58 protein-coding genes and 5 tRNA genes (2 of these 63 running past the window's edge) are annotated in these 56563 nt (G+C 48.8%); 17 read left to right on the top strand and 46 right to left on the bottom strand.

Going from position 1 to position 56563, the window contains the following annotated elements; translation table 11 throughout:
• A protein-coding gene (locus ACE3SE_RS01455) for a nickel-dependent hydrogenase large subunit (protein ID WP_374553483.1) crosses the window boundary here: on the top strand, positions 1-336 show its end. It extends 1104 nt beyond the left edge of the window; 336 of the gene's 1440 nt are visible here — the last part of the coding sequence; its start codon lies beyond the left edge, outside the window; it ends in the stop codon at positions 334-336.
• A 55-nt stretch (positions 337-391) separates the two neighbouring features.
• Here ACE3SE_RS01455 and ACE3SE_RS01450 read toward each other — a convergent pair whose 3' ends face one another.
• Positions 392-883: a DinB family protein gene (locus ACE3SE_RS01450; RefSeq protein ID WP_374553481.1), complete on the bottom strand. Its 492-nt coding sequence runs from the start codon at positions 881-883 to the stop codon at positions 392-394.
• A gap of 367 nt (positions 884-1250) precedes the next feature.
• On the opposite strand from ACE3SE_RS01450, the gene ACE3SE_RS01445 reads away from it, so the two are divergent.
• Complete coding sequence (locus ACE3SE_RS01445; protein WP_374553479.1) at positions 1251-2612, top strand: PAS domain-containing sensor histidine kinase; 1362 nt, start codon at positions 1251-1253, stop codon at positions 2610-2612.
• A gap of 68 nt (positions 2613-2680) precedes the next feature.
• Here ACE3SE_RS01445 and rimO read toward each other — a convergent pair whose 3' ends face one another.
• From rimO to ACE3SE_RS01430, 3 genes are all read right to left on the bottom strand, one after another.
• A complete protein-coding gene (gene rimO, locus ACE3SE_RS01440; RefSeq protein WP_062788522.1) occupies positions 2681-3997 on the bottom strand; it encodes a 30S ribosomal protein S12 methylthiotransferase RimO in 1317 nt (438 codons plus the stop codon).
• A 119-nt stretch (positions 3998-4116) separates the two neighbouring features.
• On the bottom strand, positions 4117-4554 hold the full coding sequence (locus ACE3SE_RS01435; protein WP_131359344.1) for a hypothetical protein: 438 nt from the start codon (positions 4552-4554) through the stop codon (positions 4117-4119).
• Between the two features lie 259 nt (positions 4555-4813).
• Positions 4814-5239: an organic hydroperoxide resistance protein gene (locus tag ACE3SE_RS01430; protein WP_131359342.1), complete on the bottom strand. Its 426-nt coding sequence runs from the start codon at positions 5237-5239 to the stop codon at positions 4814-4816.
• Positions 5240-5357: 118 nt separating this feature from the next.
• Here ACE3SE_RS01430 and ACE3SE_RS01425 point away from each other — a divergent pair, with 118 nt between their 5' ends.
• From ACE3SE_RS01425 to ACE3SE_RS01415, 3 genes are all read left to right on the top strand, one after another.
• Positions 5358-6230: an AraC family transcriptional regulator gene (locus tag ACE3SE_RS01425; RefSeq protein WP_207389789.1), complete on the top strand. Its 873-nt coding sequence runs from the start codon at positions 5358-5360 to the stop codon at positions 6228-6230.
• Between the two features lie 118 nt (positions 6231-6348).
• A complete protein-coding gene (locus ACE3SE_RS01420; RefSeq protein ID WP_374553477.1) occupies positions 6349-7689 on the top strand; it encodes an aspartate aminotransferase family protein in 1341 nt (446 codons plus the stop codon).
• Positions 7690-7735: 46 nt separating this feature from the next.
• Positions 7736-9229, top strand: coding sequence for a CoA-acylating methylmalonate-semialdehyde dehydrogenase (locus ACE3SE_RS01415; RefSeq protein WP_131359338.1), 1494 nt, complete (start codon positions 7736-7738; stop codon positions 9227-9229).
• 86 nt (positions 9230-9315) lie between these two features.
• Here ACE3SE_RS01415 and ACE3SE_RS01410 read toward each other — a convergent pair whose 3' ends face one another.
• Positions 9316-10110, bottom strand: a complete 795-nt coding sequence (locus tag ACE3SE_RS01410; protein WP_374553475.1) for a hypothetical protein — start codon at positions 10108-10110, stop codon at positions 9316-9318.
• A 41-nt stretch (positions 10111-10151) separates the two neighbouring features.
• The gene (gene phaR, locus ACE3SE_RS01405; RefSeq protein ID WP_045845152.1) at positions 10152-10718 is read right to left on the bottom strand and encodes a polyhydroxyalkanoate synthesis repressor PhaR; all 567 of its coding nucleotides are present in this window, start codon (positions 10716-10718) and stop codon (positions 10152-10154) included.
• 200 nt (positions 10719-10918) lie between these two features.
• Between phaR and ACE3SE_RS01400 the strand changes: the two genes are divergently transcribed.
• The gene (locus tag ACE3SE_RS01400; protein ID WP_045845153.1) at positions 10919-11464 is read left to right on the top strand and encodes a phasin family protein; all 546 of its coding nucleotides are present in this window, start codon (positions 10919-10921) and stop codon (positions 11462-11464) included.
• Between the two features lie 122 nt (positions 11465-11586).
• Positions 11587-12714 (top strand): M14 family metallopeptidase, encoded by a 1128-nt coding sequence (locus ACE3SE_RS01395; protein ID WP_374553472.1) that lies wholly within the window; start codon positions 11587-11589, stop codon positions 12712-12714.
• Between the two features lie 69 nt (positions 12715-12783).
• Here ACE3SE_RS01395 and ACE3SE_RS01390 read toward each other — a convergent pair whose 3' ends face one another.
• From ACE3SE_RS01390 to ygfZ, 3 genes are all read right to left on the bottom strand, one after another.
• Positions 12784-14502 carry a hypothetical protein gene (locus tag ACE3SE_RS01390; RefSeq protein WP_374553471.1) on the bottom strand — a complete coding sequence of 573 codons (1719 nt, stop codon included), beginning with the start codon at positions 14500-14502 and terminating at the stop codon, positions 12784-12786.
• A 175-nt stretch (positions 14503-14677) separates the two neighbouring features.
• Positions 14678-14986 carry an H-NS histone family protein gene (locus tag ACE3SE_RS01385; RefSeq protein ID WP_045845156.1) on the bottom strand — a complete coding sequence of 103 codons (309 nt, stop codon included), beginning with the start codon at positions 14984-14986 and terminating at the stop codon, positions 14678-14680.
• Between the two features lie 105 nt (positions 14987-15091).
• Positions 15092-16117: a CAF17-like 4Fe-4S cluster assembly/insertion protein YgfZ gene (gene ygfZ, locus ACE3SE_RS01380; RefSeq protein WP_374553468.1), complete on the bottom strand. Its 1026-nt coding sequence runs from the start codon at positions 16115-16117 to the stop codon at positions 15092-15094.
• Between the two features lie 226 nt (positions 16118-16343).
• Between ygfZ and ACE3SE_RS01375 the strand changes: the two genes are divergently transcribed.
• The 4 genes from ACE3SE_RS01375 to mscL all read left to right on the top strand — a co-directional run bounded on the left by ACE3SE_RS01375 (position 16344) and on the right by mscL (position 17277).
• Positions 16344-16419, top strand: a tRNA-Asn gene (locus tag ACE3SE_RS01375).
• A gap of 32 nt (positions 16420-16451) precedes the next feature.
• Positions 16452-16527 (top strand) — tRNA-Asn (locus ACE3SE_RS01370).
• An 18-nt stretch (positions 16528-16545) separates the two neighbouring features.
• Positions 16546-16621 (top strand) — tRNA-Asn (locus tag ACE3SE_RS01365).
• A 194-nt stretch (positions 16622-16815) separates the two neighbouring features.
• Positions 16816-17277 (top strand): large conductance mechanosensitive channel protein MscL, encoded by a 462-nt coding sequence (gene mscL, locus ACE3SE_RS01360; protein WP_045845158.1) that lies wholly within the window; start codon positions 16816-16818, stop codon positions 17275-17277.
• Positions 17278-17346: 69 nt separating this feature from the next.
• Here mscL and ACE3SE_RS01355 read toward each other — a convergent pair whose 3' ends face one another.
• The 3 genes from ACE3SE_RS01355 to ACE3SE_RS01345 form a co-directional block, all read right to left on the bottom strand.
• Positions 17347-19170, bottom strand: coding sequence for a methyl-accepting chemotaxis protein (locus tag ACE3SE_RS01355; RefSeq protein WP_374553466.1), 1824 nt, complete (start codon positions 19168-19170; stop codon positions 17347-17349).
• Positions 19171-19361: 191 nt separating this feature from the next.
• Positions 19362-19952, bottom strand: a complete 591-nt coding sequence (locus ACE3SE_RS01350) for a methyltransferase domain-containing protein (protein ID WP_374553464.1) — start codon at positions 19950-19952, stop codon at positions 19362-19364.
• A gap of 21 nt (positions 19953-19973) precedes the next feature.
• Positions 19974-20366 carry a DUF1289 domain-containing protein gene (locus ACE3SE_RS01345; protein ID WP_374553462.1) on the bottom strand — a complete coding sequence of 131 codons (393 nt, stop codon included), beginning with the start codon at positions 20364-20366 and terminating at the stop codon, positions 19974-19976.
• 96 nt (positions 20367-20462) lie between these two features.
• On the opposite strand from ACE3SE_RS01345, the gene ACE3SE_RS01340 reads away from it, so the two are divergent.
• Positions 20463-20714, top strand: coding sequence for a hypothetical protein (locus ACE3SE_RS01340; protein WP_045845162.1), 252 nt, complete (start codon positions 20463-20465; stop codon positions 20712-20714).
• A gap of 148 nt (positions 20715-20862) precedes the next feature.
• On the opposite strand, the gene ACE3SE_RS01335 is transcribed toward ACE3SE_RS01340, so the two are convergent.
• The 4 genes from ACE3SE_RS01335 to nosP all read right to left on the bottom strand — a co-directional run bounded on the left by ACE3SE_RS01335 (position 20863) and on the right by nosP (position 26824).
• Positions 20863-21222, bottom strand: coding sequence for a DUF779 domain-containing protein (locus ACE3SE_RS01335; RefSeq protein WP_045845163.1), 360 nt, complete (start codon positions 21220-21222; stop codon positions 20863-20865).
• A 185-nt stretch (positions 21223-21407) separates the two neighbouring features.
• Positions 21408-22928, bottom strand: coding sequence for an aldehyde dehydrogenase (gene adh, locus ACE3SE_RS01330; protein ID WP_374553459.1), 1521 nt, complete (start codon positions 22926-22928; stop codon positions 21408-21410).
• Positions 22929-23060: 132 nt separating this feature from the next.
• Positions 23061-25658 (bottom strand): hybrid sensor histidine kinase/response regulator, encoded by a 2598-nt coding sequence (locus ACE3SE_RS01325; RefSeq protein ID WP_374553457.1) that lies wholly within the window; start codon positions 25656-25658, stop codon positions 23061-23063.
• 2 nt (positions 25659-25660) lie between these two features.
• Positions 25661-26824 (bottom strand): nitric oxide-sensing protein NosP, encoded by a 1164-nt coding sequence (gene nosP, locus ACE3SE_RS01320; protein ID WP_131359320.1) that lies wholly within the window; start codon positions 26822-26824, stop codon positions 25661-25663.
• A gap of 343 nt (positions 26825-27167) precedes the next feature.
• On the opposite strand from nosP, the gene ACE3SE_RS01315 reads away from it, so the two are divergent.
• A complete protein-coding gene (locus ACE3SE_RS01315) occupies positions 27168-27821 on the top strand; it encodes a response regulator (RefSeq protein ID WP_374553455.1) in 654 nt (217 codons plus the stop codon).
• Positions 27822-28121: 300 nt separating this feature from the next.
• Complete coding sequence (locus ACE3SE_RS01310) at positions 28122-28445, top strand: HdeA/HdeB family chaperone (RefSeq protein ID WP_374553453.1); 324 nt, start codon at positions 28122-28124, stop codon at positions 28443-28445.
• Positions 28446-28698: 253 nt separating this feature from the next.
• Here the strand turns inward: ACE3SE_RS01310 and ACE3SE_RS01305 are convergent.
• From ACE3SE_RS01305 to ACE3SE_RS01215, 19 genes are all read right to left on the bottom strand, one after another.
• A tRNA-Pro gene (locus ACE3SE_RS01305) sits at positions 28699-28775 on the bottom strand.
• Positions 28776-28805: 30 nt separating this feature from the next.
• Positions 28806-29159, bottom strand: coding sequence for a MerR family transcriptional regulator (locus tag ACE3SE_RS01300; RefSeq protein WP_045845168.1), 354 nt, complete (start codon positions 29157-29159; stop codon positions 28806-28808).
• Entirely contained in the window at positions 29140-29442 is a 303-nt protein-coding gene (locus ACE3SE_RS01295; RefSeq protein ID WP_045845169.1) for an integration host factor subunit alpha, read from the bottom strand. Before ACE3SE_RS01295 ends, ACE3SE_RS01300 begins: the two co-directional genes overlap by 20 nt.
• A gap of 71 nt (positions 29443-29513) precedes the next feature.
• Positions 29514-31886 carry a phenylalanine--tRNA ligase subunit beta gene (gene pheT, locus ACE3SE_RS01290; RefSeq protein WP_374553451.1) on the bottom strand — a complete coding sequence of 791 codons (2373 nt, stop codon included), beginning with the start codon at positions 31884-31886 and terminating at the stop codon, positions 29514-29516.
• A 19-nt stretch (positions 31887-31905) separates the two neighbouring features.
• The gene (gene pheS / locus ACE3SE_RS01285) at positions 31906-32889 is read right to left on the bottom strand and encodes a phenylalanine--tRNA ligase subunit alpha (protein ID WP_045845171.1); all 984 of its coding nucleotides are present in this window, start codon (positions 32887-32889) and stop codon (positions 31906-31908) included.
• A 210-nt stretch (positions 32890-33099) separates the two neighbouring features.
• Positions 33100-33456 (bottom strand): 50S ribosomal protein L20, encoded by a 357-nt coding sequence (gene rplT, locus ACE3SE_RS01280; RefSeq protein WP_045845172.1) that lies wholly within the window; start codon positions 33454-33456, stop codon positions 33100-33102.
• Between the two features lie 12 nt (positions 33457-33468).
• Positions 33469-33666 carry a 50S ribosomal protein L35 gene (gene rpmI, locus ACE3SE_RS01275; protein WP_045845173.1) on the bottom strand — a complete coding sequence of 66 codons (198 nt, stop codon included), beginning with the start codon at positions 33664-33666 and terminating at the stop codon, positions 33469-33471.
• Between the two features lie 156 nt (positions 33667-33822).
• Complete coding sequence (gene infC / locus ACE3SE_RS01270) at positions 33823-34347, bottom strand: translation initiation factor IF-3 (RefSeq protein WP_082086295.1); 525 nt, start codon at positions 34345-34347, stop codon at positions 33823-33825.
• A gap of 38 nt (positions 34348-34385) precedes the next feature.
• Positions 34386-36287 carry a threonine--tRNA ligase gene (gene thrS, locus ACE3SE_RS01265; protein ID WP_045845174.1) on the bottom strand — a complete coding sequence of 634 codons (1902 nt, stop codon included), beginning with the start codon at positions 36285-36287 and terminating at the stop codon, positions 34386-34388.
• A gap of 368 nt (positions 36288-36655) precedes the next feature.
• Positions 36656-36732: transfer RNA gene (locus ACE3SE_RS01260), tRNA-Val, on the bottom strand.
• 172 nt (positions 36733-36904) lie between these two features.
• Positions 36905-37372, bottom strand: coding sequence for a hypothetical protein (locus ACE3SE_RS01255; RefSeq protein ID WP_374553448.1), 468 nt, complete (start codon positions 37370-37372; stop codon positions 36905-36907).
• A 181-nt stretch (positions 37373-37553) separates the two neighbouring features.
• Positions 37554-38171 carry a GNAT family N-acetyltransferase gene (locus tag ACE3SE_RS01250; RefSeq protein ID WP_374553446.1) on the bottom strand — a complete coding sequence of 206 codons (618 nt, stop codon included), beginning with the start codon at positions 38169-38171 and terminating at the stop codon, positions 37554-37556.
• Between the two features lie 9 nt (positions 38172-38180).
• Positions 38181-38588, bottom strand: a complete 408-nt coding sequence (locus ACE3SE_RS01245; RefSeq protein WP_374553445.1) for a hypothetical protein — start codon at positions 38586-38588, stop codon at positions 38181-38183.
• A 99-nt stretch (positions 38589-38687) separates the two neighbouring features.
• Positions 38688-39923 (bottom strand): hypothetical protein, encoded by a 1236-nt coding sequence (locus tag ACE3SE_RS01240; RefSeq protein WP_374553443.1) that lies wholly within the window; start codon positions 39921-39923, stop codon positions 38688-38690.
• A gap of 97 nt (positions 39924-40020) precedes the next feature.
• On the bottom strand, positions 40021-40956 hold the full coding sequence (locus tag ACE3SE_RS01235) for an amino acid ABC transporter substrate-binding protein (protein ID WP_374553441.1): 936 nt from the start codon (positions 40954-40956) through the stop codon (positions 40021-40023).
• 96 nt (positions 40957-41052) lie between these two features.
• On the bottom strand, positions 41053-41388 hold the full coding sequence (locus tag ACE3SE_RS01230; protein ID WP_374553439.1) for a hypothetical protein: 336 nt from the start codon (positions 41386-41388) through the stop codon (positions 41053-41055).
• Positions 41381-42124: an amino acid ABC transporter ATP-binding protein gene (locus tag ACE3SE_RS01225; RefSeq protein WP_374553437.1), complete on the bottom strand. Its 744-nt coding sequence runs from the start codon at positions 42122-42124 to the stop codon at positions 41381-41383. Before ACE3SE_RS01225 ends, ACE3SE_RS01230 begins: the two co-directional genes overlap by 8 nt.
• Position 42125: 1 nt before the next feature.
• Positions 42126-42542, bottom strand: a complete 417-nt coding sequence (locus ACE3SE_RS01220) for a hypothetical protein (protein WP_374553436.1) — start codon at positions 42540-42542, stop codon at positions 42126-42128.
• A gap of 1 nt (position 42543) precedes the next feature.
• Entirely contained in the window at positions 42544-43194 is a 651-nt protein-coding gene (locus ACE3SE_RS01215) for an amino acid ABC transporter permease (protein ID WP_374553435.1), read from the bottom strand.
• 207 nt (positions 43195-43401) lie between these two features.
• Here ACE3SE_RS01215 and ACE3SE_RS01210 point away from each other — a divergent pair, with 207 nt between their 5' ends.
• Entirely contained in the window at positions 43402-43719 is a 318-nt protein-coding gene (locus tag ACE3SE_RS01210) for a hypothetical protein (RefSeq protein ID WP_374553434.1), read from the top strand.
• Positions 43720-43773: 54 nt separating this feature from the next.
• Here ACE3SE_RS01210 and ACE3SE_RS01205 read toward each other — a convergent pair whose 3' ends face one another.
• Positions 43774-44454 carry an amino acid ABC transporter permease gene (locus tag ACE3SE_RS01205; RefSeq protein WP_374553432.1) on the bottom strand — a complete coding sequence of 227 codons (681 nt, stop codon included), beginning with the start codon at positions 44452-44454 and terminating at the stop codon, positions 43774-43776.
• Between the two features lie 52 nt (positions 44455-44506).
• Positions 44507-45367, bottom strand: a complete 861-nt coding sequence (locus tag ACE3SE_RS01200) for a substrate-binding periplasmic protein (protein ID WP_374553430.1) — start codon at positions 45365-45367, stop codon at positions 44507-44509.
• 116 nt (positions 45368-45483) lie between these two features.
• On the opposite strand from ACE3SE_RS01200, the gene ACE3SE_RS01195 reads away from it, so the two are divergent.
• Positions 45484-46755: a zincin-like metallopeptidase domain-containing protein gene (locus ACE3SE_RS01195; RefSeq protein ID WP_374553428.1), complete on the top strand. Its 1272-nt coding sequence runs from the start codon at positions 45484-45486 to the stop codon at positions 46753-46755.
• Positions 46756-46780: 25 nt separating this feature from the next.
• Here ACE3SE_RS01195 and ACE3SE_RS01190 read toward each other — a convergent pair whose 3' ends face one another.
• The 7 genes from ACE3SE_RS01190 to ACE3SE_RS01160 form a co-directional block, all read right to left on the bottom strand.
• The gene (locus ACE3SE_RS01190) at positions 46781-47119 is read right to left on the bottom strand and encodes a hypothetical protein (protein ID WP_374553426.1); all 339 of its coding nucleotides are present in this window, start codon (positions 47117-47119) and stop codon (positions 46781-46783) included.
• A gap of 3 nt (positions 47120-47122) precedes the next feature.
• Positions 47123-47770, bottom strand: coding sequence for a hypothetical protein (locus ACE3SE_RS01185; protein ID WP_374553424.1), 648 nt, complete (start codon positions 47768-47770; stop codon positions 47123-47125).
• 10 nt (positions 47771-47780) lie between these two features.
• Positions 47781-48077, bottom strand: a complete 297-nt coding sequence (locus tag ACE3SE_RS01180; protein ID WP_374553422.1) for a hypothetical protein — start codon at positions 48075-48077, stop codon at positions 47781-47783.
• Between the two features lie 86 nt (positions 48078-48163).
• Positions 48164-49120 (bottom strand): hypothetical protein, encoded by a 957-nt coding sequence (locus ACE3SE_RS01175; protein WP_374553421.1) that lies wholly within the window; start codon positions 49118-49120, stop codon positions 48164-48166.
• Positions 49121-49218: 98 nt separating this feature from the next.
• On the bottom strand, positions 49219-51624 hold the full coding sequence (locus ACE3SE_RS01170) for a TraM recognition domain-containing protein (protein WP_374553419.1): 2406 nt from the start codon (positions 51622-51624) through the stop codon (positions 49219-49221).
• Positions 51625-51639: 15 nt separating this feature from the next.
• Positions 51640-52716, bottom strand: a complete 1077-nt coding sequence (locus ACE3SE_RS01165; protein WP_374553418.1) for a hypothetical protein — start codon at positions 52714-52716, stop codon at positions 51640-51642.
• 26 nt (positions 52717-52742) lie between these two features.
• Positions 52743-53126 carry a hypothetical protein gene (locus tag ACE3SE_RS01160; RefSeq protein ID WP_374553416.1) on the bottom strand — a complete coding sequence of 128 codons (384 nt, stop codon included), beginning with the start codon at positions 53124-53126 and terminating at the stop codon, positions 52743-52745.
• 96 nt (positions 53127-53222) lie between these two features.
• Between ACE3SE_RS01160 and ACE3SE_RS01155 the strand changes: the two genes are divergently transcribed.
• A complete protein-coding gene (locus ACE3SE_RS01155) occupies positions 53223-53951 on the top strand; it encodes a hypothetical protein (protein WP_374553415.1) in 729 nt (242 codons plus the stop codon).
• 32 nt (positions 53952-53983) lie between these two features.
• Here ACE3SE_RS01155 and ACE3SE_RS01150 read toward each other — a convergent pair whose 3' ends face one another.
• On the bottom strand, positions 53984-56098 hold the full coding sequence (locus tag ACE3SE_RS01150) for a hypothetical protein (protein WP_374553413.1): 2115 nt from the start codon (positions 56096-56098) through the stop codon (positions 53984-53986).
• A gap of 60 nt (positions 56099-56158) precedes the next feature.
• Positions 56159-56563 carry the end of a type IV secretory system conjugative DNA transfer family protein gene (locus ACE3SE_RS01145; RefSeq protein ID WP_374553412.1) on the bottom strand. Its footprint extends 2067 nt past the window's final position, so the window shows 405 of its 2472 coding nt (coding positions 2068-2472); its start codon lies off the right edge, out of view; the stop codon is at positions 56159-56161.

Genomic DNA, 56563 nt, shown 5'->3' with positions numbered 1-56563 from the left:
ATCGTGCCGCAGATGGAACAATGGCTGGCGGCATTACAACTGGACGACGCTTTCCAGCTGGCCACCCCCACCCAGCCACAACACAGCCAGGCTATCGGCCTGACCGAGGCGGCACGCGGCATGCTGGGGCACTGGGTGGCACTGGATGCCGGGCGCATCAGCCGCTACCAGATCATCGCGCCGACAACATGGAATTTCTCGCCGCGCGACAGCCAGGGCCTGCCCGGCCCGCTGGAAAAGGCGCTGGAAGGGGTGGAAGCCAGCGACCCGCAAGCCTTGCACGTGCAGCACATCGTGCGCAGCTTCGACCCCTGTCAGGTGTGTACCACGCACTAAGAGTCAGCAGACAAATCCAGCTGCCACCAGGGGGGTTCAGTCACGCCAATGCGCTTCAAGCCCAGCGGCGTTGCGGTTCGGCCGCATGGATATACAGCGTGTAGGTATCCGCCGGCCGCTGTGCCCCGGCCTGCTCCAGCGCATGACCAATGGCACCACGGTGATAGGTGCCGTGATTGAGGATGTGAAACAGGATTTCCTCCCGGCTCATGCTGCCTGCCAGGCCATCGGCAAACACGAAACGGATGACTTCCGCCGCACTTGCCGGCGTCAGGCTGGCAACATGGCTGGCAAACCAGGCGTCGGACGCCAGCAGACGGCGCTCCAGCTCGGCCAGTTCAGGCAGTTGCGCACTGTTGGTGGCAGCATGCGGCGCAGGCAGGCCCAGCAAGCGGGCGCGGAACAACTCTTCCACGATCAGCATGTGATTGAGCTGCTGGCAGACAAACCCCATAGTGGCTGACTGAAGGGTGGCATCCAGCGTGGCGATGGCCTGCAAGGTGCGCTGGTCGGCCCACTGTTTGTAGGCAAAAGCATGGGCAAACATGGTATGAGTCCGGTGATGGTGAATGCCATATCATGCCATGCGACTGAGCGTACGGCATCCGCAAGCCCGCGCTGCCATCAAAAAACCCCGCCCGGCCTTGCCAGGCCTGACGGGGTTGCAGATGAACAGGAAAAGCACTCAGCCCAAGGCAAGCGGCCCGATACCGCCACACGCAAACCATACATGCAGGTAGAACCCAGCGTCTTGCCGGCAATGAGCCGCTACAACAAAAGAAAAATGCCGGGCAGCTGGCTCCCGGCATAAAATCAGTACAGCCGGACCGCCAGGCCGCCGCTCTCGCCCGGCAGACATGCCTGCCGGACAATCCATTGGATGAAACCACCACCCCTTACAGGAAACCGCCGTCATGCCCGTATCGCACCATGCCCTGCATGCGCCAGTCAGCCTGCCGGACGACAGCATTGCTGCAGCCGGACAGGAACTGGCCGAATCCGCCTGGATTGATGTCATCCAGCGCATGGATGAGGTGTACAGCGAACTGGTGGCCTCACAGGAAACGCTGGAGACCAAACACCGGGAACTGGCCGAGGCCCATCACTTCACCGAGGGTGTGCTGGCGGCGATGACCGACGTGCTGATCGTGTGCGATACCGTGGGCAAGGTGCGCCAGGTCAACCGCGCCATGTTGCAGCTGACCGGCCGGTCGGAAAGTGCACTGGTCGGCTGCGATCTGACCGAACTGGTACAGGACAGCAAGGCCCAGCAGCAGATTGCCAGCATGCTGGCAGCCGGGCGCAGCGATGTGCAGGATGTGGAAATCGCCCTGCCCCGCCAGCAGGGCGAGCCGGTACCGGTCACCTGGAATGTCAGCCCGCTGTATGACGGTGAAGGGCGCTACAGCGGCTTTGTGGCTGTCGGGCGGCCGGTGGGCGAACTCAAGCGCGCCTATGCCCAGCTGCAGGCAGCGCATCAGGCGTTGAAATCCGCCCAGGCCCAGCTGGTGCAAGCCGAGAAAATGGCCTCGCTGGGCCGGCTGGTGGCGGGCGTGGCGCACGAACTCAACAACCCCATCAGTTTTGTACTGGGCAATGCCCATGCCATGCAACGCTATGCCACCAAGCTCACCCGTTACCTGAACGCCATTCACGCCCATGACCTGAGTCCGGAAAACCAGGCATTGCGTATCGAGCTGAAAATCGACCGTCTGATTGCCGACCTGCCCTCGCTCAGCGAGGGGCTGATGGAAGGAGCCGAGCGCAGCGGGCATATCGTGGATGCACTGAAACGCTTTTCTGCGGTGGAAGAAAATACCCGGCAACGGGTGGATCTGGCCGACCTTACCCAGCGCGCGCTGCACTGGGTTAGCCGTGCCGCGCCATTCCGGGTGGAAGTCATCAATATCGGGCTGGATGCCCCCGCCTGGGTGTGCGGTTCGGCCAACCAGTTGCAACAGGTGCTGGTGAACCTGATCCAGAATGCGTTTGATGCCATCGAAAAAACCATGAAGCCCCGGCTGGAACTGAGCATCACCCGTCAGGCACAAAGCGTGGAACTGCAACTGCACGACAATGGCAGCGGCATCAGCGAGGAAGCCTTGCCGCTGATCTTCGACCCCTTCTTCACTACCAAGCCCATCGGCAAGGGCACCGGGCTTGGCTTGTCCATCAGCTATGGCATTGTCGAACGCCATGGCGGGCAACTGAGCGCCGACAATCACCCGGATGGCGGTGCCTGCTTCACGCTGAGCCTGCCCGCGTTCAAGGACTAGGCTGCAGCAACAAAAACGGCGTTCCCGCAGGAACGCCGTTTGTTCAACTTGTCATCCGCAGCACGGAATCAGACGCGCTCGCCCCACAGGTCGTGCTCGCTGCAATCGACAATGTCCACCTCGACAAACTGGCCGGCTTCAAGACCGGTGGCATCTTCCACAAACACCAGGCCGTCGATTTCCGGCGCATCGGCATAGCTGCGGCAGATGGCAGTACCCTCGTCGTCGATTTCATCCACCAGCACGGTCAGGCGCTGACCGATACGGGCTTCCAGCTTGCGGGCGCTGATTTCGGCCTGCACTTCCATGAAGCGCTCCTTGCGCGCTTCTTTGACGTCTTCCGGCACCTGATCCGGCAAGTCGTTGGCGGTGGCGCCTTCGACTGCGGAATAGGTGAAACAGCCCACGCGGTCCAGCTGGGCTTCACGCAGGAATTGCAGCAGTTCTTCGAAGTCTTCTTCGGTTTCGCCGGGGAAGCCGACAATGAAGGTGGAGCGGATCACCAGCTGCGGGCAGATCTCGCGCCATTTCTTGATACGCGCCAGCACATTGTCGCTGTTGGCCGGACGCTTCATCAGCTTCAGCACTTTCTGGCTGGCATGCTGGAACGGGATATCCAGGTAAGGCAGGATCTTGCCGTCGCGCATCAGCGGAATCACTTCATCCACATGCGGGTAGGGGTAAACATAGTGCAGGCGCACCCAGATGCCGTGCTTGCCCAGCTCCTCGCACAGCTCGGTCATGCGGGTTTTCACCGGACGGCCGTCGTGGAAGCCCAGCTTGTATTTGACATCCACGCCATAGGCCGAGGTGTCCTGCGAAATCACCAGCAGCTCCTTCACCCCGGCGCGGGCCAGATTGGCCGCTTCACGCAGTACATCGTGTACCGGACGGCTTTCCAGATCGCCGCGCATGGACGGGATGATGCAGAAGGTGCAGCGGTGATTGCAGCCTTCGGAAATTTTCAGATAGGCGTAATGCTTGGGGGTCAGGCGAATGCCGATATCCGGCACCAGGTCGACAAAGGGGTCGTGCGGCTTGGGCAGGTAGTTGTGTACCGCATCCATCACCTCGTCGGTAGCGTGCGGGCCGGTGACGGCAAGTACCGACGGGTGGGCATTCTGCACCACGCCATCCTTGGCACCCAGACAGCCGGTAACAATCACCTTGCCGTTTTCATTCAGCGCTTCGCCAATGGCATCCAGCGATTCGGTCACCGCCGAATCGATGAAACCACAGGTGTTGACCACCACCAGGTCAGCCCCGTCATAGGAGGAGGAAATTTCATAACCCTCCGCGCGCAGGCGGGTAAGAATGTGTTCGGAATCACTCTGAGCCTTGGGACAGCCGAGGGAAACCATACCGATACGAGGAGCTTTGGACATGTGGCGTAGTGCAAAAAATGAAAAACGCCAGATTATACAGCGATTTGCCAGTGCATACCCATGCAGCTTCCGTCAAAACACCCTGCCGCGAGCAAATGCTGCCGGGCATGTGCAGCATTTCAGATTGCCGAATCCAGATCGTCAGCAATCGCTGCCTTCATGGCTGGCCAGGCCATCAGGGTTTCATGTTCGCCCACGGTAAAACCACGGCCCAGCGCTGCTACCCGGTCACGGTAGGCATGCAGTTCCGGGTGATCCGCAAACAGCCGCTGCAGCTCCTGCTGTTGCGCTGCACTGGCCATGGCACAGCCACGGAACAAGGCCCAGAGCAAAAAACCACAACCCGACCACAGAAACATGGACAGCAGGATACCCAGCGTGAGTGGTGCCAGCCCCAGCCAGCCAGCGGGCAGCAGGGTTGGCGTGATGGACGGTGGCAGGATGAGGATCAATAGCAATACAAGCGGAATCATCATCCGCAGCAGACGGATCTGCCAGCGGCTGAGTGCCATCATGTCGAATTGTATTTGTGGTGCTGGTGCTTGCTTGTGGTCCATCTTCACGCTTCTGTTTGTCTGACATGCGCAGACACCCTGTTGTCAGCTTCCTATCTTATTGTTTTGTTTATTAATTATCGTTAATTTTGATCATGATTCTGTCAACAAGTGTAAAGACCAGCCAACGCCGGGCCAGCCGGGTCGGTATTGGCATTGCAATACAAATCCTGCATAAGCCAAAGTCATGCTTCATGGCGGACAAATACAAAACCCCCGGCGAGACCGGGGGTTTTCGTGATGCCGTGAATCGGACGTCGGCTTACACCAGCTGCAAGCGCACGTCGATATTGCCACGGGTGGCATTGGAGTACGGGCAGACAATGTGCGCCTTGTCCACCAGCGCTTGTGCCTTGGCCGCATCGACACCGGGAATGCTGATCTGCAGATCCACTTCAATACCAAAGCCGGTCGGAATCGGGCCGATGCCTACGGTAGCGTTCACCGTGGTGGTGGCAGGCAAGGCCACCTTGTCTTGCATCGCCACATATTTCAGCGCCCCCAGAAAGCAGGCCGAGTAACCAGCGGCGAACAGCTGCTCCGGATTGGTACCCGGGCCACCGGCACCACCCAGTTCGCGCGGGGTGGACAATTGCACCTTCAATGCAGCGTCAGAAGATTCGGCACTGCCTTCACGGCCACCGGTGGCAGTGGCATTGGCGCGGTAGAGAACTTTTTCAATGGACATGGTGGATTCCTTGTATTGCATGAGTGGGGGATCAAGCCGTTTGGCAGAAACCACTTTACCGCGCTTGCCAATACGATATGCTACAAAAAGTATTGATAAATTGATCAGGAGTCGCAAAGTGCTGGATACCTGTACCGACAGGCTGGACGCCTTGCTGCATCACTTCCCGGTGCGTGCGCGCCTGTTTCATTCCGGCAGCCTGTGCGGGGTGACCCGCTTTGACACGCCGGAGAGCGGCGGGCAGTTACATCTGGTGCAGCACGGTGAGCTGACCGTGGAACACCCGGGCCAGGCTGCGCTGCATATTGGCGAACCCAGCCTGCTGTTTTACCCGCGCCCATTGGCACGCCGCTTTATCAGCGATCCTCAAGCCGGTGCCACCCTCGCCTGCGCCCAGTTGCAATTCGACGGCGGTGCTGACAACCCGCTGGCCGGGGCGCTGCCGGATGTGGTCTGCGTATCGCTGAAGGACATTCCCGGCACCCAAGCCATTCTGGAGTTGCTGTTTACCGAGGCCTTCAACCACTACTGCGGACGAGAGGCCCTGCTGGACCGCCTGTTCGAGGCGGTCTTCATCCAGCTGCTGCGCTATCTGATGGAAACGGGGGCCATCCGCGGCGGCATGCTGGCGGGCATGTCCCATCCCAGGCTGCGCCGGGCCCTGGTTGCCATGCATGAACAACCGCAGCAGGACTGGACGCTGGATGCACTGGCTGCACTTTGCGGCATGTCACGCAGCGTGTTTGCCAATAGCTTCCGCAGTACGCTGGGCAGTACGCCGGGGGCCTACCTGCAAGGCTGGCGCATCAGTCTGGCCCAGCAAATGCTGCGTCGGGGACAAGCATTAAAGCTGATTGCCGATGCGGTGGGTTATGGCAGCGAAGCCGCGCTGGCTCGGGCATTCAAGGCACATTGCGGCCAGACCCCGCGCGCGTGGCGGCTGGCGCAGCAGCCCGCCAGCCTGACTACCGGCCAGCCCGTCAATCAGTAGTACTGTGGTGGCAGGCATTACGTTCAAAAAAACTCACCTTTACGTTTATAACTTTCAATTTAACTCACCTATTGTTTGATGCATGCTGTGCACATCAACCATGGCACCAGGAGCCATCATGTCTGCACCGCATTCTGTCTTCACCCCCAGCGATCTGAAACTCGACGCACAGTGGATGCCCTTCTCTGCCAACCGTGCATTCAAGCAAGACCCGCGCATCATCGTGGCCGCTGACGGCAATTACTTCATCGATGACAAGGGCCGCCGCATTTTCGACAGTCTGTCCGGCCTGTGGACCTGTGGTGCCGGTCATAACCGCAAGGAAATCCAGGAAGCGGTAGCGCGTCAGTTGGGCACGCTGGACTACGCACCGGGCTTCCAGTACGGCCACCCGCTGGCCTTCCGCCTGGCCGAGGAAATCGCCGGCATCATGCCGGATGGCCTCGACCACGTACTGTTTACCGGCTCCGGTTCCGAGTGTGCCGACACTGCCATCAAGATGGCCAAGGCTTACTGGCGCCTGAAGGGTCAGCCCAGCAAAACCCGCTTTATCGGCCGCGCCCGTGGCTATCACGGCGTAAACATCGGTGGCACCGCACTGGGCGGCATTGGTGGCAACCGCAAGCTGTACGGCCAGTTGATGGATGCCGACCACCTGCCGCACACCCTGCAGCCGGGTATGGCCTTTACCCGTGGCATGGCCGAAACCGGCGGCGTGGAGCTGGCCAACGAGCTGCTCAAGCTGATCGAACTGCACGACGCGTCCAATATTGCCGCCGTCATCGTCGAGCCGATGTCCGGCTCGGCTGGCGTCATCGTGCCGCCCAAGGGCTACCTGCAACGCCTGCGCGAAATCTGCAGCCAGAACAACATCCTGCTGATTTTTGACGAAGTCATCACCGCCTACGGCCGCATGGGCAAGTGGACCGGTGCCGACTACTTCGGCGTTACCCCGGACATCATGAACACCGCCAAGCAGGTGACCAACGGCGCAGTACCGCTGGGTGCGGTGATTGCCTCGAAGGAAATCTACAACACCTTCATGCAGCAGAACCTGCCGCAGCACGCCATTGAATTCACCCATGGCTACACTTATTCCGGCCACCCGGTGGCCTGCGCCGCCGGTCTGGCCACGCTGGAAGTACTCAAGCGCGAACAGCTGATCGAACAATCGCTGGCACTGGCGCCGGTATTCGAGGACAAGCTGCATGCGCTCAAGGGCAGCCAGCATGTGGTGGACATTCGCAACTGCGGCCTGGCCGGTGCCATCCAGCTGGCCCCGCGTGACGGCGATGCCACCATCCGCCCCTACGAGGCAGGCCTCAAACTGTGGCAGGCTGGTTTCTACGTCCGCTTCGGCGGCGACACCCTGCAATTCGGCCCCAGCTTCAACACCACCCCGGCACAGCTCGACACCCTGTTCGATGCCGTGGGCAGCGTACTGAACAATCTGGCCTGAGCCTGATACTCAAACCAATACCGTGCATAGCAAGAAAGAATCCAACGTGAGCACCATCGCCCATCTGATCAACGGTGAGCTTGTCCAGCAGACAGGCCGCAGCACTCCCGTTTTCAACCCCTCGCTCGGCAAGCCGGTGCGCGAAGTGGCCCTGGCCGACCAGGCCATCCTGCGTGCTGCCATCGACAGCGCCAAGGCCGCCTTCCCGGAATGGCGCAAAACCCCGCCGGCCAAGCGCGCCCAGGTGATGTTCCGCTTCAAGCAGCTGCTGGAAGCCAACCGCGACAAGATTGCCCAGCTGATCAGCGAAGAACACGGCAAGACGCTGGAAGACGCGGTGGGCGAACTGCAACGCGGCATCGAAAACGTGGAATACGCCTGCGGCGTGCCGGAACTGCTCAAGGGTGAATACAACCGCAATGTCGGCCCCAATATCGACAGCTGGAGCGACTTCCAGCCGCTGGGCGTGGTAGCCGGTATCACCCCGTTCAACTTCCCGGCCATGGTGCCGCTGTGGATGTACCCGCTGGCCATCGCCTGCGGTAACTGCTTCATCCTGAAGCCGTCCGAGCGCGACCCCAGCTCCACCCTGTACATTGCCCAGCTGCTGCATGAAGCCGGCCTGCCCAAGGGCGTGCTGAATGTGGTGAACGGTGACAAGGAAGCCGTTGATGGCCTGATCCAGGCACCGGAAGTGAAAGCCATCAGCTTTGTCGGCTCCACTCCGATTGCCGAATACATCTACACCGAAGCCAACAAGCGCGGCAAACGCGTACAGGCGCTGGGTGGTGCCAAAAACCACGCCGTGGTGCTGCCGGACGCCGATCTGGACAACACCGTCAATGCACTGATGGGTGCGGCTTATGGCTCCTGCGGCGAGCGCTGCATGGCTATTTCGGTAGTGGTGGCAGTAGGCGACCAGGTGGCTGACAAGCTGGTGGAAAAACTCAAGCCCAAGATTGCCGAGCTGAAAATCGGCGCCGGCACCTCCTGCGGTCTGGACATGGGCCCGCTGGTGACCGGTGCGGCACGCGACAAGGTGGTGGGCTATATCGACAGTGGCGTGGAACAAGGCGCAACCCTGGTGGTGGATGGCCGTGGCCTGAAAGTATCCGGCTGCGAGGACGGCTTCTTCGTCGGCGGCACCCTGTTCGACCACGTCAAGCCCGGCATGAAGGTCTACGAAGAAGAAATCTTCGGCCCGGTGCTGTGCATCGTGCGGGTGAACAGCCTGGAAGACGCCATGCAGCTGATCAACGACCACGAATACGGCAACGGTACCTGCCTGTTCACCCGTGATGGCGAAGCAGCTCGCCTGTTCTGCGACGAAATCGAAGTGGGCATGGTGGGCGTCAACGTACCGCTGCCGGTACCGGTGGCCTACCACAGCTTTGGCGGCTGGAAGCGTTCGCTGTTTGGCGACCTGCACGCCTACGGCCCGGATGGCGTGCGCTTCTACACCAAGCGCAAGACCATCACCCAGCGCTGGCCGCAACGTGCCAGCCATGAGGCTTCGCAGTTCGCCTTCCCCAGCCTGTAATCGCCGCACAGCAGACTGAAACAACACCGCCCCTGCCCACACCACGTGGACAGGGGCTGTGTTAATTCAGGCCGGGTAAAGCGCGTTCATGGGCAATCCGGGCGATCCGACGAATCCGTGACTGCCGGACGCCGCAATTGGCACATGCGCTGATGCAGGCGGGCGAAATCCTCCGCTGGCCCCATGCCCAGCTGTACCAGGGCAATAATTGCCTGCCCTTCACGCTGCGCCTTGGCATCCGCAGTTTCACCCGTCTCCGCTTCGGGCCATACCACCCAGGTGGCAGCCAGCGATTCATCAATACGGACCACCGCGTGAAACAGCGGGCTTTCCTTGCTAGAAGTTGCAAGCCGGCACAGTATGCTTGCCTGACCGTCGCCCGGTAGATCCGGCAGTGGCTGCCCGGCGGGCAGGCAATCCGCACTCCAGACGATTGCACGCGCCTCCGGCGCAAGCGGCCAGGCCAGCAGGCTGAATCCATTAACTGGCAGTGCCTGTATCAGCGCCGGCGAGGCGTTATTACACAGTGCACGCGACCATTGCCGCCGCAACTGGCTACAAAACACCTGCGACTGGGGAATGTCCTCATCCCAGCCATAATTCCTGATGCGGATGCGCAACTGCGGCAGCTCCAGCGCGGCAGCAGGTGCACTGGCATCGCGCAGGCGCTGCCGCGCGGCATCGGCTGCGATAGCTTCTGCCTTACCCGTACCCAGAGAAAAGCTCTGCCCTCCTGCATACTGACTACCCACAGCAACGCGTGGCAGCACCAGCGGGTGATCGGCCACACGCACATACACATCCTGCACCAGCTCGGCCAGTTGCTCTTCCGTCAAATCACGGGGGCCACCACAGCCAGTGAGCAGCAGGAACGCAGACACAAAAAAACCCGCACTCACGCGGGTTGTGACGGACGCTGACATCAGGACTTGTCAGTATCGTCCTTGCCCGGCGGTACGTAGCCGGGGAAACCAAAGCCGCTGAACAGCTGCTTGGTTTGCTCTTGCATGCGGTTCTGCATTTCCAGGAACATGCCGGTGCTCTGCTCCATATAGCTGGACATCACGTTCTGCATGGCAGGGCCCTGCAGCTTCATGAACTCCCCCCACATGGTGGAATTGAACACCGCCTTGTCGCCGTACAGTGCACGGGTTTGTTCCTGCAATTTCTGCTGCATCTGACCAAACAGTTGCAGGTTCTTTTCCAGGAACGGGCCCATCATGCCCTGCATGGCCTGACCATAAAAGCGGATGAACTGGGTCAGCACTTCATAGCTGAACATGGGCATGCCGCCGTTTTCTTCCTCCAGGATGATTTGCAGCAGCACGCTGCGGGTGATGTCATCCTGCGTCTTGGCGTCGACAACCTGGATATCCACGTTCTCGAGCACCAGCTGCTTTACGTCTCCCAAAGTGATGTAGGAACTGGTCGCCGTGTCATACAGGCGACGGTTCGGGTACTTCTTGATGACCCTTTTTTCAACACTCATGTAACACTCCCGGATTATTGTCGTTGGTGTTGTGCACCCGCAATTTATCATAAATACAACAAGCTAGAGCAAAACTTCTACCGTCCTTGCACGGACCATGCTACATTCCGCCTGCATTGTGCAGTGCAATATAAAAATAGATACAATCAATACAGAGCTTGTCGGTCTTTTCCACGAAATCTAATGATGAGGGTAATTACATGTTCAATACTAACGATCAACTGAGCAAAGTCTCCCTGTCCGGCTTTGAAGCCGCCCTGCGTGTAGCGCAAATCTCCCTGGACAGCGCCGAGCGCCTGGTCAAGCTGAACCTGGAAGCCTCCAAGCAAACCCTGGAAGAAAACGTCAAGGTTGCCAAGGCACTGGCCGGCGCCACTGATGCCCAGGAAGCCCTGAAGCAAATCAACCAGCTGGCCACCCAATCCGTGGACAAGGCAGTTGCCAACTCCCGCAACGTTTACGAAATCGTATCCGCTGCACAAAGCGAACTGTCCAAACTGGCAGAAGAAAACCTGGGCAGCTTCAACAAGAACCTGATCACCGCCCTGGAAGGTGCCGCCAAAAACGCACCCGCAGGTTCGGACAATGCCCTGAACGCCGTCAAGACTTCGCTGGCTGCTGCTGCCGCTGCCGTTAACAGCTTCAGCAAGGCTGCCCAACAGGTTGCCGAATTCACCGACAGCAGCATCAAGGCTGCCAGCAGCGCCACTGCCGACGCTGTGAAAACTGCTACCAAGCGCGCCTGAGCACGCTGATATCCAGTCAAAACCCCGCCAAGGCGGGGTTTTTTCTATTGTCTGATGCACAGCCAGCGCGGCGGGTTTACAATTCCTCCTTTGAGTTCCGGCAAAGACGACAGGTTCAACGCATGAAAATCAGCAGCAACTTTGACGCAGGCAGTATCGAAATCGTTTCGATGGAGAGTTTCGACGACATTCAGCTGCGGATCCCCCATGACAATGCCGCGGACTTTGCCCAGTGGTTCTATTTCCGCCTGCAAGGTGCCGCCTACCAGGCTTGTACCCTGCGCTTCCTGAATGCCGGCGAGTGCGCCTACCCGGAAGGCTGGACCAATTATCAGCTGATGGCCTCCTACGACCGTATCAACTGGTTCCGCGTACCGGCGCAGTATGATGGCCAGGTGATGACGGTAGAGCACGTGCCGCTGGCCAACAGCTTGTACTACGCCTACTTCGAACCCTATTCGCACGAGCAGCACCTGAACCTGCTGGGCCAGGCACAAGGCTCGGGCCTGTGCCAGATCCACGATCTTGGCTTCACCGTGCAGGGCCGTGACATCAATCTGCTGACCATCGGTCACGAGGTTGAATCCGACCTGAAAATCTGGATCACCGCCCGCCAGCACCCGGGCGAAACCATGGCGGAATGGTTTGTCGAAGGCTTCCTCAACCGTCTGCTCGACCCGCTGGATGCCACCTCGCGTGCGCTGCTGGACAAGGCAACATTTTATGTCGTGCCCAACATGAACCCGGACGGTTCCATTCTGGGCAATCTGCGGACCAATGCCGCCGGTGCCAACCTGAACCGCGAATGGCTGGAGCCTTCGGCGGAAAAGAGCCCGGAAGTGCAACTGGTGCGCAACAAGATGCTGGAAACCGGCGTTGACCTGTTCCTGGACATTCACGGCGACGAGTCGCTGCCTTATGTGTTCGTCGCCGGTACTGAAGGCGTGCCCTCTTATACGGATACCATCCGCCAGCTGGAAGAGAAGTTCAAACACTATCTGATGGTGGCCAACCCCGACTTCCAGGATGAAGTGGGTTACGAAAAGGACGCCCCGGGCAGCGCCAACCTCAGCCTGGCCACCAACTGGGTAGGGGAAAATTTCAAATGCCTCGCCTTTACCCTGGAAATGCCGTTCAAGGACAATGCCAACCTGCCTGACGACGACTACGGCTGGAATGGCCAACGCAGCCTGCGCATGGGCGAGGCCGTCCTCACCCCCATTTACGCGGTGATTAACGAACTGCGCTGACCGCGCCTGAGTAACAAAAAAGCCGGAGACAATCTCCGGCTTTTTTATTGTGGTCCAACAAGACAGGCATTACATGACGATTGGCAGCTTTTCCAGCGCCTTCACCAGTTCGATTTCGGCCAGACACCAGTCACTCCCCTTTTCCAGCACCTTGCCCAAGGCAATCTGGAAATGCTTGCCGCGGGCCGTCATATAGTATTGCTTGCCAAGGGTATAGCAAGAAATCGGCATGATCAGTGCGTTGATGCGCCGTCCACCACGATCAAAAGGAACAAACAAGGAAATGTGACCGGACAACCACACCATTTCCTGCGGCAAAGTGGGGTCGATCAGCTTGCTGTCCACCGGACGAAGGGACGCTGCGACCGGACGGCTGGAGAGCGTCTCCAGGCCCAGATAAATACGCTCACGCTGATTGGCACGCTTGACGCGGCGGATCAGGCCCAGGCTCCAGTTGTTGCTGTCCACATCGCGATAACCCACCAGGCCGCCCAGGCTGACCCATTCATTTCCCAGCGCATCCAGGGTGACGCCAAGGCCTGTCTGGCTGACATTATCCACCGACCAGCGCAAGAACTCGTCACGCGCCTGTGCTGCGGGTACGGCAGCTTCGCCGGACAGCGGCGCCAGTGCCAGCGTGCTGCGATCACGCTTGCGACTGGTGACAAAACCGTAAATGCGGATATTTGCCGCGTCGTCAAAACTGTCGGTGTCTGCCTGACGGGTTTGCACCTGACTGGCCTCATCCGGCTGGCGGATCAGGCGATGCAACAAAGACAGACGGTGTGCCACCTCAAGGTTGCGATTGGTCACCGCCGTGCGCTCTGCCCGCTCAAAACGTACCGGATGCGCAGCCCATTCGCGGCACAACATGCGCAGCAGGCCTGCATCGATACCGGGTTCGATCAGGGGCTTGAGCTCGGGCGGCAAACGGCCACCTTCCATCACGGTTGCCCAGCCATGGATGATTTCCACCATGTCTGCCGTCGACCAGTAACGCGCAGCGTCGCCAGCCATATCCCCCAATGGGCGCATGGCGGGCTTTGCCTCATTCAGCACAACCGCAAAACTGGCATCCTCTGCATATTCAGGGTGCAGCGACATGCGATTGGAAACCAGGCAAAGAATATGATAGGAAAAATTGAATTGGCGCTGGGTGAGATTACCGCTACTGAGCAAGGACAGCATCAGCATGATCAGATACTGATCCTGTACTGTCGTACCCGGACTTTCCTCGCCGAATAGAAAAACAGGCGTGGAATCAACCCGCATTTTCTCAGCGAAACGGTACAGCTGATTTACATTTAACCAGAACACATCATCAGGACTGAAATGCCGTAAATACTGCCAGCGGGCGAATTCGCCAAAATAATGCATCATGCGCACCAGCACCAAAGGCAGCATGGCACGCAGGCGCTCCTCCTGCTGGACATCGACATCAAATGACAGTGCACGCTGGTAAAAATCCAGCAATTCCTTGCCAAAAGACAGTATCTGGGCGCGCAGCTGCCCTTCCAATACCTTGGGCATGCGGGAGTTGAGGAAATACTGTGTACACAGATTATCGTGCAGTGGCTGTATTTCCAGATTGAGCGTCAACACCGCATCCAGTAAATCGGCCGTCACCCGGCTTGATTGGGCATTCACCTCGGCCAGCATCTCGGTCATTTTCTCGTGAGCAGCCGCGCCGTATTCCTGCTTGAGTGCATCGGCATAAGCCTTGGCAGCGGCAGCATTGGCCAACGGATCTGACTTGCTCTTGGTGCCTCGGGAGAAAAAGTCCAACATGTCGTAGCTTTCGGGCGATCAAGGTAACGGGAAGCCGCAAGATAGACTGCCGTTGCGGTGTAGATTGTTATCAGTATTTATACACGGAGCCGATTGGGCAAGAAGAACTTGCATGCAAAAACAAAAAGCGCCCATGCAGGCGCTTTGAAACAGGCACTTGGCAGGCCATGTTACATCAGATGGCCAGATCTTCAAGCGTTTTGCCAGCAGTCAGCAGCTCCTGTACCCATACCGGCTTGCGACCGCGACCAGTCCAGGTCAGTTCAGCATTTTCCGGGTGACGGTACTTGGCTTCAACCGGCTTGCGTACGGCACCACCTACTTTGCCCAGCACTTCTTCAACGCTCAGGCCATAAGCCTTGGCCAGTTCGATGATCTGCTTTTTGGCTTTGGTTTTTTCTTCCGATTCGCGACGCTTGATTTCATTTTCAACGTCGCTTTTCAAAGCAACCAGCTCGGTAAAACTCAGAGTGCTAATGTCCATTTTCCGCCCTTATTATTCAGTTTGACCACAACAATTTCAATTTAGCCAAAAGCAGACAGAAACGTCAAGGCAGAAGTGCTAAATTTGTGTAAACAAAGCAAGTATTTATTCATCCTGAATAGGATAAGGCAGTGTCAGACATTCCAGGCGATGCTGGTATTCGGCTTCCAGATAAATCCCCTTCTCCCAGCAAACTGTCTGCACAACCACCAGCGCTTCTTGCTGCACTTCATTCACCGGACAAACTGCGGCAACCATACCAATTGATTGCTCCGGCAGTTCCGGACTGAATAGCTTGTCGCCGGCTCGCGCGCTAACCGCCAGGCTTGCCTTGAATAAACGCCGTTTTACTTTACCCAGATATTGGGTACGCGCAACGATTTCCTGCCCCGGATAACAACCCTTCTTGAAGCTGACAGCACCAATCAAATCCATATTCGCCATTTGCGGAACAAATTGCTCTTGCGTTGCCAGTGTCACCCAGGCAATGCCTGCATCAATATCGCGGATACCCCAGGCTTGTGACGATACTGCTGTTGCTTTTTCGGCCACAAGCTGTGCTGCCAATGGCGAATCAGCCGTCAAATTGAGAATGAAACCACCACCTGGCAATGCAATGGCTACATCGGCATTATGTTCCTGCACGGCAAGCGGTCCGGCTGCCGGTTTCGCATAATACTGCGCAATGACGGCCTCCAATTGCGCACCGCGTACACCGAGCAAACAGGTATCAGCGCCATTGAGCACCGTAACCTTGACCTTGGAGCGCATGACAAACATGGTCAGACGTTTGGCAATGGCTTGGCAAATATCCGTAGAAACCATCAGGTAATAGCTGCCTTGCAGCTGCCAAGCCAGGAAACTGGCCAGCATGCGTCCTTTGGCCGTGGAATAGGTGGTGAAGCGTGCCTCTTCGCCCACCTCACGAATATCACCGGACAATTGTCCTTGCAGGAAGGATTCGGCATCTTCGCCTTCCAGACGGATCAGGGCAAAACCATCCAGTACTGCCAGTGCATTGCCTGAGCGGACCGCAGCAACCTGCCCGAACAAATCCGGAAATTGCAGCAGGCCATCCTGGCCAACACACCCGTGATTCTCATCTACCCAAACTTGCCACGACTTGTTCATCTTGCGACACCTGTAATTAGCACACCAAATTAGTCAGGAATTCTACTTTTTCCAGCCCTGTTCTGCCAGCCTCATGCTTGGCAACATCACTGCGCAGCAGGATATTCTTTTGCCTTCATACACTTAGCCAACAGCAAGCAACAAGCCGCATGGAATGTGTAATATTCGACGGCCAAACCGTTGACAGGCCTGGCTCTCATCGGTATAGTTCGCACTCTCTTGATGTTCCCTGATAGCTCAGTCGGTAGAGCGACGGACTGTTAATCCGCAGGTCGCAGGTTCGAGCCCTGCTCGGGGAGCCACAAGACACCATTGATCAGCATTGCCCGGTTATTCCCTGATAGCTCAGTCGGTAGAGCGACGGACTGTTAATCCGCAGGTCGCAGGTTCGAGCCCTGCTCGGGGAGCCACCCAGCAATGCATTCAATTCCCTGATAGCTCAGTCGGTAGAGCGACGGACTGTTAATCCGCAGGTCGCAGGTTCGAGCCCTGCTCGGGGAGCCACCCTATTCAAGCAGAAGCCCGCTTTTTATAAAGCGGGCTTTTTGTTTTTATTCCGCCATGATTCCTGTATTTTCTTTGTGCTTTGACAGATCCGCTCATGATGGTGCAAGAATATGCCACACAACATATCGGCATATTCATGCTAAAATAGCATTTGGTTAACACTGTATTAAACAAAAACTAAAGGATCAGCCATGTCCATTCTGAAGGAATTCAAGGAATTTGCCGTTAAAGGTAATGTGATCGATCTGGCCGTCGGTGTGGTGATTGGGGGTGCTTTTGGTTCCATCGTCAAATCGCTGGTTGATGACGTAATCATGCCGCCTATCGGTCTTCTGGTCGGGAATGTCGATTTTGCCAATCTGTTCCTGGTTCTCAAGGAAGGCGTCAAACAGGCCGGACCTTATGCCTCGGTCGCCGCCGCCAAACAGGCTGGTGCCGTCACCATGAATATCGGCTTGTTCATCAACTCTCTGGTCAGCTTTACCATTGTCGCCTTTGCCATCTTCATGCTGGTCAAGGCCATCAACAGGCTCAAACGCGAAGCACCGGCAGAAGCACCGGCCGCACCCGCCACCAAGGAATGCCGCTACTGCCTGTCCAGCGTGCCCCTGAAGGCCACCCGCTGCCCCTGCTGCACATCACAGCTGGATTGATGCCGCGCATCGGCAAACAAGTGAAAAGAGGCCTCAAGAGGCCTCTTTTGTTTTTTGCTGCACGCCGATTCAGCGCTTGTTCTTGCTCTTCAAACCAGCCGCTTCCAGCAAGCTGCTGGGATCAAACCCCAGCCGCAATGCGCCCCAGTGACGCCCATCCAGATAAACCGGCAAGGTCAGTTCGGACAGGATTTCACCGGTATCACGCATATAGGTGTGCAGCAGGAAGGGCTGGGTGTTGTGCGCCGATTTCAGCCCTGCCGGGTCGGAGAAAATGCGCTTGTCACGACTGTTGACCAGGTCTTTCTCTTCATCACCCGTCACCGCCTGGCTATACCAGCTGTTATGCGTCGGGGCATAACCATTGCCATCCACCAGCAAGCAGAAGCGTCCTCCGACAACATCCCGTACCAGAGCGTCGTAATGCGGTTGCACCAGGCCTGCCAGCTTTTCGTCGTAAGCGGTATGGTATTTGGGCGGCTTGCTGCCGGGAATCTGCTGGTAGCGCTTGTCGAAGACATCGACACCAGACTTCAGCTGTTGCTGCAGAATATCCTGCAGCACATCACGCTGCTTGCGCGCGAGGCTGATCATGCGGTCAAACTCGCCTTCGCCGATGATGAAGCGCGACACCATTTCCTGCACTTGCTCTGCCACACCGGACAGTTCGTCTGCCACATGCTCGGTATGATTCAGTCGCTCTGTCACCAACTGGCCCAGGCCATGAATCTCCGACACATGGCGATTCACCTGCCGGTTGGTTTCGGCAAAATCTTCCATGGTGCCGGCAATCTGGGTCAGGCTGCTGGCCGTGGTTTCAAAATCGCCCATCATGCGGCCGAAATGTTGCGAGGCACGTGATACCACCTCGCGTGCCTTGTGTGTGTCCGTGGTGATTTCATTGGTTTCAACCTGGGTATCGGAAACCAGGCCCAGCATGCCATCAATATTGCTGGAAATCTCATCGGTGGCGTTCTTCACCTTTTCCGCGAGTTTGCGCACTTCATCGGCAACCACGGCAAAACCACGGCCGGTTTCACCTGCACGCGCAGCTTCGATGGCGGCATTCAGTGCCAGCAGATTGGTTTGATCGGAAATATCCTTGATCAGGTCAACAATGGTTTTGATACTGGCCGAGCGCTGACTCAGGTCTTCAACCGTCTGGTTGAAATGCCCCACCTTCTGACTGATGTCGTAAATGCGGTCCGCCACGGTTTTCAGTTCGTCATACGACTCGCGAGCCACATCCAGATTGGACAAGGTAGAGGCGGAAATGGATTGCGTCTGTCCGGTAACCTGATTGATGCCGGTAGTAGTCTGGTCACTGGCATCGCGCACCCGGGTGGCAAACTCGTCCTGGCGTACTGCACTGCCCAGCGATTCGCTGACATTCTTGCGGGTACGTGCCGAATCCATGGCAATGCGTACTGTCATCAGGCGTACATTGCTGATGATTTCGCGCATTTTCAGCTGGAAGCGGTTATAGGAAATCGAAACTTCGCGGATTTCGTCATGCGTGACGGTGGGAATATCCCGTGACAAATCACCCTCACCGGCACCTATCTCATTGAAAATGCCGATAATCATCTTGAGCGGACGCACAATCAGATAGCGCAAATACCAGACCATGAAACTGATGAATACGAAGCCGGCCAGCCACAGTGCCGATGACCAGAAAATGGCGCCATCAATACTGGACTGTATCTGCGCCAGATTGGTCGCATTGATACCAGAACCGGCTAGCTGGCTGCGAATGCCAGTCAGCACCAGATAGACGTAAACCACCATGATCAGCTGGAACAGACTCAGAAAAAAGAAACTGCACAGCTTCCGGGTCAGGGTAAAGAAAAATGTTTTCTCGATCAGGGTATAGACGCGCCAGAACCACTCCATGCTCTCTCCTTACAACCTGCTGCTATTGCTTGTTATATGTTTAAAGCGGGCGCTACATTTTTACCCGAATTTAGTGAATTAACCAATCAAATTTGGGATAAACCTGATAGCAATCAAGAAGCATTACCATTCGCACCAAAACAATTGAAAACTATCAACACAAAAATTGATCAATTTGGCAGGAAGCAAACTCAGTTTGCCAGCCTCTGCCACACCATCCAGTACTCTTGCCCGGCGAAAACAGGTATGGCCGCAGCCACGGGCTGGCAAGTCAGCAAGCTGAAGGATGGATCCAGCCGCTGGTGCAAATCCGCCAGACTGGTTCCGTAGGGTGGGCCTTTGGGCTTGTCCGCCAGAAAAAACACCCCTGCCAGAAAACCTCCGGGTCGCAACAGTTGGCTGACCTTATGGGTATAGCTCTCCCACAGCCTGGGCGGCAAGGCACACAAGAAAGCACGCTCGAAAATGGCGTCATAGTGTGCATCGGCTTGCAGGGCAAAGAAATCAGCCTGCCACAACCGCGCGGTACTGCCCTGCAAAGCCTGACGCGCACGCTTGACCGCCTCGTGGCTGAAATCAATCGCATCCACCTGCATGCCTGCCGACAATAGCCAAGGGACGTCGGCCGCACTGCCACAGCCAGGCAGCAGTACCTTGCTGTCAGGTGCCAGCCCGGCAAAAAACTGCCGCATCTGCTCATCGCCAGCCGCACCCTCCCATGGCGTTACGCCTTGCTCGTAGCGCTGATCCCAGAATGCGGGCAGTGAACTATCCTGAGCCATCCGTCAGTCTTCCTTTTAATGCTAATTTGCTAATGCAACATACTGGGAAAGTTGCGCCAATACCCCGTCCAGCCCTTGCTCCAGACCAAGAGGCAAACCTCGCCCGTCCGGCAGACGCAACTGTAGTTGCCCCGCACTCATCCGCAGCATCAGGATACGGCCATCCAGTCGCAATACGCCCCACTCCTGACCATCCTGCACTTGCAAGTCCAGCAGCACGCCCAGACGCTCGGCAATTTCCAGCAAGGGCATGCGCTGTGGCAGGGTTTGCCATACTTGCTCGCGCTCGGCGCCATCCATGAAGCACCAGTTTGAAATTTCGGCAAAGCTACGGCCACATCCTCGACAAACATTGTCACCAACCGCAGTTGTACAGCGTGCAATGCATGGGGAATCGGGTCGTTGTGTTGCCATTGAATACTCCTGTATGAAACATATCTGTCATCTTTCTTGACGAAGGCAATAAAAATGTCAGATAAATGAAAGATCGCTGCAACATGATATACACCAATGCCTCGCAACGAATTATTGATTTTCCGTATATTGCGCATCCTGCGCACACGTCAGGTTCAGTATCTGGATGAACAGCAGATCATGACTGCCATGCGCCGCGAGATGGGGAATGAGGTCAACGAGAGCATCATCCAGGAACATCTGCGCTATATGCAGCAGCACGGCCTGCTCAAGCCCGTCAACCTCAAGCGCCATGGAAACGGTTACGCACTGGACTGGGCTGGCTACGACTATCTGGACGCCTCCTGAAACTGCGGTCATTTTAATGGCAGACAAGACCGGCAAAGGATTTTTCCTGAGCAGAAATGCAAAAACCCCCGACCGGGGGTTTTGTTTTGTCTGCATGTTTGCAGTGGATGACTGGACCAGCCTTAGCCTGCCAAGCGCCTGGCTGACTTTATTGCTGGGCGAGTTCCGCCAGTTCTTCGTCGCTGAACAATCGCGACAGGGTGACAAAGCGCATGCCTTCACTCCCTTCCAGCGAAAAGCTGCTGCTGCGTCCGGGCAGGGCATCGATGGTGAGTTGGCAGTTCTGCCAATAACCGTACAGGAATTCGCTGATGTAAAAAGGGCAGCCGCCGATTTCGCCCAGCAGGATGTCATGATCGCCAACACGGAATTCCTGCTGGGTAAAACACAGTGGCGCACTGCCATCACAACACCCACCAGACTGATGGAACAGCAAGGAACCATGGCGTTGGCACAACACCGACAATAGTTCCGCAGCACGCTCTGTCATGTTGACGCGGGAAATCATGTCACCCCTTTGTGAAAAACCGGCGGCGCCAAAGCGAGAGCGGCTCGCGCCACCCCCAAGGAGGACCGCTGCTTGCACACGGTCACCACCAGTTACAGGTGATGACCGTGAGATGGACAGTTTGCAAACCGACGGTGCAGCACAGCGCACCCCACCGTCGGCCCCTGGCGGAGGAAACCCGCCGCTTAGAAGAAGCCCAAAGCTTTCGGACTGTAGCTCACCAGCAGGTTCTTGGTTTGCTGGTAGTGATCGAGCATCATCTTGTGGGTTTCGCGACCGATACCGGACTTCTTGTAACCACCAAAGGCAGCGTGTGCCGGATAGAGGTGGTAGCAGTTGGTCCAGACACGACCGGCCTTGATCTCGCGGCCCATGCGGTAGGCGGTGTTACCGTCACGGGTCCAGACACCGGCTCCCAGGCCAAAGGCGCTGTCATTGGCAATGTGCAGGGCTTCTTCCTTGTCCTTGAAGGAAGTCACGGCGACAACCGGTCCAAAGATTTCTTCCTGGAATACACGCATCTTGTTGTGGCCGGCCAGGATGGTCGGCTGCACATAGAAGCCCTCGGACAGTGCACCACCGAGATGGGCCTGACCACCACCAGTCAGCACCTGGGCACCTTCGGCACGACCGATGTCGATGTAGGACAGGATCTTGTCCAGCTGCTCACGCGAAGCCTGCGCACCGATCATGGTGGACATGTCCAGCGGATTGCCCTGCTTGATGGCCTTGACGCGGGCCACGGCACGTTCCATGAAGGCATCGTAGATGGATTCCTGCACCAGCACACGCGACGGGCAGGTACATACTTCACCCTGGTTCAGGGCAAACATGGCGAAGCCTTCCAGTGCCTTGTCGAAGAAGTCATCGTCTTCGCGCATGATGTCTTCGAAGAAGATATTGGGCGACTTGCCACCCAGTTCCAGCGTCACCGGAATGATGTTTTCAGCAGCGTACTGCATGATCAGGCGGCCGGTGCCGGTTTCGCCGGTAAAGGCCACTTTGGCGATACGCGGGTTGGTGGCCAGCGGTTTGCCGGCTTCCACACCAAAGCCGTTCACTACGTTCAGCACGCCATCTGGCAGCAGGTCGGCAATCACTTCCATCAGCACCAGAATGGCCATCGGGGTTTGTTCGGCCGGCTTGAGCACGATGCAGTTACCGGCAGCCAATGCCGGAGCCAGCTTCCACGCGGCCATCAGCAAGGGGAAGTTCCACGGGATGATCTGCCCCACTACGCCCAGCGGCTCATGGAAATGGTAGGCCACGGTGTCGTCGTCCAGCTCGGACAGCGAACCTTCCTGCGCACGCAGGCAGGAGGCGAAATAGCGGAAGTGGTCGACTGCCAGCGGCAGGTCGGCAGCGTTGGTTTCACGGATGGGCTTGCCGTTGTCCAGGGTTTCCACCAGCGCCAGGAACGGCAGGTATTCTTCCAGGCGGTCGGCTATTTTCAGCAGCACATTGGCACGCACGGCCGGTGCAGTACGACCCCAACGGTCGGCAGCGGCATGTGCAGCATCCAGCGCCAGTTCGATATCAGCAGCGCTAGAGCGGGCAATGTCACACAGCGGCTTGCCGTCAATCGGGCTGATGTTGGTGAAGTACTGGCCTTGAACCGGGGCCACCCAGCGACCACCGATAAAGTTTTCGTAGCGGGATTTCAGCGGAATTTTCTTGCTGATTGCGGCGAGTGCTTGCTGATACATGACGTTGCCTCCTGGCTATTAGAATCGAGGTGCCGGCGTGTCTACCGGCAGCCAGGTCATTGTGCGAAATTGTCTCGCCCTGCTCTATTCGACTTTGGTCTTAGAAACCCGGGCTCCGCCCCGGCTGTCAGGTCAGTCCGCACCGGACTGCGCCAGCCGTCCCAGATGACCGATCAGTGCACGCAGTCGTGCCGGACGTACCGGCTTGGTCAGGATGGCCCAGCTTTCTGCCGCAATCTCGGCAGCAACTTCCGGCGTTCTGTCCGCGGTGATGATGGCCGCAGGTATGCGCTGCCCCAGGGCAGCGTACAAGCCCAGTATGGCTTGCGAGCCGCGTTCTTCGTTGTCCAGGTGATAGTCCGCCAGAATCACATCGGGCGGACGGCTGAGCTGGTCCAGCAAGGACACGGCCTGCGCGGTGTTGGCCGCCACCAGCGGCAGACAACCCCAGCCGGACAGCAAGGTACTCATGCCGGCCAGGATGGCCGGTTCGTTATCAATCAGCAGCACCGACAGGCCCTGCAGTTCGGATGGCCCCGGCGAAGTGACACGCTCTTGCTGACGCGGAAACAGGCTGGCAGCCTCGGCCTGACCGTAGGGCAGAACAATGCCGAAGAAGGAGCCGCGCCCATAGTGTGACTGCACCACCAGCCGGTGCTGCAGGCGGGTGGCCAGGCGCTTGACGATAGCCAGCCCCAGACCCAGGCCCTTGCTGCACATGCCACTGTGTTCGGCCAGCCGCTGGAACTCCTCGAACACCAGCGACAATTTGCCGGCCGGAATACCCTGCCCCTGATCCCACACGCCCACCAGCACGCCGTCGCGCACCCGACGGGCCCCCAGCAACAAACTGCCTTGCTCGCTATAGCGCAGGGCATTGCTGAGGAAGTTGCGCAGGATGCGCCCCAGCAGCACCCAGTCGCTGTGCACCACCACCGGCAAGGGATGGCAACGCAGTTTCAGGCCTCGTTCTGCCACCAGCGGGCTGAACTCGATGCTCAGCTGACGCAGCAACTGGTCCAGATGAAAGTGACTGGGGGTAATTTGCAAGGCCCCTGCATCAATGCGGGACAGTTCCAGCAGGGTGTTGATCAGGTCGTCCACGGCTTCCAGCGAACTGGCGGCATGTTGCGCCAGCCGCATGCTGTCGGCACTGCCTTCGCGCTCGGCCAGGCTGGCCACAAACAGGCGCGCAGCATTCAGCGGCTGTAGCAGGTCGTGACTGGCAGCGGCAAAGAACCGCGTTTTACTGAGATTGGCCTCTTCCGCTGCCACGATGGCGGCGCGCAACTGGGTATTGGCATCACGTAATTCAACAGTGCGTGCCATCACGCTCTGTTCCAGCTCTTCCTTGGCTTGTTGCAGTACCTGTTCGGCCCGACGGGTTTGGGTGATGTCCTGGATCAGCGCGTAAAAGCCATGTACCGCGCCATCTTCGCCAATGTGCGGTATGAATGCCGCCTGGGCATATTCGACTGAACGCTTGGGTGCAGGCATCTTGAGTTCAAAGACGGAAGAGACACCAGCCAGTGCCTGCTCGACAAAATGGCGGCGCGGGTCGTACAAGTCAGGCCCCAGCACTTCACGCAGGGTATGGCCGTTGATCTCGTTGACCGGTTTGCCAAACCAGTCCTCATAGCCCTTGTTGGTAAAGCGGTAAACCTGGTCTTTGTCGACATAGGAAATCAATGCCGGCAAGGCGTCGGTAATCAGCCTGAGCTTGGATTCGCTTTCACGCAGCGCCCGCTCGTCATGCTTGCGCGCGGTGACATCGCTGCAGGTAATCACGAAGCCGGCATTGGGCATCGGGCAGGATTCGATTTCCAGCACCAGTCCGTGGCAAGTCTCTACCTCGTAACTGCCACTGATCGGACAAAGCAGCGGAATTTCGGCATCTTCCGGCAAGGCATGGCCAATGGACAGCGTGGCCGGGTGCAAACCCGCCAGTTCGCAAAAACGATGATTCCAGGCCAGCAACTGTGAATGCTGGTCGAATACGGCAATCCCCTGACGCAGACTGTTGACGGTGGCGGCCAGCAATTGGCGGTGTGCTGCCTGGTCTTGCTGACGCAGCAGTTGTTCCTGGCGCTTGATTTCGCTGATGTCGGTATAAATGGCTACCCTGCCGCCATCGGCCGTCGCCCGTTCACTGATGCGCAGACAGCGGCCATCGCTCAATGGCTCCAGATAGCTGCCGTTGCAGTCGTGGTGCTGGTTGCGACGTAATGCGCGCCATGCATCGGCCTGGCCCATGGCGTCCAGCACGGCGCCGGATTCGGCCAGATGATCCAGATATTCGGCAAAGTGCATGCCGGTGCGGACATGCCCGCGCAGCACCGGCAGCAATTCGACAATACGCTGGTTGAAGCGTACCAGGCGGTCGTGCTGGTCCCACTGGGCAAAACCGTCGGCAATGGTGTCCACCGCCACGCCCAGACGGTTATTGGCCTGCTCTGCCGCCAGCCGCGCCTCTTCCAGTGCGATATTGCTGGTCTTCAGGTCGTTGATGGCGCGTTCCAGCGCGTGAGTACGCTCCTGGATGCGCTTTTCCAGCTCGGCAGACACCTGGAAAATGGTAAAGGAATTGCCATTGTCGGCCATGCCGCTTTCCACGCGGTAAATCAATGCGTTATTGATCTTGCGCAGTTTGGCATTGTCCTTTTCCAGCTGCTCGACGTATTGCAGCAGCGTGGCTGAATCTGCCCGGGAGAGATCGACCGCCGGTTCCATGATTACCCCTGATGCAGCGCACCCTGATGTCCGGCATAGCCGATGGCGATACCGGTGAAGGTCTGGTTGACATGCATGGCATTGAACTGCTCGCCATAGGTATTGAAGCCCACAACCCGATTCTGCACCAGCAGGCTGGAGAGCCGGCTTTGTGCAGCGGTATTGCTGATCATGATGCGGCGCAATACGCAGTCACATCCCAGCACCACCTGCAATGGCCCCAGCTGGCTGCGTACCCGGGCAAAGGTCTGGTCCAGGCTGGCCACCAGGTCCTGCGCCTGCGTGCCCGACAGCACCACGCCCTCATCCACACTGCAAAAGAAGGACAAGGACAAATCCGGGTTCACCCGCTGGATGGAGCGCACATACGGCACGCCACCCACTTGCAGCACCAGTGGATGCGCGGCAAAGGTATTGGCATCCAGTTGCTCGGGGTCCAGGCCCAGGGTGCGACAGTACTCTACTGCTGCCGGCTCGGCATTGATCTCGGTAACCAGCCGGCTATCGGCATCAGCCTCGGTGATCACCATGCGCTCACCGCTGCGTGCAGCGTGCTCGGACTTGAACATTTCGAACGGATGCCGACTGGCCACCATGACAAAGGCGGCTGCCTGGGTATGGAAACGACCATCCAGCAATATTGCGGTATTTTCGAAACGCATATTGTCACCGGCCGACCCACCCAAGAGCGGGATATGCCCCAGCGCAGAAGAAAGCCGGCTGGCCACCCGCTCCTCACATGCCGCGAGGCCATCTATCAGCATCAGGGCAAAGCTGTTGCGATCAATCGCACAACCGCTCTTGCGCGCCAGCTCATGCCGGGCCGTCATCACCGCTTCAAAGGCATCCGCCAGTTCGAAGTCATGCAGCCGCTCCAGTCTGGCTGCAACGGCAAAGAAGTCCGGCTCGGCAAAACTGACTCCGCTGATACTGCCCTGCTGATAGCCATGGCAGCCGATCTCGCCAGCCGTGGTGCAGCCGACCACCAGGGCAGCGCCGAAATGCTGCTGCAAGGCGGGGGCCAGCAAGGAAAGGTCGTAGGCTGGGGAGATGAACAACAGCACCAGGGCCAGTGATGGCTGATGCAGCTGCTCGAACAATTCTGCCGCGGCTTGCGCCGGCTCTTGCTGCTGGGTGCTACCCAGCAGTACCGAAGACTGCTTCATCTTGTCTCCACCGGGCTGCGCAGATGGCTGGGCATCCCTGTTCTGTGTCAGCCAGCCTGCGCTGGCTTCTACTTTTGTTGCATGGTCAGCCATCACCAACACTGGCAGGCTGTATGGCAGATAGCGTTTGCAAGCCATACCGGCCATACATTCTGGCGTTCCGGCCTCACCCGCCGCTCCAGTCGGCATCCACTGGCTGGCAAGGGCAAGAGGTCGCAGCTCAACAGAATGCAATACGCTCCCGTCGCCAAGGCCATGCTGCCAGCATTGTGCATTTCAGGCTATAGTCTTGTTCGCTGGCCGAATCAGGCAGCTTTACTCACAAGTTGGGGTCGTGATGGAAATGAGTATTCTGATCGCCGATGATCATCCACTGTTTCGCGAAGCATTGAAAGATGTTGTGCTGGATGCCTTTGGCCGTTCGGTGCAGTTGATCGAGTGCACATCACTGGCAGAAGTCCAGGCCGCCATTCATGATGACACGCTTGAGCTGGCACTATTGGACCTTAACATGCCAGGCATGCACGGGCTGCAAGGCATAGCCCTGTTGCGGGAAAGCGCACCGGTGGTGCCGCTGGTGATCGTGTCGGCGGATGAACGCAGCGAAGTGGTCGCCGCCGCCTTGCAACTGGGCGTGTGTGGTTTCATTCCCAAATCCACGCCACGTCAGCAAATGGCGGATGCAGTACGACGTATTGCCGAAGACGGGGAAATCTACCAGCCAGCACAATTGTCCGGACACGACACCAACAGCCTCACTCCATTGCCCCTGTCCATGGAACAACAAACCATGCGCAGCCGCATTGCCAGCCTGACAAAGCAAGAGCGCTGCGTACTGGATGCCATCATTGCCGGCAAACCCAACAAGATTGTGGCGATTGAATTGAATATTGCGGAAAGTACCGTCAAGGCACATGTATCGGCCATCTTGCGCAAGCTGGAGGTCAGCAGCCGCACTCAGGCCGTCATCAAGGCCGGCCCGGTTTTGGGTGGATAATCCATCCACTGCGCTTGCTGCTGATGTCACCTCCGTATCCCGTAGCAGCCAAAGCAGCAGGCACGCCATCAAACCATGCACATCACGCGGCTGATTCCATATAAATAATGGCAATGAATTCAAATATATGGATGTTTTATTACCATACCCACTGATTAATTTTGGCGCGAGCAGGAAAACTCATCAGATAGAAAAGAAATATCCATAGCAGCTTGCCTTGACCGGGGAAATGCATCACTGGAGGATGGCCAAACCCGAAGCACTTTCATTTTTCGGGAATCAATTCCCAAGGAATCAAGCATGTCTGCAAAACTGAAAATCATGATCATGGTCGCATTGATGAGCAGTTCTGCATTTGCCGCTGAATCTGGCAATGCAGGCAAACATAATGCCTCTGGCAGCAAGCCGAGTGGCAAATACACCATTACCTGCAACGAATATCTCGTGCTCAAGGAAACCGACAAACCGGTCATTATTGGCTACGAAATCAGCAAACACAAAAATGGCAAGGTCAGCGCCGCTGAAGTGATTGCCAATGTTGAAAAGGTCCGGCCGGAGGTTGATGAATACTGCAAGGTAAACAAAGAAAAAACCGTTTGGCAAAAGATCAAGAGCGCGCTCTGATCCGGCTGAACATACCAGCCACATTGCCTGACCAGTATCCGGAAAATATTTGATGGGGATAGCCAAGACTGAATCAATAATCTTGCCGCGGCCTATTGGCTGAACGCCCATGAAAAGAGCCACCCGACTTCGGGTGGCTTTCGTTTTTGTATCCAATGGTGAATGACCAATGACAGGCAGTACATTATTACAGGCAACAAAAAAGCCACCATGATTTGGTGGCTTTAATGAATGTGTGCTGCTTTTGTTCTTGTGGTCGGGGTGAGAAGATTCGAACTTCCGACCCCCTGCACCCCATGCAGGTGCGCTACCAGGCTGCGCTACACCCCGACTCAAGAGAAACACATTGTAACTGTTTATTTAGTTTTTGCCAACACCTGAATCCAACCAATTCAGAATGGCTTCCAATTCGGTACGGACTTCCTGAGCGGTAATCGGCCGCTCCATTTCTCCGCCCGCACCCAGGCGCTGGCGCGCACCCTGAATGGTGAAACCGTCATCGTAAAGCAAGCCGCGAATACGCCGCACCAGCAATACCTCGTGGTGCTGGTAATAGCGACGGTTGCCACGACGCTTGACCAGGCGCAACTGGGAGAATTCCTGCTCCCAGTAACGCAGCACATGCGGCTTCACCCCGGTCAGTTCGCTCACTTCGCTAATGGTGAAGTAGCGCTTGGACGGGATTGCCGGCAAATCAGCCTTGCTTGTTAGCATGGTATTGCTCAACCATTCCTTTGAGTTTCTGACTGGCGTGGAAGGTCACCACGCGGCGTGCCGTGATGGGAATCTCTTCCCCGGTCTTGGGATTGCGGCCCGGACGTTGCGGCTTGTCACGCAGCTGGAAATTGCCAAATCCGGACAGCTTTACCGAATCGCCAGCTTCCAGTGCGATACGGATTTCCTCGAAAAACGTTTCAACCATGTCCTTGGCTTCACGCTTGTTCAGACCTACCTGGTCAAACAACAGGTCGGCCAACTCAGCCTTGGTCAAAGTCATGACTACCCCTTAACTTCTTGAATGCAAATATGGAAGGCGGACATTATGCCACGCCTTCCGGCAATAATGGCTTACAGTCGCAGCTGTGCCGCATGGCTGGCAGCCACGGCATCCAGCAGCTTCTGGATGGCCGGCTCGACATCTTCGTCGGTCAGGGTGCGGGCATCATCCTGCAACACCACACGGAAAGCCAGGCTCTTCTTGCCCTCTTCCACACCCTTGCCACGATAGACATCAAACAAGGCAACTTCCTTCACCAGCGCGGACGCATGCTGACGGAAAGTGTCCAGCATAGCAGCAACCGTTACCTGCTCGTCAACCACCAGCGCCAGATCACGGCGTACCGGCTGCAATTTGCTGACCGGCTGGGCCTTGATGGCATTGCGCTGTTCGACAGCGGCCAGGTCCAGCTCAAACAGTACCGGTGGCGTTGGCAGGCCATACTGCTGCGCCCACTTGGGATGCAGTTCGCCCATCACGCCAATCACCTTGCCATTCAGGCTGATTTCAGCACAACGGCCAGGATGGAAGGCCGGGTGAGCGGCTTTGGCAAAGCTGGCTTGCGCCGGCAGCAGCAGGGCTTCCACATCGGCTTTCACATCGTAAAAATCAATGCGCTCGGCCTTGGCACCCCATTGCTCGGCAACACGCGGGCCCCATGCCAAACCGGCCACTTTTTCCGGCTGGGTGGTTTCGTCGGCCTTGCCGGCAGCGTTCTTGCCGAACACGCGGGCTACTTCAAACACCCGCACGCGCGGCTGTTTGCGGTTGAGGTTGCCTTGCAGCACATTGACCAGACCGCCAATCAGCGACGAGCGCATCACGCTCATTTGCGAGGCAATCGGGTTGATCAGGCGTACCGGGTCGGCATTGCCGGCAAAGTCACGCTCCCAGGCTTCCTCGACAAAGGCGTAGCTGACCACTTCCTGATAGTCACGACCAGCCAGGAAATGGCGGATGTCTTCACGCGGGCGACGTTCTTCCGGCAACGCCAGCATGCGCAAGCGAGCAGCCGGTGCTTCGTAGGGAATGGCATCGTAACCATGTACGCGGGCCACTTCTTCGATCAGGTCTTCTTCGATCTCAATGTCGTAGCGGAAGGAAGGTGCATGCACCAGGAAACCGTCTTCCAGGGTATCGAAAGCCAGACCCAGACGGGTGAGGATGGTGGCGATCTGCTCGGCAGACAGGGTGATGCCCAGCAGACGCGCTACGCGCGCAGTGCGGACTTTCACGCCTTTGCGGACAGGCAGTTCGGCAACTTGCTCGTTGAGCGGGCCGGCTTCGCCACCACAGATGGACAGCACCAGTTCGGTGGCGCGTTCCATGGCGTCGCGTTGCAGTTCGAAATCCACACCACGCTCGAAGCGGAAGGAAGAGTCGGAACCGAAACCCCAGGCGCGGGCCTTGCCGGCAATGGCTGCCGGGGCAAAGAAGGCACTTTCCAGCATGATGTCAGTGCTGGCAGTGGTAACACCGCTTTCCTCGCCACCCATGATGCCGGCAATGGCCAGCACCTTGGCGTCATCGGCAATTACCAGATTGTCTTCGGCAAGAGTGACGGTTTTCTCGTTCAGGCACAGCAGTTGCTCGCCAGCCTTGGCCATGCGCACGGTGATACCACCGTTCAGCTTGGCCAGATCAAAGGCGTGCATCGGCTGACCTTGTTCCAGCAGTACGTAATTGGTGACGTCAACGATGGCTGAAATGGAACGCAGACCGGAACGCTCCAGACGGCGCTTCATCCAGTCCGGGGTCGGCGCAGCGGCGTTGACATTGCGAATCACGCGGCCGATATAGCGACCGCAGGCTTGCGGGGCGGCGATGGCAACCGGCACCACATCGTCAATTTGCGGCGCAACGGCGCTGATGGCTTGCGGCTGCAGTGCAGCACCGGTCAGGGCCGCCACTTCACGGGCGATACCCTTGATCGACAGGCAGTCAGCACGATTGGGGGTAATTTTCAGCGTGAACAGCTGATCGTCCAGACCCAGATAATCGCGGATGTTCTGGCCTACAGGCGCATCAGCCGGCAGCAGCATCAGGCCATCCACATCTTCCGGTACGCCCAGTTCCTTGCCGGAGCACAGCATGCCGCCGGATTCCACGCCACGCATCTTGGTAGGCTTGATCTTGAAGTCGCCCGGCAATACCGCGCCCGGCAGTGCGCACGGTACGCGCACACCCACGGCCACGTTCGGTGCGCCACAAACAATCTGCACCAGTTCGCCAGTACCGACATCCACGTTGGTCACGCGCAGGCGGTCAGCGTTTTCGTGCTTGACGCACTCCTTGACCTCGCCAATCACCACACCGGTAAACGCTGGTGCCGCAGCGGTGGTTTCTTCCACTTCCAGACCGGCCATGGTCAGCAGGTAGGACAGTTCCTCGCTGGAAAGGGAAGGATTAACCCAGTTTCTCAGCCATTGTTCGGAGAATTGCATTGTTTATCCCTGCCTGCGCTTAATTGAACTGTTTGAGGAAGTTGAGATCGTTCTCAAAGAACAGTCGCAGGTCATTCACGCCGTAACGCAGCATGGCGAAACGGTCCAGACCGATGCCAAAGGCAAAACCGCTGTACTTTTCCGGATCGATATTCACATTGCGCAGCACATTGGGGTGGACCATGCCGCAGCCGCCCACTTCCAGCCAGCCACGCTCGCCCAGCACGTCGATTTCGGCGGACGGCTCGGTGAAGGGGAAGAAGGACGGACGAAAACGCACTTGCAGGTCGTCACGCTCGAAGAAGCGGCGCAGGAAGTCGGTCACCACCGCCTTGAGGTCGGCAAAGGACACGCCCTCTTCCACCCACAGGCCTTCCATCTGGTGGAACATCGGCGAATGGGTGGCATCGGAATCCACGCGATACACACGACCGGGAGCCACGATCTTGATCGGCGGCTCGTTGTTCAGCATGTAACGCACCTGGATCGGGCTGGTATGGGTACGCAGCACATCACCACCTTCTACATAGAAGGTATCGGCCATGGCGCGGGCCGGGTGGTTTTCCGGAATGTTCAGAGCCTGGAAGTTGTGGAAGTCGGTTTCGATTTCCGGACCGTCCGCTACCTGGAAGCCCATGGAACGGAACAGGGTGGCAATACGCTCCAGTGTCAGCGCCACCGGGTGCAGGCCGCCAGTGGACAAGCCACGACCCGGCAGGGTCACATCCAGCGACTCGGCCGCCAGCTGGGCTTCCAGTTTCTGCGCATTGATCAGGTCACGGCGGGCATTGTGGGCGGTTTCGAAAGCCTGCTTGGCCACATTGATGGTGGCACCGGCAGCCTTGCGCTCCTCGGGAGGAAGCTTGCCCAATTGTTTGAGAAGTTCGGTCAGCTCGCCGCTCTTGCCGAGATAGCGCGCCTTGACCTGCTCCAGTTCGATGAGGTCGGACACTGCCTCGACGGCAGCCAGACCGGCTTGGAGAATCGCGTCAACGTTAGTCATTGGGTCTCACACCGTATGCGTCTTTCCGGCCTGTCGGCCAGCGATGTGGCAACCGTTGCATGACATCAGCGGCACCCTGCACCAACCGGCAGACCGGAACAAAAAGGCTGACCACACTCATGGCAGTCTGGTCAACGCTCTTGCAACATCTTTACTACAGGCAAATGAAAAAAAAGGGAGGCATCAGCCTCCCCTTTTACAGTCTTGCTATCAAGCGAGGCTAGCTTTCGCCTTTTCAACGATCTGAGCAAAGGCAGCCTTGTCGAACACGGCCAGGTCGGCCAGGACCTTACGGTCGATTTCGATGGCAGCTTTTTTCAGGCCGTTCATGAATTTGCTGTACGGCAGACCGTTTTCACGCGCAGCGGCGTTGATACGGGCAATCCACAGCTGACGGAACTGACGCTTTTTCTGACGACGGTCGCGGTATGCATATTGACCGGCTTTCATCACCGCCTGTTTGGCGATGCGATAGACGTTCTTGCGACGGCCGCGATAGCCTTTCGCCAGGGCAAGGATTTTCTTGTGACGAGCACGTGCGGTTACACCGCGTTTAACGCGTGGCATTATTCAGTCTCCTTATGCGTAGGGCATCATAGCGCGAACAGAAGCCATGTTGGTGGCGTGTACCATGGTGGTACCGCGCAACTGGCGCTTGTTCTTGGTGGTTTTCTTGGTCAGGATGTGACGCTTGAACGCATAAGAGCGCTTTACACCGCCATTGCCCAGCACGTTGAGACGCTTTTTCGCGCTCGACTTGGTCTTCATTTTCGGCATGGAAAACTCCTGCAGAATTTCTGAGTTAGATTAGACACAGGGTGACCCGAAGGTACTTGAAACCGCTGCGTCACGCTTTTGCGCAGGGCGTTACCGCCCTACAAAATCAACACGGCAGGGTAGACCCTGCCGTATTGAGAAAACGATTATACCCGATTATTTCTTTTTCGGGGCAATCATCATCACCATTTGACGACCTTCCAGCTTGGGGAATTGCTCGACTGTCGCAATTTCAGCCAAATCGGCTTCAACACGCTTGAGCAATGCCAGGCCGATGTCCTGGTGAGCCATCTCACGACCACGGAAACGCAGGGTGATCTTGGCTTTGTCGCCATCATTAAGGAAACGGATCAGGTTACGTAGCTTGACGTTGTAATCACCATCGTCAGTGCCCGGACGGAACTTGATTTCCTTGATCTGGACCTGCTTTTGCTTGAGCTTGGCTTCGTGACGCTTCTTCGACTGTTCGTACTTGAACTTGCCGTAGTCCATCAGCTTGCAGACCGGAGGCTGAGCAGTCGGGGAAATTTCCACCAGATCCACATCATTTTCCTCGGCCAGTGCCATTGCTTCACGCAGACTGACAACACCAATCTGCTCACCTTCCATGCCTACCAGACGAATCTCGCGAGCGGTAATCTCGCCGTTGATCCGTGCTTCGCGTTCCTGAGCTATAGCCAAATCTCCTATTAATCTATCAAATGCCTGCCGTTGCCGGATCAGGCCTCGGGCATCTCAGCCTTGAGGCGGGCAATGAATGCATCCAGCGTGAGCTGACCCAGGTCTTCACCACGGGCGCGCACGGCAACCAGTTCGCCTGCTTTTTCCTTGTCGCCCACGATAATCTGGTACGGCAGCTTTTGCAGACTGTGCTCGCGGATTTTATAGCCGATCTTCTCGTTTCTCAAGTCAAGATCGACGCGGAAGCCTTGTTTCTTCAATGCTTCAGCGATTTGTGCAGCATAATCCGCCTGCGCTTCGGTGATATTCATCACCACCATCTGCACCGGGGACAGCCACAGCGGGAAGGCGCCTGCGTGGTTTTCGATCAGAATACCCAGGAAGCGCTCCAGCGAACCCAGTGCAGCGCGGTGCAACATCACCGGACGTTTGCGGCTGTTGTCATCGGCCACATATTCAGCGCCCAGACTTTCCGGCAGCATGAAGTCCAGCTGCAGGGTACCGCACTGCCAGGAGCGACCCAGCGCATCCTTGACGTGGTATTCGATCTTCGGCCCGTAGAAGGCACCCTCGCCCGGCAGCTCTTCCCAGGCTACGCCGCAAGCCTGCAGCGCTTCGCGCATGCCTTGCTCGGCCTTGTCCCAGGTTTCTTCCGCACCCAGGCGCTTTTCCGGACGCAGCGCCAGCTTGATCGACACCTTGTCAAAACCGAAGCGCTCATACACTTCCATCACCAGACGATGGAAAGCCTTGGCCTCCTGGTTGATCTGGTCTTCGGTACAGAAGATGTGGCCATCATCCTGTACAAAGCCACGCACACGCATGATGCCGTGCAGCGCACCACCCGGCTCGTTACGGTGACAGGAGCCAAACTCGGCATAGCGCAGCGGCAGGTCGCGATAGGAGCGCAGGCCGCTGTTGAAAATCTGGATATGGCCCGGACAGTTCATCGGCTTGACAGCGTAGTCGCGCTTTTCCGATTCGGTGATGAACATGTTTTCCTTGTAGTTCTGCCAGTGACCCGACTTCTTCCACAATTCCACATCCATCATCATCGGGGTGCGGACTTCCTGATAGCCCTCTTTCACCAGCTTGCCGCGCATGTATTGCTCGACGTTCTGCCACAGCTGCCAGCCCTTGGGATGCCAGAACACCATGCCCGGCGCTTCGTCCTGCAGGTGGAACAGGTCCATCTGCACGCCCAGCTTGCGGTGGTCGCGCTTTTCCGCCTCTTCCAGCATGTAGAGGTAGGCTTCCAGGTCTTCCTTCTTGGCCCAAGCCGTACCGTAGATACGCTGCAGCATTTCGTTCTTGCTGTCACCGCGCCAGTAGGCACCGGCCACCTTCATCAGCTTGAACACTTTGAGCTTGCCAGTGGACGGCACGTGCGGGCCACGACACAGGTCGGTGAACTCGCCTTCGCGGTACAGGCTCAGCACCTCACCCTGCGGAATGGATTCGATGATTTCGGCCTTGTAGGCTTCGCCAATGCTCTTGAAGTAAGCGATGGCTTCATCACGCGGCAGTTCGTAGCGCTCGACCGGGATATCCTTCTTGGCCAGTTCGCTCATCTTCTTTTCGATGGCCGTCAGGTCTTCCGGAGTAAACGGGCGCTTGTAGGCGAAGTCATAGTAGAAACCGTTTTCGATTTCCGGCCCGATGGTCACCTGCGCCTCCGGGAACAGCTCCTTCACCGCATAAGCCAGCAAGTGGGCGGTGGAGTGGCGGATGATGCCAAGGCCATCGGCATCCTTGTCGGTCACGATGGCCAGATCGGCATCACGATCGATACTGTACGAGGTATCCACCAGCACGCCATCGACGCGACCTGCCAGCGCAGCACGCGCCAGACCGGTACCGATGGACGCAGCCACTTCATGAACCGTTACCGGCTTGTCGAAGGATCGAACCGAGCCGTCAGGCAGGCGAATGTCAGGCATGTCAACTCCAAACAGGGCGTAATATCGTTACGAAGGGTAAAAAAAAAGAGCGGCCTGAGCCGCTCTTTTTTTGCATGGTACAACCCGCAAGGCTCAGCTAGCGTGAGAATGTCGGGTTGTGGTAGTTCGCCAGTTTTTCACCTGGGATAACTCCATGCTGTGTATTGGTAGGCACGATTGGACTCGAACCAACGACCCCCACCATGTCAAGAAATGGTTCAAACCGTTTTTCCAAATCAGCTAAGTTGTTGATTTGAAAGGACTTGACGGTAAAGGCGTGGTTCAGTGGAACAAGGCACTTTTCCACTTTTTTTCCAACTACTACCCGTAAAAAATGGCTGCTCAAAAAGTGCAACCACAAGAAAATTTGGTAGGTCTGATTGGACTCGAACCAACTACCTTCACGATGTCAACGTGACGCTCTAACCAGATGAGCTACAGACCTATATACACCAAGGCTTTAGCACTGTTTAGGTGCTGTCTGCCGTGTGCAGGACACGAACTATAGCAGCAACTTCCCCACTTCAGCAAGCACTACCTTGAATTTTTTGTTGTCTTGACAGGCATGAAAAAAGCCGCTATATGCGGCTTTTTTGGTGGTGATGTCCTGCCCTTCTTCAGTAGTCTTCACAGTACATAAGTGTGGTGACTCTTGGTGTTTCTTCTGTTTCCCAATCCGTGATGATGAAGATTTTTCTACCTTCAAACAGTTCAAAAGAACTCAAAAGTCTTCCTGAAAAAGTGAAAACTGCTAAGTAGTTTTCAATCAAATCATCATCACAAAGTTCCCCTTGTTGCATCTTGACATGTGCATCAATGAAAGGAAAAAGTTGTTCTTGCCGTTCTTGGTAGTCCTCAATCAACTCTCCTGCAACAACACACTTTCCAGGATTGAACGGTTTGAAGTTCTTCTTGAAGTAAGAAAGTAGAACCTGCTTGATGGTCTTGTGTGAAAAATCAGGATACTCAAAACCTTCAATCAAAGAATTTAGAGCACTAGAAACATTTTCATTATTATCATAAACATCAGAAACTTTATTTTCCATGTTGTGATAAAGAACAATGATTGCTTCTTTGGTTTCCATCTTTCAATCTCACAAGTTGTTTTGATGTTTAATTTTACTTCCAAACAACACCAACGTCTACATAATTTAGTGAACAATTTCAGATACTTACAACAAAAAATCCCAATGATGGGATTTGGTTTTAAACATCCATCCACTAAAGACAGACAACAAAAAAGCCACTAGAAAGTGGCTTTGGTTTTTATTTTTCAAGTTCAAATCCTTTTGGTTTGAACAACATCACACCTGCTTCTGTTAAGTCTGAACTTACCACAAGTTTATTTTTAAAAGCATTTTGTGCTGAACTTACCAACTTAGAAGCATATCCTTTGTTTCTATGTTCTTCATCAGTGTAAGCAGTAGTAATCATGTTTTCCTTCAATCCATATTGTTCATTTTTTAATGTAACAACAATTGAAGATACAATTTTATTGTCTTCAAGAAAAAGAAAACGATGTGAATTTTCACCCTTTGCAACCATTATTTTATTAGATAGAAATGGTTTTTCTTTTCCATACATCTTGATTGCATCTGCTGTTCCAGGTATAGACAACATGAACTTACCCATTTCTTCATTGAAAGATGACTGAAGATTGACAGGTTCAAGCGTGTTTAATTTTCTTTCTTCATAAGACTTGAAGCATTCTTTTAAATATTTATTTCTTTGATCTAGAAAGAATTCTTTAGCTTCATCAGACTTTGCATTGTTGTAGTCATCTGTATATCTATTGTATGAATCAACTTCAGCATTAGATAATTTATCATTGATGATTGACCATTTATAACCATGTGGTATGTGTTCTTGTTTTTCGTATTTCATGATTTTTCCTTACTTCTGCATTTCTAATTTTAATTCTTGATTTTTTTCTAACCTTGTTTGCATTCTGCCTTCTTGAATTTTCTTCACATCATCCTTCAATAAAGGACTGATTTCAAGATTGCGATTGAATTTCTGTGATACTTCTTTAAGTAACTTTTCCTCAATTCCTTTACCTTCATGTCCTGGTTGAACTTGAAGATTAGTCAAAATATTGTCATGGATTTCTGCTTTTTCATTTTTCAATACAACACAAGCCATTCCAACAATCTGATTTTTTTCTAAAAATAAAAATCTGTTTGATACACTTGATGTTGTAAGCATTACATCTTTACCAATCATTCTTGATTGTTCTTTTGCAAAATATTCATATGCATCTTCTGTGTTTGGAAGTGCAAAAAGTGGATTTTCTCTTCTCATTATTATTCTCCTATAGTTATCTTCTTATAGTGCTCTATAGGAAATTAATGTCAACAAAAAAGGACTTATCAAAGTCCTTTTCTTTTTTTATTTATTTTTTCAAAATCCCCAACTTACTGAAGCTGATGCACCAACAGGCATTTGTGAACCTGAAGAGACTTTTACACTAATCATGCTGTTGCCGTTTCTTACTGCCACTCCCATTGAAATTGCACTTCTTCCACCAACTGATGCAACACCTATTCCTATTTGTCTATCAAGAAATGGATTGAAGTTGATGTTGCTAGACATTGCTAAAGCTGCTGCTGAGTATGCATAAGAATGAATTTTTCCTTCCAATCCATTCACTTTATTTTCAAGATTATCAACTCTATTGTTTAACTGACTTATAGCCTGTGTATTTTTGTTTGTTTGAGTTGATAATGATTGCTCAAAGTTCATCATGCTTTGTTGATTTGTTTGTAAAGCAGTAATTTCTTCTGTATGTGTTGCTGTAGTAGTTTTTAAATCTGCAATATCAGTAGTGTTCTGTGTTGTTTGAGTTTGAAGATTACTGATTTGTGCAGTGTGTGTGTTTAGTTGAGATTGAACACCTGATAAGTCAGTAGTTCCACTTGATGATGTAGAACCTGAACTTGTGCTTGCACTACTCACATAATTATTAAATTGTGTTTGTAGTGAAGAAAGATTTGAATTGGTTGTATTGACTTGACCTTGAAGAATACTAACCTGGTTGCTTGTTGTTGTTTGAGTAGTCTGAAGATTTGCAATGCTTGAATCGTATGGAGTAAGCATTGATTTTACTTGTCCTAAATTTACTGCATCTGTATCAGCAATAGCATTACCAACATTGCTAATAGTCATTCCACCAACATTAAATTGAAAATCTGATGTGCAACCTGATGAATACAATGCTGAACCAAAAGCTACACAATTATTGAAGCCATTGTTTGAAAGTCCTAAACCAAACAAATAAGTATATGAGTTTTCATTTGTTCCATACACTTGATTCATGTTGCCTAAAACAAAACTTCTTCCTGAACCATCAATATTATTTGTATTTCCGATTGCAACAGAATTCACTGAATAAATGCTGTTGTATGTTCCTATTGCTGTTACACCATAGGCTGAACTGTAGTTATAAGTTCCTAAAATTGTGTTGAATTGCTGATCTGTTGAATTGTTTGTTCCAACAATAGTTGTATCTTGCCCGATGGTTTGTCTTGAATTAGATGTGTTGCTTTGGTCTACAACAATCCCATTGTCTGCATAAGCAAGATTAAAACCTAAAATTATTGATAAAGCAATAATTCCTTTCTTTGTATGTTTATTCATAATTTATCCTTTTAGTTGTAAATTCATTATACAAAAATAAATTATGAAATCAATAGAAAAAGCCTGATTACTCAGGCTTTTATATTTTATTTTATTATTACCATGCTGTTGTTTTGCAAGTTTCAGCAGAAATAATTCTGCATTGTCTTATGTAATCAGCCATAGTTCTTGATGGTTTAACACCTGGAAGCCACTTGTCCCATAAGTTTTGAAAACTTCCATCTTTGAATGAAGTAACAATAACATCATCAACAATCTTTGTTATTTGAGAATCTTTTCTTGACATGATTCCATAAGGTTCAACACTCATTCTATCTCTTAACATTTTGTAGATAGTTTTATCTTTTGAAGTATTGATTAATCCTGTAATTAAAACTTCATCATTCACAAAAATATCTGCCTTGTGTTGTGCCAACATATCAAAACTTTGTTGATGATCATCACCATAAACAACATTAGTTCCATAGTCTTTGTTTTTTGCTTTCATCAAAGTTACTGCCACACCTTTGAAGTAATCTTCAACTACTTTTTGTGTTGTTGTTCCTTTGGTATAAACAAGAACACCATGTTGAAAGTTTTCTAAAGAATCTAATGGATTTGTTTTTAAAGTTACAGCCATCACTGAAGAAACAAAATATGGAACTGAGAAATTTACATCAGATTGTCTTTTATTATTATTTGTTGTAGAACCACACTCTAAATCAATTTTTCCTTCTTTCACTGCTTGAATACGAGTTTTAGAATCAACTTCAAAAAACTCAACCTTCAAATCAGGAACTTTCTTTTTTAGTTCGTCAACAGTTTTCATACACAAATCAACTGCCAATCCTTCATATTTCTTTTCACCTGTTTCTGTTTTAACAAGTGAAGACATTGGTGCTGATGTCTTTCTTACACCAAGAATAATTTTTTTATCTTTCACAATACGGCTTAAAGTTGGGTCTTTATCCCAATCAATTACATCCATTGCTGAAGCTACATGAATCATTCCTAATGACATTACTGTTGCTAACATGATTGCTTTTAATTTCATACTTTCTCCTTAATTTTTGTATATATATAAATCTTATGAAAATAAAAACAAAACACAATAGAGAAGTCAAAAAAAATGCTCCACCAGGAGCATTTTTTACAAGTGAGGGAAATACGATTTTAAAATTATTTTATTCATTTTTCCAGTTTGCCAATCTTTGTATGTATCAGCAATAGCCTTTGAAATCATTTCTTTCTTGTTATCATCATAAATTAGTAAATTAAATTGTTTTTCATCAGCAGTGAAATTTACACATCTACCTTTTGGTTTTTTGTTTGGTGAACTTCTGATTGATTGTTTTGATTTCAATTCATACTTATAGTGAAGACAGAATTCAAGAACAACTTTTACTTTAACTCCAAACTCTTCACTCATCTTCCATAATTTTTCTTGTTCATCTATTGAACAAAAATAAGTCATTTCTTTATACATGATTTCTCCTTGTGTATTTTGTGCTGTTTAAATAATCAGCTTTTTCTATTGTTCCTTCACTACTAAAAAATTCTTCTGTTTGCAAATCTTCAATAATTTTTCCTGCACTCATAAAGACACATCTTGAAGAATTTGCCCTTGCATACTCAACATCATGACTAACCATGATGATAGTTACTCCTTCATCCCTGATACTCTCTATAAGTTCTGAAAACTTGTTTTTATTGGTTGCATCTAGGGCTGACAATGGTTCATCAAGAAGAAGGATTTTTGGTTGCATCGTCATTGTTCTAGCAATAGCTACTCGTTGCTTCTGTCCACCAGAAAGTTGTTTTGGCAACTTGTGAAGATGTTCAGACATACCCACTCTATTTAATAGATGTGTGGCTAGTTCTTCAGCTTCCGTCCTGGTCTTCTTCAAGACTCTCATCTGTGCAATGGTGCAGTTCTCCAATGCTGTTAGATGTCCAAACAATGCATGATCCTGGAACACCATGCCTACTTGCTTACAGTAGTCTTGTGGTGTGTAAGTGAAATTGTTTGCACCATTCACAATAATGACTCCCTCGTCTTCCTTCTCTATACCTGCAATAGCTCTTATAAGTGTGGTCTTACCTGCACCTGAGAAACCCAACAAGGAAATCTCTTCACCTTGTTGAACTTCAAAATGTGGAACATCAAGAACCAACTTTCCATCATAGAATTTCTTTAATTTTTTTATTTCCAATATTTTCATATTACATTCCTTTAAAATTTTGATAGTGTGTGAATGCATGAGAAAATGAATTACCAATTTCAACAAAAGTAAAATAAACAATTCTCAAGCTTGTGGTTGTGAAAACATTCAATATATGACTATCACCAAAAATTAAGTAGTAGATAGACATTGCAATGAAAGATAACATCAAAATGTTTTTCTCTGACTTTCTTTCTGCTTTTTCTTTTTCAAATTTCTCAATATAATTATTTCTTTCTTCTTGTGTCATTGTTCTTACTGTCTGCAAGAAGTCATCAACATACAATCCTAAAAATTTGTATCCTTTATAAAAGAAGAACAATGAACTCAATATTGGAAGCAACCAAATCCATTTCCAATTTTTTAGTTCTTCTTTATAATTTATTTCATCATCTTTTATTAGCATTTCGTTTTTCATTTTATTTTTCTCCTGTTAATTTATTTAGTACAAAAGTGATAGCAACATAGACAATGGCTGTCACTACCATTGCATGAACTGTGTAACCTGAAGCTTCACCTGAATGGTAAGTAGCATTGAAGAAATCATTCATGTTCAACACATAGACAAGAGAAGTATCTTGAATAAGTGTTGTTAGTTGAGTAATGATTGATTTCTTGGAATTTCTGATTGCTTGAGGAAGGACAACTAGAAGGAATGACTGTGTTTTACTCATTCCCAAGGTGGTAGCTGCTTCTACCTGGTTGGATGGCACTGCATTAATGCCTGTTCTGATGATTTCAGCAAAGTATGCTGACTCAAACAAACTGAAACCTACAACTGCAATAATGAAGGTTACATCACCATAAATTCCAAACTGTCTAAGAAAATTTGGAAGTATTAAGTAAAAAGCTAACAACACAAACAATAATGGTAGTTGTCTAAAAAATCCTATATACCATCCTGAAACTGTGTTTAATAGTTTGCTTTTTGAAACTTTCATTGATGCAAGGATTGAACCAAACACTATTCCAACTACAAAAGCAAGAACTACAAGTTTTGAAGTAAGAAACAATCCTTTTGTTATCACACTCCAATTTACATTTGCAAAATTAAGTAACTCATTAAACATGCCTTTTCCTTTGTTATTATTATTTTAGTATATACAAAAATTTAATAAAAACAATAGAAGGCAAAAACAAAATATGTTTTATTTTTAAAATTAGATATCTTTATGTTTGTGAAAAAATGACACAACTAAAGATTTAGGCACTTGACAAGAAATAGGCTTACGTTATAGTACCTGTACGACACGTGCATATGAGATAGGAGAATGAACATGCGTGATAACGAAAAATTTCTGATTGGTGCTACTGGTGTAGCTGTTGGTGGTGCAGGTCTTGCTAATGTTTTGAGCAAGAAGAACTTTGGTTCTTTCATGCTTTGGTTGGCGATTGCACCTATTTATGATGTTTGTTTCCTTGATGCTTACTTCAAGGGAATGAGTGGTTTTATGGCTGTTCTTGGTGTGGTTGGTGCAGTAATCATCAACGGTGTGATGCTTTACTTGTTTGCTCACTATGCAGGCAAGGTCATCAAGTTCATGAAGAATCTTGTTGTTGGAATTTCAGATTTCTTCAAGGGATTTGCTCACTAAGAAAAGTAAAACTCCTATCTCAAAAAAGAAGCCCCTGATGGGGCTTTTTTCTTTTCAAGCAAATATTTTCTTCTCTATCTTCTTCATCAACTTTTCTAGAACAAAATTGATTATTAAATAAACTGTTCCTGCAATAATCAAAGGTTCATATACAACAGGTGCAAACTCAGTCACTTTCTTGGATACAGCAAACAACTCAATCAATCCAATACTTCCTGCTACGGTTGAATTTTTGACTGTGCTCATGAACTCGCTTGTGAGTGCAGGAAATACATTTTTCAAAGCCTGTGGGATCAAGATAAGTCTGTAAGTATCAACAGTGCTGAAACCTAAACTCTTCCCTGCCTCTCTCTGATCAGTTGGTAGTGCTGTGATAGCTCCATAAACATGTTCTGACACTCTGCAACCCATGTAGATGCTCAAGACTGAAACTGAACAAATCAATATGGATGTCAACGGCGCCACATCAGCAGAAAGCACAAGTGGAATGATGGCAAAGTAGACTATGAACATCTGGTTCAATAAAGGTATCCCCCTGAAGACAGACACAAAAAAGGTTGCTGCCTTTCCACCTGGTAGGCTTCTGATGACTGCCAGGCTCACACCTATCAACATGGCCAAGATGAAGGATGTGACTGATACACCCACTGTAAAGCCAAATCCACCCATGAACCAATCAAGATAAGTTTGTGGCTCTCCTGTGGAAACTTTTTCTAATATAAATCCTAAATTCATTTTTCTTTCCTTTTAGTTATAGTTATGAAAAAAGGGGCTGCTGCCCCTTTCTTTATTTTGTGTAGTATTCAGCAATGTCTTTTTTCATCTGTGTTGGCATTGGCGAACCAAAATGCTTGATGTGTAATTTATTTAAAGTTCCATCATCTAACATCTTCTTAACTTCAGCCTTGAAGAAATCAGAAAGTTCTTTATCTTTTGCAGGCAATAATATTGCTAACAAATCTTTTTCTTTAAATTTTGCACCATCAATCAAAGTGTAATTTTGTTTGTCTGCTTGCTTGTTGATTTCACCAATCAATAAAGAACGATTAGTGACAATCACATCAACACGTTTTTGTTTTAATAACATGAATGCTGCATCATAGTTTGGGGCTGATTGCAAATTGGTTGTCGTTACTTCAATGTTATTTTTTGCAAAGAATTCTCTAATTAATGGCTCTCCTGAGAAACCTGCTGTAATAGCAATTCTTTTATTTTTCAAGTCATCTAATGATTTTATTGTTGTTCCCTTCAACCCTGCTGCAATAATTGAATCAGAATACATAACTGCAAAATCAGCAATCTTTGCTTGTTCTGGTTTAACTGAAGTTCCTGCACATTCAATGTCAATATTTCCTGCATCAAGCATAGAAAAACGATTACTTGAAGTTACATCTGAATATTTTACATTTATTTTTGTTTTATATTTCTGCTCATATTTTTGAGCAAGAACATTACACACATCTACTGAATAGCCTTGGTGCTTGTTATCCTCTGCACCTGGAATGACTGCACTAAAAGGTGCAGCACTCACTCTACTTCCAATTACTAATTCATGTGTCTCATTTATTTTGCTTGTCACTTGACCTGCAAATGTTGTTGCTGCTGTTAAAGTTAAAGCAACTGATAAAACGATTTTTCTAATTTTCATATTTTCTCCTAAGTTGTCTTATATATATACAAAAATTAAAATCATAAATCAATAGATTGATTTGATTTTCTCAAAATAAATGTTATATATATTTATTATTACAAGGAGAAAATAAAATGGCTTACAACAAAGATTATGAAAAAAAAGACCATGAAGCTGAACTCATTCAAAAAATAAATGATAGATATGTTCCACTTCTAAAAGATTATCTAAGTATGATTGAAGATCCAAACCAAAAAGACAATTGGAATAAACCTTGGTTGACTATGGGAAGTCCTGCGATGAATCCAGTAACAGGAACAATCTATGGTGGAATAAATTCATACTTATTAGATAGTTCCAAAGCAAACAATGGTGATAATCGTTGGCTATCATTCGTTAATGTAAAAATGATAGATGATAAAAGAAAAGGAATTTTGAGTGACAAAGATAAATTAGAAGAATATAGAAATTCAGATAAATATAATGCAGAAACTTACAAAGAAATGGTAACAAAAATTGATGAAAGAATTACTGAACTTGAGAACTATGGATTACATGACATCAACAAACCATTTCATGTGAAGAAAGACATGAAAGGTGAAGCTGTTTATAAAGCTATTCAAGTATTTGCTTCAGGTGGTAAAGGTGCATCTGAAGAAGCTGATGTTGAACTAGATGGTTCTGATGAAGGCGGTGTAGGTGTGAAATCCTGGTGGAAACATGCCTACTCAGGAACAGTTTTTAATGCTTCTCAAATTGAAAATATTTCCCCTCTTCCTGATCGTGGAATGGTGCATAACCCAATAGAAGCTGCTGAACAACATGTTCAAGCAATGGTTGCTAAAACAGGATTGAAGATTGAAGAAGGAAACTCTGACAGGGCTTTCTTCCGTCCATCAGAGAACAAAATTGTGATGCCTGCAAAATCTGCATTCAAAGACATTACTTCTTACTATGACACTCTTCTTCATGAAATCGCCCACTCAACAGGTGAAGCTCTTGGCCGTGAAAAAGGTAAAGCATTTGGTGATGACTTGTATTCTCGTGAAGAACTTGTGGCTGAATTAACAAGTGTGATGATGTCTAGAGAACTTGGCATTCCTCACAATCCTATGTGTGATAAGAATCATGCTGCCTATATGAAGTCCTGGTTGAGTGCCATTGAAGGGAATGATGGTAAGAAGAATGAGAAATTACTTATGCAAGCCATGACTCAAGCATCACGCTCTACAGCCTATCAAATGGGTATCAATCAAGAATTCCAGGCTGAACAGTCACTTGATAGAAGCATGAAGAAAGAAGTCACTCAAACAGTGGAAAAACCTAAAGCTGTTGAAGTTGTGAAACCTGTTGAAGAACAGAAAAAGAAAATACAAAAATCAAACAGTGCTGAATTATCAATGTAAAAGAAAATCCCCAATCGGGGATTTTTTATTTGGTGTTGAGTTGTTTTTCAAATCTGACTTTTCTACATTTAGTGTATGTGTGTAAAACATTATTATATGAAGTCTCGTTTGGAATGAAGCCAAGTTTTGCTGCTGCTGCTTGTATGGCAATACCAACAACTTTTTTATTTGGTGAAAACTCATACATTCCTGTCTTCTTGTTGAACCAACAATAAAATGAACTGAATTCATTTTTATCTGCATCTTTTGTTTTTAATAACTGCACTGCATGTATTTGTCCTGTTCTAGAAAAATAACCATCTACCATTTTTAGAACTTTCTTTTCAAAGTCATTTAGTGCTTTCATCAAATCATTTTCTTCCATATTTTATTTTCCTTTCTTTTTCATTTCATAGGCTAGTTGTTGTTGTTGTGCTTGTTGCAATATTTTTGGAATAGCTTGTTCATTATCTTTGTTTCTATACTTGTTAATTCTAGCAACCATATCAGCATCAAGTTTGTGAATGAAGCTTGGATTAATAGAAACAACTGAACTCCAAAATTGCTCACTCTTCTTCAAGTAATCAGGAAAGTGTTTGAATAGTTCTTCATCTGCAACAGATATGTAAGCTAAAACTCCTTTCTTGCATTTATCCTCATCGGTCATATACAGAAATGTTCTTCTGTTATTGAATAGACATGCTGAAATGAAATCAGCACTTTTAATCTCTTCAGGAACATGAAGATAGTTGTATGAGTTATTTCTTACTGCATACAATGAGGTTATTGGGTCATATTTGTTTTCTTCATCCAATGATAAATAATTGAAATATGATTCCATTTTTTCAAAATATCTTGCATCTTCATGAAGAAGTGATTTTTCAGCAACATGATTTCTTAAGTCATCTGCTGTAAAGTCCAATAATTTAAGTTTTCTTATTGGTTTCTCTTCTACAATTTCTTCTATCTCTTTTTCATGTTCTTGTGAGTCAATATTTAATTGACTGATTCCACCTATTCCACCTAGTAGTAACATAATCTTCTCCTTAATTCACATCTACACTAAATACCTCTGAAATTTTTCTTCCTCTGAAAAATTCATAGCAAGACCAAATTGGAAGTGTTAGCAACAATGCATCAGTCAATAATAATAATTCATTATCTATGCCGACATATTTTAAGTATGCCCAAACTTCCAATAAAACAAATATTGCCAAATCAACTTTTACAAAAAACGATTTTTCTTTTTTCACATTCAGATTTAGCGGTTTCTTACTAATCCAAAATGGTATTGAAATTGCAACATAGGCAAATCCAAAAACAAAATTCCATAAATTATTCATACTTTCTCCTTTAATACTTAACTAATATACGAAAATTAAAAATCAAATCAAGATGTCACAAATTAAAAAAGCCCTTTCGGGCTCTTTTATTGTGCAAGTGCTGCATCATTTGTTTTGGTTTTTTGTGTTTGATTATTTTGTTGTGCTTGTGGTTTGGTGTATGCACTAGCAATCTTAGTTGCTCTTCCACTATCATCATAAGCAAAATACTTAACTACACCTGGCTTGATAACTTCACTACTTCCTTGTTTATCAAAATCTGCATCTGTTAAACCTAGTCTTGCTTTTACTATTTCATATCGTTGTGCAGGAACTTCATAATCACCTTTTTTGAAATCAAGAATTTTATTTGTTTCTAGTTTTCTCAAAACAACTTGGTCATCAGGAATATTTGGATTGGTATCTTTAGCAACTACAAAGTATTTGCCAACTGCAACTATTTCACCTTTGAAAAATCCACCATTCTTCCATTGTGATTTTCCATCTTCACCTTTAACTTCAGTTTTTGGAATTCCTTTACTGAATAATTTCTTACCTGCTGACATATCATCATTGATTGCAAAATGTGCAGTCATATCTAAAGTATCAATTTCTTCCTTAATGTCTTTCAAAGTATTTCTTGTGTGATTTATTTTTCTGTTTACTTCAATGGCTACCTTGTCATCTTTTACTGCATCAAAAGGAATGGCTATTGTGACATTCTGAACCTTCTGACTTGTATCAGCACTTTTTGAGTAACCTATGATTTGTCCTGGCTTGTTCTTGCCGGCAAGGTCAAAATAAGCATCATAGAAATTAGGAAGTGTTACCTCATATCTTCCATCTTTCTCATTCTTCACAACATTAACACCTTCTTTTTCACCTAAAGGAATAGGTTCTTGAATAGTTTCTTTTGGTGCTGCTTTTGTAGATGATTTTTTTGTTGTAGTTTTCTTGACTGTTTCTTTGATTTCAGCAACACCTTCAGTCAATAAATTTTGTTCCTGCTGATGATCTGAAATTGCTTCAACTACTTTTTTAACGGTATCTTTTATTTTTGGCATTTTATTTTCTCCTGTAATATATTAATCATTAATATATTGTCTAAAATAAATGTCAACAAAAAAGCCCCTTTCGGGGCCTTTGTTTTTATTGCTTTTGATTATTCAAAAACATTCCCTTTTTCATCAACTCCACGTGCCTTGATAACATCAACTCTAAAATAGCCTGCACGTTTAATTCTTGCTATGCAATATCCTTTGTTACTCAACAATTCAATTTCTTTGTGTGTCATCACTGGAACTGCATTTTCTCCAACTTTAAAGTATGTAGCAACAATCTGATCACCATCACCTTGTCCTTTTGCTGCTTTGAAAGCATCTTTAGTTCTGGTTGAAATATTTCTCTTGAATTTTCCAATTAAAGAATTTGAACCTGTTTTTCTCATTGAATGTGCATCAGGATGTGTAATATCAAACTCTGCACTACCTGCAATATTATCTGCTGTTTTATCAAAATCAATTGCTTGGTTAGACTTATTACTACTTCTGATCAAGTCAGTTTTACCGCATAAATCAATCATGGATTCAACAGATTCTTTATCTTCAACATAGAACCAAATTTTATGAGCAAAGTGTGTTTTGTATGCTTCTTTAAGTTCTTTACCTAATTTTTGGGTTAAACCTGCTTCAGTTTGAGTAGAACTAAAATAGTGCATACCTTGACTTCTGAATGTTGCTGCATTGGAAACCATGTATTCAGTCAAGATGTCTTGAGCTTCATCACAGATAAAATAAACACGTTTTTGAGTTGGGTCTTTCCACCATTTAGCATCTCTTTTACCAATTTCTTTCATCACTCTAGCGATAGCGAAACGAACAATAAGAATACCTGCTTTCTCATATTTTTTATTTACTTCAATACCAATCTTCTTGCCTTGCAAAATTGATGAAAGAAGAACATCACTCTTGATGGACATTGCCCATCCTAACAAGTCCTCTGCCTGGGTAAGCAAGCTGTTCCAGGTATCAACAGTGAATTCAACAGAAGAGTTGATACGGTCTTTACCTGCATTGCCCTTGTTCTTGATGTAATCAACACACTGTTTGATATACATAGCTTTAGCTGTTGGCTTACCTTTTGAATCTACTTCACCACTTCTAGCATGACACTCTAAAATCTGAATGATTTGATGTTTCTCTTCTGCATTTGGATCAGGGGTTTCAAGAATTTGAACACCAATATTTTTGTAGGTCATGAATGACTCATCATAACCATAGATTTCACTGAAACCACTCCAAGGCTTATCAGTAGCATTTGCAAAATGTTGAAGAACTTCAGGCTTCACATTTTTTGGGTCGGACATAGAAACAATCAAATCTTGAATTGCACCTGCATAGTAAAGGTTCAATCCACCTGCACTATCCCAAATGTCTTTCTTAGCATTAGTTGAACCTGTAACACTCAATATTTGTTCTGCTCTTTCTTCAGGACTCAAACCCTCTAAGATTGCAAAGTTTTTTGTTCTGTCAGGTGAAATGATTGCATCTAAAAGTCCATGTGGATTTTCTGCATTTCTAATTCCTAATTCTGAACATAATACTTGCTTACCATCCACAACTAACATTCCACAATCAGTATTGTAAAGTTGTTCAATGATACTTCTTAACATTGTTGTTTTACCAAAACCTGAGTTTCCAAGAATTTGAACATGACTTTCTTGAATATCTTTTTCAGAAATAACAACTGGTGCTCCTGCTACTGGTGCATTGGATTTGCCGTTTGCTCTGGCTCTACCTGATGCTGTACCTAATCTGATAAGTTTTGTTGGGTCTTTTATAGCAGCTTCAACTTGAAGGATTTTTTCACTATCTGTATAGAAGGCAGTATGTGTAAAACCTAAAGTATGTCCATGATTTAATTCTTGTTGTGCTAAATCTCTAGCTCTATCAATGTTGATTTTTTCATTGCATAAATACATATAGAAAACAGGTGAAATAAAACCAACAATCATTTCAACAAATTTTAAATGTGTATCAGAAACACCAAAATGATATGAACAAGCAATTCCACCTAATAGCACACCATTCTTTAAAATAGTTCTCCAATTGAAACCACTTCCATTTGTAGCAATTGCATAAACTATTTCCATAATAAAATACCATCCAAAAACCACTCCACCTAAAAGCAAAAATATAAACAAGAAAAGGTTGTTATTTCCAAAATTGCTTATACTTGAAAAATCATGAACACCTTTAAATAAAGTTCCTGTCATTAAAATACAATTTATAACCAAAGTAGCTAAAAATGCAGTCAATGGATAGAAGATTGTTTTTGTCATTGTAAAATAATCTTCTATTAAAACCATTCCTGAGAATAATTTTCCTGATGCTGTAAAAATTGTTCTATCAGAAGGTTCCTTTAAGTCTTCTGGAACATGTTGCCCATTTAATGCTCTTGAACCTTGTGTTAATTCAAGTGCCCAATTGATTGACTCTTCATGTGCTTTTGTTGGATTAAGTAATAATCCTAAAAATTTCCATCCTAGTGTTTTTCCAAAAATCTTCATATTCTTCTCCTTTAATTATAGTTTTCCAAGTTCTTCATTTACTTTATTTTGAATCTTCTCTGCATCAGATTGTTGAATAATCTTGTCAGCAACTAATTTTTGAACAATTGGTGTATCTTGACTAATCAAACCAACAAGACGTTTAGCTTGTGCATCATAATCATTACCAAGAATTTCTTTGTTATCGTTAATATCTTTAACAACAATTTCTAACTGTTTATTTACGAATACATCAAGAGTTCTTGCAGTGTTTTCTTTATTCAAATCATAGTTAGCAACCAATGATTTATTATTTTTCTCTAACTCATCCAAAGTGCCTTTAATTGATGCTAAAGCACTATCATGTTTAGCCAACTGCTCTTGTTGCTTCTGCTCATTAGCTTTTGCTTTGTCCTGGTAAACACCGTAACCATACTGTCCAACCATCAATGCAATAGTGCTAACAATCAATCCTTTCTTGATGCTTCCATAAAAAGGAACTTTGTCTTTTAAAACATTTTTCAACAAGGTAAATACTACTGAAGCAATAAACATGATGAATGTTGTTTTTCCTAATGCATTCATTTTTATAAATGACATTAATCCTATAGTTGAAAACGCTAAAGCTGAAGCTCCAAATAAAGCAACACCAAAAAATCTATTAACAAATTGATTTCTAAGGATCATCATTCTTTTTGTAACTGCAAGAATATATGTTTTGTTTATTGGATTATTTCTTGCTCCTTTTTTCATGATAGGCAAACATCTTGCTTTATCTGATTCTGTCCACCATGCCCATGCAGGAACAATTAAAGACTCAGAATTTCCGATAAAAGTAGTTGCTAAAAACTCTCTTATTTTTGAGACAGGACTTAAGAAATCAAAATGTGCTTCATTATAGGTTTTCTCATTTAATTTCTTCATTAAAGCCAAGTAATCAACATCATTTCTTTTATCCAAATCACCAACATATTTATAAGCATCAATTGCCTGCTGATTGAATTTGTCTGATTCTTTTTTTTGTTCTTCTTCCTCTTCAGCAAGAATTTCATCAATCAAATCATCAGCAACATCAACTTTCGCTTTATTAAATTTATCTGTTATTGCACTCATATCTTCTCCTTTAGTTTTATTTTTATTTACTGATTAAAGCTATCCAAATCACCAAATGGATTGTCTATGTCATCAATTTTTGTTGTTGGTGTAGTTGTTGGTGCTGCTGCCTGGATAGGTTTCACATCATCAGAGAAGTTATAGAAACCATGTGCATTTAATCTTTCAACAAGGTCTTGCTTGAATTCAATGCAGGACTTTCTTTCACTTTTACTTGTTTCCTCAAATTTCTTGCCTTTAACTTTTACTGATACTCTAAAGTTGCCATCTTTGTTCTGATAAACAGAAACAGTAAAGCCTTTGAATTTTTTGTCATTGAAGTAAATACCATTATATTTTTCTAAAAAAACACAGTCTTCTTTGAATGCTACAAGTTCAACAGCTAAATCACCTAAGTTTTTTATTTCCATTTTCTTTTCTCCTATTGATTAATAAAAATAATTTCATATACTCTTAAATATATATACAAAAATTAAATTCATAAGTCAACAAACAGGAGAATATAAATGAATGAATTAGATAAAAAATTACAAGATATATTATTATCAGAAGACAAGATTGGTTACATTGTTACCCAACTTCCAAACATTGAATCACAGAATGCTTTTTTGAATTATCTAAAAACATCTGGAACACGCGGGAATAGAGATTTAGAATTTTTATTTGTTCTCTATTATTTGAATGCAACTTCAGTCAATGAATTTGGTTCATTAATAAGAAGTTTTTTAGATGATCTTGATTTGAAGGTTTCAAGCATTGAAGAAAAAACCAATGCTCTTGAAGGAAAAATAGATGAGTTAAGTTTTGATTTTGAATTAAAAACAAAAAGTGCTATTGATAGTGGAATCAACAAAAGTATTGAATATGTCAATTCATTATCAAACTATGTTATTGAGTTATCAGAAAAACAATCCATTTCTGAAGAAGAAGTTCTACAGAAAGCAGCAAATCATGCAACAAAATTAATTGAGAGTGTTTTCAAAGGTGTAGATGAACGAATAGAAGCTAAATTACAAACACTTGATGCTAAAGCTGATGAAGCTGTTCTTGCTTGTTTAGCAAAACAACTTCCTGAGTCATCTATTCCTGCCATTAACTCAACTTACAAAAGAGTGAAGAAATTAACCGAGTCTTCACTATGGGAAAAAAATAAACTAATCCGTGATGTTGTAGTGAATGGCTCAACAATTTTAGGTGTCATGATTATTTACCATGTTCTTACAAAATTCTTCTGATAATAAAAAAGCCCCTTTCGGGGCTTTTCTGTTTATAAACCAATTCCTGTTTCTTGGTTAATTTGTTTTTTCTTTTTGTCATCAACAATATCAGGAAAGATTTTATCTCTAATACCATTCATGCTGCTCAAGATTTGCTTCTTATCATCACTCAACTCTGACTTTGGTTGAAGGCTTTTGATTGCCTGCATTTCAGCAGAGACTCCTTTACCTGGTTGAGTTGCTTGCAATTGCTGTTCCTTGGCTGCTTTGTGCTTTTGAGTAGTTTCAGCCCATATCTGCTTCATGCTCTTGGCCTTGCCACTATGGAATCCCTTCTCATCTTCACCAAACTGAACATCTAAAGGTTTAGTTCCATACTGACTCTGCATCTTCTCATCAGCACGCATGATGATTGCTTGAAGTTCAGGTGAGTAATCACTGAACCTTGCAGGCTGTTTCACATTACTTAAATTGACAGTGTGTGATTCCTTCTTCTCGTTGAATGGGTCAGCAAGTCTTGTTGTAGTAGCTGAACCAATGGAAGGATCAATAAGTTCATGCTTCCATGTCTCCCCTAACTGATTTGATTTGAAATCTCTGAAAGAATTTTGTGTTCTTTCTTTTTCAATATCACTTACTGATGTTTTAATTCCTTTGTTATGTTCAAAAGCAGGCTTAATTTCTTTTCTATCAAAATAAATATCTTTCTCAGAAGACTTTTCCATCATCTTGTAATAATTTCTTTCAAAGTTTGACTCAAGCTTGTTGGCAATCCTTGTTTCTTTATTATCAGTAATGGTTTCACCTTGATAAATTTTTCTTTCTTTATCAAACTCTTTATAAGCATTCATCCATTCTATTTTTTCATCAGCACTAATAGGAACTATTTTTGCATCTTTTTTATCAAGCTTTGAAGAATTAGGATTATCTAAAATAGATTGTGCTAATCTGTTATTATTTGCTCTGTCTCTTAAATTAAAATCAACTTGTTCAAACTTTTGTTTTTTCTCAACCATAGCAACGGCTTCTGGATTGAATTTTTGAACAAATTCCATTTCTGATTTCTGGTTTTTTTCCATAAAATCTTTTGAATTACCATAAGCAGCATTATTTCTTTCTTTTTCGTCAAAGTGTCCTTTAAGTGACTCTCTGTATTGATTACCCGTTTGTGTAGATAAATGAGAAAGGTGAGCACTTACAGAGTGTTCAAAATAATTGTTTGCCTGTTCAGGTTTGCGATTATCAAAAAATCCAACTGCATCTTTTCCATGTTGCATTTCATCATGGATAGCATTTTCTTTTTCTGCCATGTGCTTGTGCATGGCATTAGCATTGATTCTGTTATCTGTTCTAGCAATGGTTGACCATTTAGCTACATTACTTTCAACAACGAATTCAGGTGCTTCTTTTGCTTTAGGTTGTTTATCCTGTTCCTTCTGATGCATTTCTTGGAACACTGAAGATGACACACTAGCTTCTCTCATCATCTCAGGTGTAATGCTTGCCTTTGGTTGCTCTACGTGGTTGGTTGTTCCAGGTGCGGGTTCACTAGCATCATTAAATGTTGGTGCTTCAAAGTCAGGCTCTACCTGGGCAACAGTTGGTTTGCCACGTTTCACAGCAGCTTTAACCTCATCCTTGGCATTTCTGAATGGATTAGGTCTGTCTTGTACAGGTGCTTGTTGCTGTTGGGCCTGTTGGAAGAAAGCTGAAGCTCCTTGTGCTTCTGCAAGCATTTCAGCAGTAACACTACTTTGAGTTTCTTGTGTGGAATCTCTGAACTGACTGTTGACCTTCTGTATGTTAGCTTTCACCTTTGCTTTTTCTTCATCTTCTACTGAAGGTGTTCCAAAGCGAAGTTTTGTATTTATTTGGTTGATATTATTTTGAACTGTTGGCTTATCCAATGGCACATGTGCAGGTATGGAACCTTCATCATTCTCTATTGCTGAGAATTCATCAGAAAAAGTATCAATCTCTTCTTCAATAGGTTGTGCTACTTGTGATTGAACAGGTGCAACATATGGTTGTGGAACTTCAATATCTTCTCTGATTACAAGACTTTCAAAATCTTGGTCTTCAACAACATAGGTTTCAAATGGGTCATAACCCAATTCATCTTCATTGTTAATTTCATCTTCTATTTTCTTATTAGAAAAATCCATAGTATTCTCCTTTTTATGTACTATGGATTTATCTTACAAAAATATACAAATTAATCAATACTAAACGGATATCTTTTTATCTTCTTTATCTAATGATAATGCATGTTCTTTATTTTCAAATCTTCTTGCCAATTGTTCTCTTTTATGACTTTCAAATTTGAATTTGCTAGTTGTTAGATTTTTATATGGTGTAGCCATTGCTTGAGCCATACCAATCATTGTTGTAATTCCGTGTGAATCAAAAATACATTCAACAACTTTATCTTTTAGAACATCAACACATACATCATCAGCATCATCAACATCCATTAAATTATAGATTTTTTTATTTAACTCATTATTTTTATTGAACTCAAAAACTTCCAAATCTTCATCACTTGGCTCTTCGTCAATATTGGTTACAACTGCAACTTCACCATTATTTTTCTTAAGTTCTGCTATTTTTTGTTCAGCAAGTTTTTCCTG

This window comes from Aquitalea pelogenes (assembly GCF_041914625.1).
Classification (GTDB): domain Bacteria; phylum Pseudomonadota; class Gammaproteobacteria; order Burkholderiales; family Chromobacteriaceae; genus Aquitalea; species Aquitalea pelogenes.
The sequence above is the reverse complement of the archived record's forward strand: the minus strand, read 5'-3'. Positions and strand labels throughout refer to the sequence as shown.

Coding starts and splice junctions, on each gene's coding strand:
- ACE3SE_RS01450 (WP_374553481.1), bottom strand. CDS start 883: ATGTTTGCCCATGCTTTTGCCTACAAACAGTGGGCCGACCAGCGCACC.
- ACE3SE_RS01445 (WP_374553479.1), top strand. CDS start 1,251: ATGCCCGTATCGCACCATGCCCTGCATGCGCCAGTCAGCCTGCCGGAC.
- rimO (WP_062788522.1), bottom strand. CDS start 3,997: ATGTCCAAAGCTCCTCGTATCGGTATGGTTTCCCTCGGCTGTCCCAAG.
- ACE3SE_RS01435 (WP_131359344.1), bottom strand. CDS start 4,554: ATGGACCACAAGCAAGCACCAGCACCACAAATACAATTCGACATGATG.
- ACE3SE_RS01430 (WP_131359342.1), bottom strand. CDS start 5,239: ATGTCCATTGAAAAAGTTCTCTACCGCGCCAATGCCACTGCCACCGGT.
- ACE3SE_RS01420 (WP_374553477.1), top strand. CDS start 6,349: ATGTCTGCACCGCATTCTGTCTTCACCCCCAGCGATCTGAAACTCGAC.
- phaR (WP_045845152.1), bottom strand. CDS start 10,718: ATGAGTGTTGAAAAAAGGGTCATCAAGAAGTACCCGAACCGTCGCCTG.
- ACE3SE_RS01400 (WP_045845153.1), top strand. CDS start 10,919: ATGTTCAATACTAACGATCAACTGAGCAAAGTCTCCCTGTCCGGCTTT.
- ACE3SE_RS01395 (WP_374553472.1), top strand. CDS start 11,587: ATGAAAATCAGCAGCAACTTTGACGCAGGCAGTATCGAAATCGTTTCG.
- ACE3SE_RS01390 (WP_374553471.1), bottom strand. CDS start 14,502: ATGTTGGACTTTTTCTCCCGAGGCACCAAGAGCAAGTCAGATCCGTTG.
- ACE3SE_RS01385 (WP_045845156.1), bottom strand. CDS start 14,986: ATGGACATTAGCACTCTGAGTTTTACCGAGCTGGTTGCTTTGAAAAGC.
- ygfZ (WP_374553468.1), bottom strand. CDS start 16,117: ATGAACAAGTCGTGGCAAGTTTGGGTAGATGAGAATCACGGGTGTGTT.
- mscL (WP_045845158.1), top strand. CDS start 16,816: ATGTCCATTCTGAAGGAATTCAAGGAATTTGCCGTTAAAGGTAATGTG.
- ACE3SE_RS01355 (WP_374553466.1), bottom strand. CDS start 19,170: ATGGAGTGGTTCTGGCGCGTCTATACCCTGATCGAGAAAACATTTTTC.
- ACE3SE_RS01350 (WP_374553464.1), bottom strand. CDS start 19,952: ATGGCTCAGGATAGTTCACTGCCCGCATTCTGGGATCAGCGCTACGAG.
- ACE3SE_RS01345 (WP_374553462.1), bottom strand. CDS start 20,366: ATGGCAACACAACGACCCGATTCCCCATGCATTGCACGCTGTACAACT.
- ACE3SE_RS01340 (WP_045845162.1), top strand. CDS start 20,463: ATGCCTCGCAACGAATTATTGATTTTCCGTATATTGCGCATCCTGCGC.
- ACE3SE_RS01335 (WP_045845163.1), bottom strand. CDS start 21,222: ATGATTTCCCGCGTCAACATGACAGAGCGTGCTGCGGAACTATTGTCG.
- adh (WP_374553459.1), bottom strand. CDS start 22,928: ATGTATCAGCAAGCACTCGCCGCAATCAGCAAGAAAATTCCGCTGAAA.
- ACE3SE_RS01325 (WP_374553457.1), bottom strand. CDS start 25,658: ATGGAACCGGCGGTCGATCTCTCCCGGGCAGATTCAGCCACGCTGCTG.
- nosP (WP_131359320.1), bottom strand. CDS start 26,824: ATGAAGCAGTCTTCGGTACTGCTGGGTAGCACCCAGCAGCAAGAGCCG.
- ACE3SE_RS01315 (WP_374553455.1), top strand. CDS start 27,168: ATGAGTATTCTGATCGCCGATGATCATCCACTGTTTCGCGAAGCATTG.
- ACE3SE_RS01310 (WP_374553453.1), top strand. CDS start 28,122: ATGTCTGCAAAACTGAAAATCATGATCATGGTCGCATTGATGAGCAGT.
- ACE3SE_RS01300 (WP_045845168.1), bottom strand. CDS start 29,159: ATGCTAACAAGCAAGGCTGATTTGCCGGCAATCCCGTCCAAGCGCTAC.
- ACE3SE_RS01295 (WP_045845169.1), bottom strand. CDS start 29,442: ATGACTTTGACCAAGGCTGAGTTGGCCGACCTGTTGTTTGACCAGGTA.
- pheT (WP_374553451.1), bottom strand. CDS start 31,886: ATGCAATTCTCCGAACAATGGCTGAGAAACTGGGTTAATCCTTCCCTT.
- pheS (WP_045845171.1), bottom strand. CDS start 32,889: ATGACTAACGTTGACGCGATTCTCCAAGCCGGTCTGGCTGCCGTCGAG.
- rplT (WP_045845172.1), bottom strand. CDS start 33,456: ATGCCACGCGTTAAACGCGGTGTAACCGCACGTGCTCGTCACAAGAAA.
- rpmI (WP_045845173.1), bottom strand. CDS start 33,666: ATGCCGAAAATGAAGACCAAGTCGAGCGCGAAAAAGCGTCTCAACGTG.
- thrS (WP_045845174.1), bottom strand. CDS start 36,287: ATGCCTGACATTCGCCTGCCTGACGGCTCGGTTCGATCCTTCGACAAG.
- ACE3SE_RS01255 (WP_374553448.1), bottom strand. CDS start 37,372: ATGGAAACCAAAGAAGCAATCATTGTTCTTTATCACAACATGGAAAAT.
- ACE3SE_RS01250 (WP_374553446.1), bottom strand. CDS start 38,171: ATGAAATACGAAAAACAAGAACACATACCACATGGTTATAAATGGTCA.
- ACE3SE_RS01245 (WP_374553445.1), bottom strand. CDS start 38,588: ATGAGAAGAGAAAATCCACTTTTTGCACTTCCAAACACAGAAGATGCA.
- ACE3SE_RS01240 (WP_374553443.1), bottom strand. CDS start 39,923: ATGAATAAACATACAAAGAAAGGAATTATTGCTTTATCAATAATTTTA.
- ACE3SE_RS01235 (WP_374553441.1), bottom strand. CDS start 40,956: ATGAAATTAAAAGCAATCATGTTAGCAACAGTAATGTCATTAGGAATG.
- ACE3SE_RS01230 (WP_374553439.1), bottom strand. CDS start 41,388: ATGTATAAAGAAATGACTTATTTTTGTTCAATAGATGAACAAGAAAAA.
- ACE3SE_RS01225 (WP_374553437.1), bottom strand. CDS start 42,124: ATGAAAATATTGGAAATAAAAAAATTAAAGAAATTCTATGATGGAAAG.
- ACE3SE_RS01220 (WP_374553436.1), bottom strand. CDS start 42,542: ATGAAAAACGAAATGCTAATAAAAGATGATGAAATAAATTATAAAGAA.
- ACE3SE_RS01215 (WP_374553435.1), bottom strand. CDS start 43,194: ATGTTTAATGAGTTACTTAATTTTGCAAATGTAAATTGGAGTGTGATA.
- ACE3SE_RS01210 (WP_374553434.1), top strand. CDS start 43,402: ATGCGTGATAACGAAAAATTTCTGATTGGTGCTACTGGTGTAGCTGTT.
- ACE3SE_RS01205 (WP_374553432.1), bottom strand. CDS start 44,454: ATGAATTTAGGATTTATATTAGAAAAAGTTTCCACAGGAGAGCCACAA.
- ACE3SE_RS01200 (WP_374553430.1), bottom strand. CDS start 45,367: ATGAAAATTAGAAAAATCGTTTTATCAGTTGCTTTAACTTTAACAGCA.
- ACE3SE_RS01195 (WP_374553428.1), top strand. CDS start 45,484: ATGGCTTACAACAAAGATTATGAAAAAAAAGACCATGAAGCTGAACTC.
- ACE3SE_RS01190 (WP_374553426.1), bottom strand. CDS start 47,119: ATGGAAGAAAATGATTTGATGAAAGCACTAAATGACTTTGAAAAGAAA.
- ACE3SE_RS01185 (WP_374553424.1), bottom strand. CDS start 47,770: ATGTTACTACTAGGTGGAATAGGTGGAATCAGTCAATTAAATATTGAC.
- ACE3SE_RS01180 (WP_374553422.1), bottom strand. CDS start 48,077: ATGAATAATTTATGGAATTTTGTTTTTGGATTTGCCTATGTTGCAATT.
- ACE3SE_RS01175 (WP_374553421.1), bottom strand. CDS start 49,120: ATGCCAAAAATAAAAGATACCGTTAAAAAAGTAGTTGAAGCAATTTCA.
- ACE3SE_RS01170 (WP_374553419.1), bottom strand. CDS start 51,624: ATGAAGATTTTTGGAAAAACACTAGGATGGAAATTTTTAGGATTATTA.
- ACE3SE_RS01165 (WP_374553418.1), bottom strand. CDS start 52,716: ATGAGTGCAATAACAGATAAATTTAATAAAGCGAAAGTTGATGTTGCT.
- ACE3SE_RS01160 (WP_374553416.1), bottom strand. CDS start 53,126: ATGGAAATAAAAAACTTAGGTGATTTAGCTGTTGAACTTGTAGCATTC.
- ACE3SE_RS01155 (WP_374553415.1), top strand. CDS start 53,223: ATGAATGAATTAGATAAAAAATTACAAGATATATTATTATCAGAAGAC.
- ACE3SE_RS01150 (WP_374553413.1), bottom strand. CDS start 56,098: ATGGATTTTTCTAATAAGAAAATAGAAGATGAAATTAACAATGAAGAT.